Here is a 57,671-nt window from a genome sequence, read left to right on the forward strand (position 1 = left end):
GACCGGGAGCACAAGGCCGTGGAGACCTCGGCGCTGCTGCTCTGGGGCGCCCGAGCCCACTACGTGGACGAGCGCAGCGGCTGCGTGATGGAGCCTTGAGGGCGAGCGCTCGGCTCAGCCGCCCTTCCAAAGCCCGTGACGGCGGGCCCTGCGCCCCAGCGTGACGGGGTCCATCCCCAGCGCCACCGCCGCGCGCCGCAGCACGCCGCCGTGCTGCTCCAGCGCCTCGCGGATGATGTCCCGCTCCACCTGCTCCATCCGTGCCTTCAGCGAGCCGCTCATCACCACGGTGGCCGGGCGCGTGCCCACCAGCGTCGGAGGCAGCAGCCGCCGCGTCACATTCTCTCCCGGCTGGGACAGCAGCACCGCGCGCTCCATCACGTTGCGCAGTTCGCGCGCGTTGCCCGGCCACGAGTAGGCCAGCAGCGCCTCCTCCGCCTCCGGGGCCAGCCCGCTCGCCGAGCGCTTCAGCGCGCGGTTGAACAGCTCCAGGAAGTGTCGGGCCAGCGAGAGCACGTCCTCGGGCCGATCGCGCAGCGGGGGCAGGTCGATGGTGAAGCTGTTGAGCCGGTAGAACAGGTCCGCCCGGAACCGTCCGGCCCGCACCTCCTGGGCCAGGTCCCTGTTGCTCGCCGCCACCACGCGCACGTCCACGTGCCGCACCTGCGTGCCGCCCACCGGCCGCACGTCCCCGCCCTCCAGCACGCGCAGCAGCTTGATCTGCAGGTTGGGCGTCGTGTTCTCGATTTCGTCCAGGAAGATGGTGCCGCCGTCGGCCAGCACGAACAGGCCCGGGTGGTCCGCCACCGCGCCGGTGAAGGCGCCCTTCACGTGGCCGAACAGCTCGCTCTCCAGCAGCGTCTCGGTGAGCGCGCCGCAGTCCTGCACCACCAGCGGCACGTCTCCGCGGCCGCTCATCCGGTGGATGATGCGCGCCAGCACCTCCTTGCCCGTGCCCGTCTCGCCCTGCAGCAGCACCGCCACCCGGTGGGGCGCCGCCACGCGCACCAGCTCCATCACCCGCTGCATCGCCGGGCTCGAGAAGCCGGGCCCATCCCCCTGCGCGGGCGCCGGCGCTCCCGCCGGCCCGCTCATCAGCGCGCGCTCGCGCAGCAGGTTGCGCTCCAGCTCCAGCGCCATGCGCCGCTGCTCCGTGCGCACCCCGTGCTCGCGCCCCGCGTCCAGCACCGCCTGCCGCACCACCTCCACCTCGGGCGCCGGCCCCAGCGCTCGGAAGATGCTGCCCGCGTTGAACAGGCCGATCAGCCGCTCGGGCGCCGCAGGGGCGCAGCAGACGATGCGCGCCGCCATGTCACTGGGCGGAGCGGCCCCCGTGGCGTCCACCTCCTCCAGGCGCCGCGCCGACAGCTGCTCGATGAGCGACAGCGCCTGCACCTCGTCCCACCCGGCCACCAGCAGCACCGCCACGTCTCCGCGAGACAGCAGCGCATGAATCTCCGCCGCCGAGTCCGCGAAGCCCAGCCGCGCGTGCCCCTCCAGCGCCGTGCGGATGGTGCGCGCCTGCGCCTCCGTCGCGAAGGCCACCGCCACGTGCAGGGCGCTCTCGAGCAGGTAGCGCACCAGCGTCACCCGGTCCGAGCCCTCGAAGGCGCTGAACGACAGGCCCAGCGCCGTCACCGTGCCGCCCTCGGCGCCCTCCGTGTCGTGCCGCCACCGCACCACGCCCCGCACCCGGATGCGCGCGTGCGAGTCCGGCAGCGAGAACTCCATCTCCAGCTCCTGCCCCTCGCGCGGCCCCTCCTCCGGCCCGCCGCGCGGGGTGGCCACCAGGCCGATGCCCGTCTCGCTGATGTTGACCGACCAGCACCCGTGCAATGCCGGCTGCGTCACCACCTGCACGTACAGGGGCTTACGCGGGCTGCGGTCGACAAAGGTGGAGTCGCGGGTTCGCTTCATACGTGAATCTTCACGCTTCAAGAATGAAGTATGGACTCAGCCCCTCGAAAATTCACCCTTCTGCTGGGGCTTCCGTGGCAATGAGGCTTCAGCGCTGAAAGGAGTCTTCCGCTCTAACTCCTTGAATCATGGAGGGTTGGGGCTTGGCCTGGATCCTGCTCATGGCTTCTCCCGGCAGCGGTCAGCGGCCTTGCTCCACCAGGTTCACACCAGGAAGTCACCTTCCATGCACGCACAACCCGAGTCAATACAGCCAGTGCTGGACCTGGACGTGGAGCGACAGCTCCGCCATCGGATGGCAATGGCCAGCCCCACGGATACTGCACGCGGGATGTTCTTCAACGGGGCGCTCGAAGTCGCTCGCGCACTCGGTGGGAGTGAGGCCGCGGACCGCTGCCAGCAGCTGATTGGAGAGAAGCGCTTCATCGACTTCTTCAACTACCCGGTGCAGGACCTGTTGAGGATGTCGCTCGAGGTGGTGCGCACGGTGGGGCCCCGCGCCGGCGGGGGCGCCGGGGTGCTGCGGCGCATGGGGATTCAGGCCGCCAAGGACTTCCTGGCCTCGCCCTCGGGCAAGACGATGCTGCTGCTGGCGGGCAACAACCCCCGGAGGCTGCTCAACCAGCTGCCCACCAGCTACCGCACCGCCGTGAGCTTCGGTGAGCGCCGGGTCGTGTGGTCTGTCGCCGATCGCGCGGGTCTCTTTGTCGCGCAGCGGGACTTCCTGCCGCCCGCCTTCACCAAGGGGCTGCTGCAGGGGGTGCTGGAGGGCGTGGGCGTGCGCAGTGTGAACGTGAGCGGGCGTCCCACGGGGATGCTCGACAGTGAATACGAGATTTCCTGGGAGTGATACGTCCGGCCCGCTCGTTCGATCCAGACGGTGCGGCACACGCCAAGAGAAGAAGAGGCGACAGGGGCGAGCGGCATGCCCCGGTGAACAGACGGACCGGGTCGCCAGGAGCTCCGGTCAGAAGGATTCGGCCGACCTCGTTGATTCGGGGGAGAGGACGGCCCGAAGCAACTCCCCAGGGGATGAGAGAGGAATGACGATGCGGCTCGACAACGTGACGGTGCAGAGTGGGAACGGCGCCTCGCTGGTGTTGCCGCGGGCATGTGAGTGCGGCAAGAGCTCGAGCGAGCCCTCGCATGTGACGCCGCAGGGGCCTGTGGCTCTGTGCTCCGCGTGTGGTGGCCGCCGGCCCCAGGCCGTGGAGGCCCCGCGCCCCGAGCGCCAGGGCCGCCGCAAGCTGCAGGACTTCCTGGGCGCCTTCGTCTGAGGCGTGCGCGGTCCATCTTTCGTGAGTCAGGATGACGGGTCTGTCCCCCTTGGCGGAGGATTGGGGTGGGGGACACACCCGTCATCTTTTTTGGGCGCCACCCTAGGACTTCGGGTACGCGCCGCGAATCGTCGCGGCCACCTGCCGCAGCGCGGTCCGCAGCGAGGAGCGCTTGCGCCATACCAGCGCGAGCGTCCGCTTGGGCACCGGCGCCGCCAGAGGCCGCACCTGCAGCTCGCTGCGGCGCACCTCCGTGGGGACGGCCAGGCGCGGCAGCAGGGTGACGCCGGCTCCGGCGGCGATCATCTGCGTGAGCGTGGGCAGGCTGGTGGCGCGGAACTCCAGCTCGTGTGCCTTGGCCTTGGAGCAGAAGGCCAGCGCCTGCTCGCGGAAGCAGTGGCCCTCGTCCAGCAGCAGGACGTCGGCTCCCTGGAGCTCGGTGTGGGGCGCCTCCGACTTGCGAGCGCCCAGCGGGTGCCCGGGCGCCATCGCCAGGACGAAGGGATCCTCGGCAATCACCTCGTGCTCGACGTCACCGAGGTTCGCCTCCAGCGCCAACAGCGCGCCATCCAGGGTTCCCGTGGCGAGGGCGCGCACCAGCACCTCCGTCTTGTCCTCCACCCACAGCAGCGTCAGCCGCGGGTACGCCTTGCGCAGGGGCGGAGTGATGCTCGGCAGCAGGTAGGGCGAGACGGTGGGGATGACGCCCAGGCGCAGGGTGCCGCTGAGCGGATCACTCGCGCGCCGGGCCGCCTCGGTGAGGTCATCCGCCTCCACCAGGAGCTGCCGCGCGCGCTCCACCAGCTCCTTGCCCGCCTGGGTGAGCAGGACGCGCCGGCGATCCCGCTCGAAGATGCGCACCCCGAGCGCCTCCTCCATCTGCGCCAGCTGCGCGCTCAGCGAGGGCTGGGACACGTGACACTGCTCGGCCGCCTTCCGGAAGCTCAGCGTGTCCGCGACCGCCACCACATATTGGAGCTGGCGGAGGGTGAAGGGGTGTGGAGCCCACATCATTGATTGGCGCAAGCTATCACCGTCATCCAAACGGTGTCTTGGAGCCATCCGCCGGAGCCTGGCTACCGTACGGACTCCATGGCCCGGCTGCGATGCCCTGGCGTGTCAGCCCGAGCCCCATGACATGTCAGCCGGCGCCTGACGCGGGCCGCCAGAGCTCGCTCCCCAGGCGAGGCCTCCTTCGAGAGGCCCTGGTACGGCGGCTGCACTGCCAGTCCGCGCGCTCGTCTTCTCCAGGCCTTCCAGCGGCTACTTTTTGACACTGTGTGAAGCTGCGATAAAATCTTCCACCCTCATCAATAAAAGCGAGGTTTCCGCGCGCGGTGGCCAGGCGTCCCTGGCGAGCCGTGAGTCGGACTCGATCGACCATGAGCCCATCCCGTCTCCTGAACCCATCGAAGTGGGCGGCGCCCGTCCTGGGACTGCTGATCGCCGCATGCTCCACGGAGCCCGTACCCGCCGGGGAAGCCGTGTCCGAAGAGGGGCCCGTCGCGGTGTCGAGCTCGGCGCTGGTGGGGGTGGATGGCAACTACACCGTGACGGCGGCGAACGAGGTGCTCAACCGCTACGCGCCGCTGAGAGTGGACGTGGCGGCCGGGGCCACGAGCTTCGAGGTGAACAACCTCGCCAACCTGGACAGCCCGCAGTTCGGGGCGCTCGCGGCGGGTGATCTGCTGATGATCATCCAGATGCAGGGCGCCACCATCAACACCACCGACACGGTGAACTACGGCGCGGTGACGCTCAACAACGCGGGCAACTACGAGCTGGTGACGGTGGCCTCCATCACCGCGGGCGGTGGCGGCCGAGGCACCATCGGCATCAGCGCCGCCGGGTGCCCCGCGGGCCTGCGCCGCGCCTATACGGTGGCGGGCCACACGCAGGTGGTGCGCGTGCCGCAGCTGGCCAACCTCACCGTCAACGCGGGCGCGAGCGTGGGGGCCACGGCGTGGAACGGCTCGGTGGGCGGCATCATCGCGCTGCAGGTGCAGAACACGCTGAACCTCAACGGCACGCTGAGCGCGAACGCGGCGGGCTTCCGCGGCGGCACGGTGGAGCAGGACACGAGCTTCGGCGCCACCACCTACCGCTCCACGGACGCCACGCTGGGCGCGGAGAAGGGCGAGGGCATCGCCGGCTTCACGACGGAGTACGCCGCGCTCAATGGCCAGTATGGCCGCGGCGCTCCGGCCAACGGCGGTGGCGGCGGTGATGCGCACAACGCGGGCGGCGGCGGCGGCGCCAACGGCAACAACGGCAACACGTGGACGGGCCAGGGCGTGATGACGGGCACCTTCGCGGGCCAGGACCCGTGGAGGCTGGACCCGGGCTTCATCGCCAACGGCAACGCCCGGACGAACTCCTCGGGTGGCGGGCGCGGCGGGTACACGTACTCCTCCAACAACCTGGACGCGGTGGCGGTGGGCCCCGGGAATACCAACTGGGGGGGTGACGGGCGCGCCGCGGTGGGAGGACTCGGCGGCCGGCCGGTGGCCAATGATCCGGCCACGCGGCTGTTCATGGGCGGCGGCGGTGGCGCGGGTGACAGCAACAACGGTACGGGTGGCGCGGGCGGACGCGGTGGCGGCCTGGTGTGGGTGGTAGCGGACACGGTGTCGGGCACCGGCCGCATCACGGCCAACGGGCAGCAGGGCACCGATACCACCGGCACGGGCAACGACGCGCCCGGGGGTGGCGGCGCGGGCGGCACGGTGGTGGTGGCGGCCCGAGCCCTGAGCGGCGTGGCCATCGACGCGAACGGCGGCCGGGGCGGCCTCCAGAACATCACGGGCAACGAGGCCGAGGGCCCCGGAGGAGGAGGCGGCGGCGGCTACATCGCGGTGTCGGGCGGGACGGTGACGCGCAGCGTGACGGGCGGAGCGAGCGGCACGAGCACGTCCGCCGCGGTGACCGAGTTCACGCAGAACGGCGCCACCGCGGGTGCCACGGGCCAGCTGGGCGTGGCGGTGACGGCGCTGCCCATGTGCCTGCCGTCGGACCTGGCCATCACGGTGACCGATGGCGTCGCCAGCGTCATCCCGGGCAACACGGTGACGTACACCATCACCGTCACGAACAACGGGCCGAACGCGGTGACGGGCGCCTCGGTGACGGACACGTTCCCGGCGGCGCTGACGGGCGTGAGCTGGACGTGCGCTCCCGCGGCGGCCTGCACCACGGCGAACGGCACGGGCAACATCACCGGCGCGCTCCTCACCCTGGCGAGCGGAGCCTCGGCGACCTTCACGGTGACGGCCACGGTGGACCCGGCGGCGACGGGGACGCTCGCCAACACGGCCACGGTGACGTCGCCAGCGAGCAACACGGATCCGACGACCGGGAACAACAGCTCCACGGACACCGACACGCTGACGCCCCGCGCGGACCTGGCGATGGCGCTCACCGACTCGCCGGATCCGGTGAACGGGAACGGAACGCTCACCTACACGGTCAGCGTGAACAACCTGGGGCCGAGCACGGCCACCTCCGTCTCGGTGTCCCTGCCTCTTCCCACGGGGGTGACGTTCGTCAGCGCCGTGGGCACGGGCTGGACGTGCTCCCTGGCGAGTAGCGTGGTGACGTGCACCCGGGCCTCGGCGGCTCCAGGCGCCGCGCCCGCCATCACCGTGCAGGTGACGGTGCCGAACGAGAACCGCACGCTGAGCGCGACGGCCTCGGCGAGCGCGTCGACGACGGATCCGGTGACGGGGAACAACTCCGCTACGCAGACGACGGTCATCAACCGGCAGAACAGCCCGCCCACGGCGAACAACGACACGGTGACGGTGCTCGAGGACAGCGGCGCCACGGTGGTCAACGTGCTGGCCAACGACTCGAGCGCGCCGGACACGGGCGAGACGCTCACGGTGACGGCCATCACCCAGCCGGCCACCGGCGGCACGGTGACGCTGACCGCGGGCGTGGTGCGCTTCACGCCGGCACCCAACTTCAACGGGACCGCGACGTTCACGTACACCATCTTCGATGGCAACGGCGGCTCGGCGACGGCGACGGTGACGGTGACGGTGACGCCGGTGAATGATCCGCCCACGGCGACCAACGACACGCTGACGGTGGCCGAGGACAGCGGCGCCACGGTGGTCAACGTGCTGACCAACGACTCGAGCGCCCCGGAGACGGGTGAGACGCTCACGGTGACGGCCGTCACCCAGCCGGCCACCGGCGGCACGGTGACGCTGACCACCGGCGTGGTGCGCTTCACGCCGGCGCCCAACTTCAACGGGACCACGACGTTCACGTATACGATCTCCGATGGCAACGGTGGCACGGCGACGGCGACGGTGACGGTGACGGTGACGCCGGCGAACGATCCGCCCACGGCGACCAGCGACACGGTGACGGTGGCCGAGGACAGCGGCGCCACGGTGGTCAACGTGCTGGCCAACGACTCGAGCGCGCCGGACTCGGGCGAGACGCTCACCGTGACGGCCATCACCCAGCCGGCCACGGGCGGCACGGTGACGCTGACCACCGGCGTGGTGCGCTTCACCCCCGCGTCCAACTTCACCGGGACCACGACGTTCACGTACACGATCTCCGATGGCAACGGCGGCACGGCGACGGCGTCGGTGACGGTGACGGTGACGCCGGTGAACGATCCGCCCACGGCGAACAACGACACGCTGACGGTGGCCGAGGACAGCGCCGCCACGGTGGTCAACGTGCTGGCCAACGACTCCTTCGCGCCCGACACGGGCGAGACGCTCACCGTGACGGCCGTCACCCAGCCGACCAGCGGTGGCACGGTGACGCTGACCAGCGGTGTGGTGCGCTTCACCCCGGCGCCCAACTTCAACGGGACCACGACGTTCTCCTACACGGTGTCCGATGGAAACGGTGGCATGGACACGGCGACGGTGACGGTGACGGTGACGCCGGTGAACGATCCGCCCACGGGCGTGGCCGACACCTTCTCCGTGGTCGGCAACAGCGGCGCCAACCCCCTGGACGTGCTGGCCAACGACTCCAGTGCGCCGGACGCGAGCGAGACGCTCACGGTGACGGCCGTCACGCAGCCGGCCAGTGGTGGCACCGTGACGGTGGCTCCGGGGGGCACGGGCGTGGTGTTCACGCCGGCCACGAACTTCTCGGGCACGGTGACGTTCACGTACACGGTGTCCGACGGCAACGGCGGCACCACCATCGTCGACGTCACGGTGACGGTGCTCGCGGGGAACAACCCTCCCACGGCCAGCGATGACGTCCTCACGGTGGCCGAGGACAGCGGCGCCACGGTGGTCAACGTGCTGGCCAACGACTCGAGCGCGCCGGACACGGGCGAGACGCTCTCGGTGACGGCCGTCACCCAGCCGGCCACCGGCGGCACGGTGACGCTGAGCGCTGGCGTGGTGCGCTTCACCCCGACGCCGAACTTCACCGGGACCACGACGTTCTCGTACACGCTGTCCGATGGGAACGGTGGTCTCGACACGGCGACGGTGACGGTGACGGTGACCGCCGTCAACGATGCGCCCGACGCGGTGGATGATGCGCTGACGGTGGCCGAGGACAGCAGCGCCACGGTGGTGGACGTGCTGGCCAACGACAGCACGGCCCCGGACACGGGCGAGACGCTCACCGTGACGGCCGTCACCCAGCCGGCGAACGGCACGGTGACGCTGGTGGGCGGAGTGGTGAGCTTCACCCCGGCGCCCAACTTCAACGGGACCACGTCGTTCACGTATACGGTGTCCGACGGCAACGGCCTCACGGACACGGCCGTGGTCACGGTGACGGTGACGCCGGTGAATGACCCGCCCACGGGTGTGGCCGACACGTTTACCGTGTTGGAGAACAGCGGTGCTTCCACGCTGAACGTGCTGGCCAATGACTCCAGCGCGCCGGACACGGGCGAGACGCTCACGGTGACGGCCGTCACGCAGCCGGCCAGTGGTGGCAGCGTGACGGTGGCTCCCAGCGGCACGGGCGTGGTGTTCACGCCGGCCACGGACTTCTCGGGCACGGTGACATTTACGTACACGGTGTCCGACGGCAATGGTGGGACGGCCATCGTCAGCGTGACGGTGACGGTGACCGCCGTGAACAAGCCGCCGACGGCCAACGACGACGTCCTCACGGTAGCCGAGGACAGCGGCCCCACGGTGGTGGACGTGCTGGCCAACGACACCATCGCTCCCGACACGGGCGAGACGCTCACCGTGACGGCCGTCACCCAGCCGACGAACGGCACGGTGACCCTGAGCGGCGGGACGGTGCGCTACCAGCCCAACCCGAACTTCAACGGCACCGACACCTTCACGTACACGGTGTCCGACGGCAACGGCGGCACGGACACGGCGACCGTCACGGTGACGGTGACCTCCGTCAACGATGTGCCCGATGCGGTGGATGACGCGCTGACGGTGGCCGAGGACAGCACCGCCACGGTGGTCAATGTGCTGGCCAACGACAGCACGGCCCCGGACACGGGCGAGACGCTCACGGTGACGTCCGTCACCCAGCCGCTCACGGGCGGCACGGTGACGCTGATGAACGGGGTGATGAGCTTCACCCCGGCTCCGGACTTCAACGGGACCGCGACGTTCACGTACACGGTGTCCGACGGCAGCGGCGACAGCGACACGGCCACCGTCACCGTGACGGTGACGCCGGTGAACGATCCGCCCACGGGCGTGGCCGACATGTTCACCGTGCCCGAGAACAGCGGTGCTTCCACGCTGAATGTGCTGACCAATGACTCCAGCGCGCCGGACTCGGGCGAGACGCTCACGGTGGCGTCCGTCACGCAGCCGGCCGCGGGCGGTACGGTCGCGGTGGCTCCCAACGGCGCGGGAGTGGTGTTCACGCCGGCCACGGACTTCTCGGGCACGGTGACGTTCACGTACACGGTGTCCGATGGCAACGGTGGGACGGCCATCGTCACCGTCACGGTGACGGTGACCGCCGGGAACAGGCCGCCGACGGCCAATGACGACGCCCTCACGGTGGCGGAGGACAGCGGCCCCACGGTGGTGGATGTGCTGGCCAACGACTCGAGCGCGCCGGACACGGGCGAGACGCTCACGGTGACGAACATCACCCAGGCGGGCAACGGCACGGTGACGCTGAGCAGCGGGACGGTGACCTACCAGCCCAACCCGAACTTCAGCGGCACCGACACCTTCACGTACACGGTGTCCGACGGCAACGGCGGCACGGCCACGGCGACCGTCACGGTGACGGTGACCTCCGTCAACGACGCCCCCGACGCGGTGGACGACGTGCTGACGGTGGCCGAGGACGGCTCCGCCACGGTGGTGGATGTGCTGGCCAATGACAGCACGGCGCCCGAGTCGGGCGAGACGCTCACGGTGACGGGCGTCACCCAGCCGGCCACGGGCGGCACGGTGACCCTGAACGGCGGCGTGGTGAGCTTCACCCCGGCGCCGGACTTCAACGGGACCGCGACGTTCACGTACACGGTGTCCGACGGCAATGGCGGCACGGACACGGCCACCGTCACGGTGACGGTGACGCCGGTGAACGACCCGCCCACGGGCGTGGCCGACACGTTCTCGGTCCCGGCCGACAGCGGCGCCAACCCCCTGGACGTGCTGGCCAATGACTCCAGCGCACCGGACATGGGCGAGACGCTCACGGTGACGGCCGTCACCCAGCCGACCGCCGGTGGCACCGTCGCGGTGGCGCAGGACGGCACGGGCGTGGTGTTCACGCCGACGCCTGGCTTCACGGGCACGGTGACGTTCACGTACACGGTGTCCGACGACAACGGCGGCTCCACGACCGTCACCGTCACCGTGAACGTGGGCAGCGGCGACTCCGACGGCGACGGGCTGACCGACTCGGAGGAGCGCGAGCTGGGCACCGACCCGACCAACCCCGACACGGACGGTGACGGCCTGCGGGACGGCCTCGAGGTCCAGACCGACACGGACCCGCTCGATGACGACACGGACAACGACGGCTCCATGGACGGCACGGAGGACAAGGACCACGACGGCATCGTGGATCCGGGCGAGACGGACCCGCGCGAGTTCGACTCGGACGGTGACGGGCTGGGCGATGGCCTCGAGCTGGGCCTGACCGGGCCCGAGGGCGACGACACGGACGAGGCCGTCTTCACGCCGGACGCGGATGGCTCCACGACCACCGATCCGCTCAACCCGGACACGGACGGCGACACCCTGAAGGACGGCACCGAGGACGCCGACCACGACGGCCGGGTGGGTGACACGGAGTCGGATCCGAACGACATCGACTCCGACGACGGCGGCCTGAACGATGGCGAGGAGGTCAACGCCGGTGGCAACCCGCGCAACTACACGGACGACCTGGTCGTCGCGGGCCGGGGCTGCGCCTCCACGGGTGCCGGCACGTGGCTGCCGCTGGTGCTGCTGCTCGCCGTGCCCATGCTGCGCCGTCGCCAGGCCCTCCGGGGCTCGGGGAAGGCGTGGGGGCTGATGGGCCTGCTGGCCGCCGTGCTCGTCTCGGCGCCCGCGAGCGCCCAGTCCGCCGACCAGGCCTCCCAGGGCATCGACGTGCAGCAGTACAAGCCGGGCCCGGGCCGCAAGGACGTGCTCGACGTGCACAGCGCCCAGCTGGCGCCGCACCTCGGCTGGAACGTGGGCCTGTCCTTCAACTACGCGAGGGATCCGCTCAACTTCCTGCGGCCGCGGACCGACGAGTTCGTCTACGAGATCGTCAAGAACCAGTTCACCTTCGACGTGATGGGCTCCATCTCGCTCTTCGATCGGCTCGAGCTCGGCGTGGCGCTGCCCATCACCTCGCAGGGGTCGGCCTCCACGGCCTCCGTGTCGCCCATCCTCTCCGAGGGCGTGAGCGCCACGGGCGTGGGTGACCTGCGCCTGGTGCCGAAGGCGCGCCTGCTGTCCACCGACGGTGGCCTGCACCTGGGCGTCATGGTGCCGGTCATCATCCCCACCTCGGGGGGCAAGGAGTTCCTCGGCCGCAGCGGCCTCGCCGTGTTCCCGAGGCTGCTCGCCGAGTGGAGCAGCGACGGCGGCGTGCGAGTGCTGGCCAACGTGGGCGTCAACCTCCAGCCCCAGGAGCAGTTCTACAACCTGAGCGTGAGCAACGAGTTCGCCTACGGGCTCGGCGCGGAGCTGCCCTTCCAGCTCGGCCAGCACCGGCTCGCCGCGCAGGCCACGCTGGTGGGCGCCATGGGGATGAAGGAGCGCCAGACCGAGGAGCGTCCGCTGGAGCTGCTCGCCGCCATGCGCTACCACTTCACGGACTCGCTGGCGGCGCACCTGGGCGGTGGCCCCGGCCTCACCCGCGGCTACGGCACCCCTGGCTTCCGGCTGCTCGCGGGCGTCATGTGGACCGAGGCCGAGCGCGCCGCCCCCAAGCGCGTGGAGCCGCCGCCCGCCCCGGTCTGCCCGCAGGGCCCCGAGGACGTGGACGGCTTCCAGGACAACGACGGCTGCGCGGACCCGGACAACGACGCTGACGGCATCCTGGACCTCCAGGACCGCTGCCCCAACGTCCCGGAGACGCTGAACGGCTTCGAGGACGCGGACGGCTGCCCGGACGAGCTGCCCCCGCCGCCGCCGGTGGACACGGACGGCGATGGGCTGACGGACGACAAGGACCGCTGCCCGCAGGTCGCCGAGGACAAGGACGGCTTCGAGGACGCGGACGGCTGCGCGGACCCGGACAACGACAAGGACGGCGTGCTGGACGAGGCCGACAAGTGCCCCTCCGAGCCGGAGACCATCAACGGCTCGAAGGACGACGACGGCTGCCCGGACAAGGGCGAGGTGAAGGTGAAGGTCGAGGGCAAGAAGATCGTCATCCTCGACAAGGTGTACTTCGCCACCAACAAGGACGTGATTCTCGCCAAGTCCTTCCCGCTGCTGAAGCAGGTGGGCCAGGTGCTGCGCGCCAACCCGGAGATCACCAAGGTGCGCGTGGAGGGCCACACCGACGACCAGGGCAAGGACGCCGCCAACATGGACCTCTCGCAGCGCCGCGCCAACAACGTGCGCAAGCGCCTCATCGAGGAGGAGGGCATCGCCCCCGAGCGGCTCGAGGCGGTGGGCTACGGCGAGACGCAGCCGGTGGACACCAACAAGACGGCCAAGGGCCGCGAGAACAACCGCCGCGTGGTCTTCACCATCCTCGAGACGAAGTCCGCCGAGGAGCCCGCCCCCGCCCCCTGACCGCCAGGGGCGCGAGCCGGGGCGCGCCCGCTCCATGCCACGCCATCGTCGAGGCCCTCGAGGGCGGCTCGTAGGTGGCGACGCGCGGCTCGGTCGGCACCGACGAGCCGCCGACGCCGCGCATGGCGGCGATCGTGCGCGGCGTGCGGATCCGCTTCACCCAGAAGCCGGAGTCCTTCAACCAGCCCGGGGAACCGCGTCGTACTTGCGGACGACCTTCTCGTTGTCGCCGCCACACACCTTCACGCGCTCGAGGCGCGGGGCGTGGTGCTCGAGGCGTTTGAGGGTCTTCCCCCGCGGCGAGCGTGACACTTCAATCGCGCTTGCGTCTCGCGGCTCGCCGCGGTCTCGGTGGACCGGGGAGCACGCGCGTCGCCTCTCCCAGCGCGGGAGACCGGACCTCCCGCGCGCTCTCGATCAGCGCTTTCACGACGGCCGTCGAGGCGTCCTTGGCTCGCCATGTCACGAACTCGCTCAGGTTGATGCGAAGACCTTCAACCGGACGCCACGTCATCGCGGTGTGCGCCGCCATGTCCGAGATGTTCTCGCCCACGAACGTGATCGCGTCGCCGATCGCGACGAGCGCCATGAGCGCCTCGAGATCCATCACCTCCGCCGTCACGCGCAGCGTTGCACCCTCTTCGCGCGCCGCTGCAATGAGGTCTGCATGCAGGCGTGGATAGAGCTGACGCGGCTGGAGGATCACTCGCTCGCCTTCGATGTCGCGCAGCCGGATCGTCTTGAGCCGCGCGAGCCAGTGGTCGGGTGACAGGAGCAGGCCCAGCCTGTCGCGCGTCATCTCCAGGTGATCGAGGGCATCGTCAGTGGGGGCATAGGCGCCGTATCCGAAGGCGATCGTCCCTTGGCGTAGCGCCGCCCACTGCTCGACGCTGCTCAGCGGGGCGAGCTGCAGACCCACGCGGGGCGTTCGCCTGCGGAACGCCGCGACGAGCGACAGGAGCGCTCCCATGAAGGTCGTTCCAGTCTCGAAGCCGATGGCGACCGTGCCGAGCCTGCCTTCGGCCACGCCTTTGGCCTCGTCCACGGCCGCATCGACGCTGGCCAGGATGTTCCGGGCTCGCTCCGCGAAGGACCTCCCAGCGGCGGTGAGCTTGATGCCACGACCTTCGGGCTCGAACAGCTCGACGCCCATCTCCTCCTCGAGGTCTTGCATCTGCCGGCTCAAGGGCGACTGCGAGACGTGGAGCCGCTCCGCCGCGCGGCGGAAGCTCTCCACCTCGGCGATGGTCACGAAGTAGCGCAGGTGTCGGAGTTCCATGGCTCGAATCATGCTCCGAAGGCATCATGTTGTCCCAATCAATGTCTTGGAAGTCTCGACGCCGCGGGCGTAGACGAGAGTCCATGAACTCCACGAATGGAACGTCTCGCCGGGTATTGGTGTCCGGGGCCAGCATCTCCGGCCTCACCACGGCCTACTGGCTTGCCCGCTACGGCTTCGACGTCACGGTCGTCGAACGCTCCCCCCACCTGCGCCCGGGTGGGCAGGCACTCGACGTGCGTGGCCCGGCGCTCACGGTCGCCGAGCGCATGGGCATCCTCGCCAGGCTCCGGGAGCACAGCACCCGGCTGACGGGATTCTCGGTGGTCGACGCGAATGGAAAGGAGCTTCACAGGAGCGAGGAACGCACGCTCACGGGCGGGCGCTTCGAGAGCCTCGACGTGGAGATCATGCGCGACGACCTCTGCCGCGTCCTGCACGAGGCCGTGGACCGCCAGGTCGAGTTCCTCTTCGAGGATTCGATGTCGTCGCTCACCCAGGATGCGTCGGGCGTCCATGTCACGTTCGAGCGCGCCACCCCTCGCCGCTTCGAGCTCGTCGTCGGCGCCGATGGGCTGCACTCTCGGGTGCGGCGGCTGGTGTTCGGCCCGGAGGAGCAGTTCCTGCGCCGCTTGGGCAACTCCTACGTCGCGGTCTTCGGCATGCCGAACTTCCTCGGCCTCGAGCGCTGGGAGGTGATGTACCTGGGCGAGGGGACGGGCATCGGCGCGATGGTGATGGCGCTGCGAAGAGACGCCGAGGCCCGCGCCTACGTGGGCTTCATGGCCAAGGAGCCCATCGTGTACGACTACCGCGACATCGGGGCGCAGAAGCGCCTCATGGCGGCGCGGCTCGAGGGTGGCGGGTGGGTGTTGCCACAACTCGTCGAGCACATGATGGCGGCGCCCGACTTCCACTTCGACTCGATCAGTCAGATCCGCATGGACGGATGGGTGCGAGGGCGCGTCGTGCTGGTGGGCGACGCCGGTTACAGCGTCGCGTTGGCCTCGGGACAGGGCACCTCGGTCGCGATGGTGGGCGCGTACGTCCTCGCCGGCGAGCTCGCCACGCACAGGGAAGACCTGGCGGCGGGCGCGGCCTCGTATGAACGCGAGCTGCGCGACTACGTGGCTCGGAACCAGGACATCGCGGCCGAGCAGCACCTGCGGAACACCCATCCGCAAGCGCCGGAGTCCGCCGCGCCCGCGCGCGAGGGCGAGCCCGGCCCCGCGGATGGCCTTCCCGACTTCGGTGCGCTGACCGTGCCGTTCACATTCAAGAGCTACGACGAGCTGCTGGGGCGCCCATGAGCTCCACGGCCTCCGAGTCGCGGAGGCCTGGACGTCTGGCGTCTCTTCTCCTCGAGCTCACGACGGCCGCGCGCCTGCTCTCCGTGCGGCCGGCAGCGCCTCGGCGACGAGGCGGCGTCAGTCCACCTCTCCAGCATCGGCTCACTGAGCCATCGTCTCATCCCAGGAAAGGGGCTGACACGAGTACGGCCTGTCGTGCCAACGGCGGCCACAGTGATAGCCCTCGCCGCACACCTCAGGGCCATGGGGATCACAGTCCGGCATGCAGTGATAGCCGTCGCAGACCTTCCCAGGGCCGCAGGGCGGCAACCCGTCGCCACACTCCTCGACACACTCCATCCACACCTTGCCTGGATGTGACGGTTCATAGGTCATTTTGCATTCGCGGCCATCCGGGCAGGGAGTCTGCTGGCATTGGGGGCCATACACCTGCGCGCAGATGGAGACGCCTTCAGCGAAGGGGAGGCACTGCTGACCTGAGGGGCATCCGCGCGTTTCGCACGTGGGCAGGCAGGCGGGCTGGGGGACGGTGTCCGCGCAGAAGAAGCCCTCTGGACACTCCTGGCTGTCGTCCAAGCGGCAAGGCCGGGCACACCACGCCCAGTCACGTCCGCTGCACCGCCATTGAGGAGCGCAGGCATTCGCTTTGTCCCAGGGAAGCGTGACGCAGCCTTCCCCTTCCTGGCGCGGGCCTACGGGGACGCAGCGGCGCACCTGGGGGGTGTCTCCCCAGGTGGCAATGTGGCGACAGACCTCGCCTTCCTGGCACTGCGCATCCGTCTGGCATTCGCTGTCGATGCAGGTGGTCCGTGGGTAGCGGGAATCGGAAAAGCAGCCCAGCGGCGGCTCACACTTCTCATGGTCCGGACCACAGGGCCGCCCGTAGGTCATCAAGCGCATACGCTGATCCGGGGTGAGGATGGGGCTGACACGCACCCCAGGGGGCCCATCCGCTGGCACCTCTGGCTTGAGCAGCCCCCACAGCAGCACCAGCAGGGGCAGAGGCAGCAGCACTCCCACGAAGACAGTCATCCACCTGCCCCAACTCCTCGTCCGCACCTACAGCGGCCCTCCGCACTCGAGACATTCCTTCGATGTCTCCCTGCCACGCGCGCAGACCCGCGTGCGTTCCTGGTCCCCGCAGCGTTTGATGATGATGACCTGCTCCTGCGCGTCCTTGTGGACGGCCTTCGCAATGCGGCCGTCGTTGCCGAATTCAGAGGGGCAGCCGGTCGTTGCCATGACTGAAAGGACGACAACTCCCACTCGGAGCCAACGCATCTGCCCCTCCCGTGAAGGACCCTCGACGCTACCAGCGCGGATTCCGCGGCGTCCACGCCGTGGCAGGCAGGTGGCGCCCAACGCGCGGCGAGGTGATTGACGCACCCCGTCATCCCTGCCGCTGACCCGTCAGCCGTCCGTCTCCAAGGGGGGAGGTGGAAGCGGACCCAAGGGGGTGGGCGTACACGGCCCCTGGTGCGCGGGGCCGCGGGTACCTTCCAGCCGACCTCGTGGGCAAGGTACAACTGAGACCACGGAGTCGGTCGGAACCATGAGCCGCGGAGACATTCGAGCGGCAGGTTGGTGAGAGCTCCGCACGCAATGATGCAGGCCCGAGCGCCACGCTCGACGCCTCATCTCCACGCGAACAGCCTCGCAAGAGGCCAGGGGGTCTCATGGCGCGCTCTACGGCAGTCACCATCCTGATGGCCGACGATGATGTGGATGATCGCGACCTCACCCAGGATGCCATCCGCCGCAACCAGCTCAACGGCGAGCTGAAGTGGGTGGAGGATGGCGAGGAGCTGCTCGACTACCTGAACCAGCGCGGCCGCTACAGCGATCCGGGTGCCTCGCCGCGTCCGGGCCTCATCCTGCTGGACCTGAACATGCCGCGCATGGACGGCCGCGAGGCCATCAAGGAGATCAAGGCCAACCCGGAGCTGCGCCGCATCCCCATCATCGTCCTGAGCACCTCCAGCGCGGACGAGGATGTGCTGAGCAGCTACGAGCTGGGGGCCAACTGCTTCATCACCAAGCCCGGCACTTTCGAGAAGCTGGTCGAGGTCGTCAGGGTCCTCGGAGAGCACTGGCTGGAGACGGCCAGGCTCCCCCACGCGAGCGTTCAATGAAGGCGGAGCTCGCGGTGCCTTCGCTGCGCATCCTCCTCGTGGAGGATGACCAGGATGACTTCATCCTGGTGCGCGATGCGCTGCGGGAGCTGCGCGACGAGCGGCTGTCGCTCGAGTGGGTGGAGGACGCCGAGGAGGCCCTGGAGACCATGGCGTCCGGGCGCCATGACGTGTGTCTGCTGGACTACCGGCTGGGCTCGTACACGGGGCTGGAGCTGATGGAGGCGGCGCGGCGCAAGGGTGCCCGGCTCCCCATCATCCTGCTCACGGGACAGTCGGACCACCACGTCGACCGGCAGGCGCTGGAGGCGGGGGCCTCGGACTTCCTGGTGAAGTCGCAGATGACGCCGGTGCTGCTGGAGCGCTCCATCCGCTACACGGTGCAGCACGCCCGCACGCTGGAGGCGCTGCGCCGCTCCCAGGCGAGCTTCCGCGAGCTCATCGAGCGACTGCCCGATGGCGTCTGCGTGCTCGACGGCGGGCGGGTGACGTACGTCAACCCGGCGCTCGTCACGCTGCTGGGGTGCGGCTCGGCGGCGGAGCTGCTGGGCCGGGAGCTGCGAGACATCGCCGCGCGCTTCTTCCACCCGGAGGAGCGCCACGAGGTGCTGAGGGACCTGGACGCCGCCCTGGAGACGGACGGGCATGAGCCCTCCTTCCGCGAGCTGCGGCTGGTGCGCGCGACGGGCGAGTTCATCCCGGCGGAGCTGGCCCGGTTCCCGGTGGCGTTCGAGGGGCAGCCGTGCACCATGTGCATCGCGCGGGACTTGACCGAGCGCAAGCGCATGCAGGCCCAGCTGGTGCTCAACGATCGCATGGCCTCGCTGGGGATGGTGGCGGGGATGATCGCCCACGACATCAACAACCCGCTGGCGTACGTGCTGGCCAACCTCCACATCCTGGACTCGGACGTGCTGCCGCGCATCGCGATGACGGTGGGCGAGCGGGACGAGGTGCGCGCGCTGCTGGCGGACGCGCAGCTGGGCGCGGCCCGGGCGCGGGAGATCGTCCAGCAGTTCCGCATCTTCTCGCGAGGGGAGAAGGAGCTGCGGCGCGACACGCTGGAGGTGCACCAGGCGCTCGAGTCCGCGCTGCGCCTGGCCACCAATGAGATCCGCCACCGCGCGCGGCTGGTGCGCGACTATGGCGAGCCCATGCGCGTGATGGCCAACGAGGTGCAGCTCGGGCAGGTGCTGCTGAACCTGCTGGTGAACGCGGCCCAGGCCATCCCGGAGGGCGGGGTGGAGCGCAACGAGATCCGCGTCCTCACGCGGCTGCGGGGCGCGGAGGCGGTGATCGAAATCCACGACACGGGGGTAGGCATTCCCCCGGAGCGGCTGGAGCAGGTGTTCGAGCCGTTCTACACCACCAAGCCCAACGGCACGGGCACGGGGCTGGGCCTGTCCATCTGCCGCAGCCTCATCACCTCGCTGGGCGGCAGGCTGGAGCTGGAGAGCGAGGTGGGGCGGGGCAGCGTCTTCCGCATCGTCCTGCCGGCGGTGCCCCCCTCGAGCATCACCGTGCTGCCGCCGCCCGTGCGGGAGCTGTCCCAGGGCGTGTCCTCCCGGCGTGGGCGGATCCTCATCGTGGACGACGAGCCGCTGGTCAGCCAGGCCATCCGCCGGGCGCTCCAGCGAGACCACGAGGTGATGGCGCTCACGAGCGCGCGCGAGGCCCATGCGCGGCTGACGGGCGGCGAGCACTTCGATCTCATCCTGTGCGACATCATGATGCCGGAGATGAGCGGCATCGAGCTGCACGAGGCGCTGGCGCGCAACTCGCCCGCGCTGGCGGCGCGGATGGTGTTCCTGACGGGGGGGGCCTTCACGCCCAGGGCCCGCGAGTTCCTGAGCAATACCAAGAACCCGTGTGTGGAGAAGCCCTTCCTGCCGAGGGACCTCCAGGAGCTGGTGCGCTCCCTGCTGGCCGAGGGCACCGCGCCGCCGGCCTGAGAAGTGTCCGGTGGCCCGAGGTAGGGGGCGCGGCGACGCCTGGGAGTGAACGCTCCTGACGGGGCGTGAATAAATTCCGGGCACGCGCGTCCAGGCTGCTGGTAGGTCCGTGGCGCGGGATGGGCGGGTCGAGGGGTCCTCAGGGATGGAGGATGGACCGACGGCTCTTCACCTCCTGAAGGCAGGCCTCTGATGCGGATGCGACGGTGGCTGGCGCTTGCGCTCGCGGGTACACTCGCGGGCTGCTACGTGGACCCCTATGGGGACGACTTCGATCCGGGCTTTCCGGACGGGCCCTCGCTCCCCGATGACCCTGGCGACACGGAGGGGGCGGACTTCGCGCTCGAGTCGCTGACGAGCCCCTCCGCGCTGGGCCTGTCGTCGCAGGCATCGCTCCGGGCGCGGGTGTGCAACTGGGGAGATGCCTCCGGCCGGGTCGAGGTCTCCTTCTTCCTCTCGAAGGATGTCAGCCTGGATGCGCGAGACACGCGGCTGGCGACCAGCGCGCGGATCAGCCTGACGGCGGGAGACTGCCGGGAGGCCAGCGCTCCGGTGCGGACGGTGGACCTGCCCGAGGGGACGTACTTCCTGATGGCGCTCGCGGACCCGGACAACCTCATCCGCGAGCCGGCCGAGTCCGACAACTTCCGGCTGGGGAACTCCGTGCGCGTGGACTTCACCGCGCCGCCCGCGCCGGTGCTCTCCTGGGCGCCCAGCACGGGCCCCACGCAGCTGCCGCGGCTGCGGGTCGGCTCCGAGCCGAACGTCACCGTCCGCGTCTATCGCGGCGGCATCTGTGAAGGCACGGCCGTGACGGCCTCCAGCACGGGCCCGCGCATGGACTCCGAGCTGCCGGTGGACGTCGTCGGCAACCCCGCGACCAGCTACTCGGCTCGGACGTTCGACGAGGCGGGGAACGGCTCGGCGTGCAGCAGCATCGCCGCGCCGGAGGGATTCGAGATCGACACCCAGCCGCCCACCCGGCCGCTGATCACCGAGACGCGCTGGGAGTACGGGACGACGCAGCAGACGCTGCGGGTGAAGGGCACCACGGAGGCCGGGGCCGAGGTGGGAGTCTTCGTCGACGCGATGTGCGTGGGCACTCCGGCCGCCACGGTGCTCGCGAGCACGGCGGGGAGCTTCAGCGCGGAGCTCTCGTTCCCGACGGCCACCGCGGTGCCGAGCCGCAAGGTGTTCGTGGCGGCGCGGGATGCGGCGCGCAACGAGTCCGAGTGCGTCGAGGCGCTCGCGTTCGCGACGTGCGCGCCGGGCCTGGCCGACTGCGACGGGAACCTGGCCAATGGCTGCGAGGTGAACCTCACGGAGGATGAGAGCCACTGTGGCACCTGCGGGACGAGCTGCCAGCCGCAGGGTGAGACGCTGGGAGTCTGCGTGGCGGGGACGTGCGGCACGGCGTGCGCGGTGGGACGCTTCGACTGCGACGGGAACGCGACCAACGGTTGCGAGTCCACCCAGGCGTGCAGCCCGGCCGTGTGCACCATCAGCCGCCAGGCGGAGCTGGCCATCACGGCGCTCTCGGTGGTGGAGGATCCGGTGCGGACGGCGCCGGGCGGGGCGTGGAGCTTCGGAACGCTGATGAGGGCGATGGCCGGGGGGCAGGACCCCTCCGCGCTGGTGCGCCAGTGGCTGAGGACGTGGGCCTCGCCGCAGACGATCAACGGCATCACGCTGCCGGCGCGGCCGCAGATGCTGTCGATGGTGCTCGGGCCGTGGGAGTCGCGCAGCGGCGGGGCGAGCCGGCCGCTGGACTTCAGCAAGGCGCCGTTCCGGCTGCTGGCCATCATGAACCGCATGGACTTGCGCAACCCGGGCGTGCAGGCGGGAGAGGGGCGGTTCATCTTCGGCGTGCTGGATCCGGCGGGCAACCCGCTCGAGTTCACGGTCATCCTGGAGTACGCGCTGCCGGGAGGCAGCCCGGAGGCCATCCAGCGCTGGGCGCGGGACTGGCATGAGCTGGGCCAGCTGGGAGTGAGCCACCCGAGCTACAACGCGAAGCTGCAGGCGCTGACGGACCGCTTCGCGAAGGCGGGAGTGGTGGCGGGCCGGCCGTTCGGCAACGCGCTCAACCAGATCCGCACCAACGAGGTGGCGCTGGCCGAGCCGTGGGAGATGCGGGAGTTCAACCTGACGGAGACGGGGCTGCGGCCCGCGACGGTGAAGCTGACGCCGGAGCTCACGTTCGAGAACTCGAACATGCTGAGCGACTACATCCGGGCGAACCAGGCGGCCATCCTGGCCGAGCGGCACATGGTGCCAGAGCGCATCGGGAACGTGTCCTTCCTGGGAGCGTCGGCGCTGGTGCCGGAGGGAATCTTCTGGCGGGCGCCGGGCGTGAGCACCGAGGCGCGGCACAAGTTCTCGCTCAACACCTGCAGCGGGTGTCACGCGGGGGAGACGGCGACGGACTTCACGCACGTGTCTCCGCGAGCGGCGGGGCGGCAGGCGGCGCTGTCGGCGTACCTGCGGGGCGGGATGGTGAGGGACCCGTGGTCGCTGACGTGGCGGAGCTTCGATGACCTGGGCCGGCGGGCCACGGACATGTCGGCGCTGGTGTGCGGGACGAGCTCGCAGCAGGGGCTGACGGGAGTGGAGACGTTCGGAGGCTTCCCGGCGCCGAGCAACCTGCCTCGGGCCCGCGTGCACTGACGCGGGGCGCTCAGCGGACCTGCTTGCACAGGGAGACGCCCAGGTCCACGCGGTGGACGCAGCGCTCCTCGGGGTGGCAGGTGTCGGGGCCCTGGGGATCGCACGTGCGCAGGCAGCGGCTGGCGACACAGACCCGGTTCGAGGGGCAGGAAGGCAGCCCCTCACCGCAGGGAGCGATGCACTCCTGACGAAGGGCAACGCCAGCGTCCGCGAAGCGCAGGTTGGTGAAGGTACAGTGAGAGCCGTCGGGGCACGAGTCGCCAGAGCAGTCGCTGCCGCGGAGCTGCACGCAGACGGAGATGCCCCCGGACTCACGAGCACACTGAAGACCTTCGGGACACCCTCTCGACTCACAGGTGGGAACGCACGAGGGGCCATTGAGCCCCTGCTGACAGAAGAAGCCCTCCGGGCAGTCCGAGGCTTCCTGGAGTCGGCAGGGACGACCACACCAGCCTCGGTTGCAGAGCAATCCAGGGACACAGCGGTCCTGGGCGAAGGTCAGAAATGGCGCACAGGGGGCTCCCTCGACACTCTCGCCGTCCCCTGGTTCGCACCTGCGTATGGGCAGGCTGTCACCCATCGTCCGGAAGGTGCGACAAAGCTCTCCAGGTTCGCACTGCGAGTCGGTCTCACACTCGGTGTTCAGGCAGACCCCTCTTCCGGTATCGCCTTGCTCGTAGCATCCAAGCGGAGGTTCGCACTCCCGAGGACTCAGACAAGGACTCCCATACGAAGACAGAGCGCGCGCCTGGTTCGCAGGGAGCAGGGGGAGAGCTTTCGGCGCTGGAGGGGACTTGGAACGCAGGGCGGAACCAATGATCAGGACCCATGGCAGCAGCAGGAGTCCGATCAAGAGCGTGCGCACTAGCGGCTTGTAGCTTTGGGATCCTCGCACGTCACGCGACATGGAAAGACTCGGCCCCTTCGCGCCCGGCCGGGAATTCTCGTGCATGTCCCGCGCTACCGCCTGCCGGAGCACTGTAGCGCAGCCTGTGCCGAGGAGGAGCATCAAGCTCCAGGCTCCTGCGCTCATCTCCCTTCGCATCGCCTGACGTCTCATGGGAGACGGGTTCTACCGGCTAGACCTGGGTCTTGACGACGTCCTTGAGCCCGCTGGTGGCCTTCTCGACGACCTTGCTCGTCAGGTCCAGCTCCAGCGTGTACTTGTACATGGAGGCCTGCAGCGACAGCAGCTCGCCGTTCGAGAAGCTCTTTCCCGAGACTCCCGCCGCGATCAGCTTGTCCAGCCGCAGCTGTCCCTGCTCCAGCTCGCCCACCACGTGGGACACCATGCTCAACGTGGGCTTCTCCGTCTTCCCGACGCTCTCCACCTGGCGCACCGACTCCGGACCCTGAACGGAGCCGGTCTTGCTCACCGCGTCAGCGCTCCCCGCCGCCTGCGCCTTGTCCGCCAGCACCGCGTCGAACTTCGACTCGCCCTGCTTGCCCACCTTCGCCGCGTCCTGATCCGCCAGCTTCTGCTGCACCAGCTGCGCGGAGGAGATTCCCGTCATTGGACCCGTCATGGCTCTGGCTCCCGTGAAGTGTTTGCGGATCGCCAGTATCCCTTCAGACGCTGACACCCTCGGGCGCTACACTGGCGACATGCTGCCAGCCCTCGCGCTGCTGACCTGCTCCCTCCTCGCCCAGGCTCCCGCCGCCACCACTTCCCCGGTGGAGGTGAAGCTGCCGTTCGTCACCACCCTCCACGTCGAGAACGACATCCTCGCCAAGAGCGATCGCTTCTACTCGAACGGCATCCGCCTGGCTCACTATGGGGAGTACGATCGGTGCCGGCAGCTCGCGCAGGCGCTGCGTCTCCCCGACGGCATCCAGCACCGCTACCTCTGCGGTGGCTCGCTGGCGCAGAACATGTACACGCCCAGCCACATCGTCCCCTACACCGATGAGGACGTCTTCCCGGATCCGAATGATCGCCCCTACGGTGGATGGCTCCATGCCGGGTTCCTCTTCCAGCACCTCGATGCCGCCCTGGAGCCCAGGGACTCCTCTCGCATCACGCTCCAGGCTACCGTGGGCGTCACCGGTCCGGCCTCGGGCGCGGGGCCGACCCAGCGGGCGTGGCACTCCGCCCTGAACAACATCTTCGGCCGCACCGTGGCCCGGCTCCCCATCGGATGGGAGAAGCAGCTCCCCACCGAGCCCGCCTTTCACCTCTCCGCCCTGCGCGAGAAGACCCTGCTGTGGAGCCCTTATCTGGACGCTTCCTGGTCCGCTGGCGCCATGCTGGGCACCGTCTTCGTCAACGCAAGCGTGGGCGCCACCGTGCGCGTGGGTGTACTCGCCCGGCCGTTCGGGCTCGCGCCCATCATGCCTTCCGTCGTCCAGGCCCTGGACGCCACGCGCGCTCCCCAGGAGGAGCGCGTCTGGGAGGCCTACTTCTTCGCTCGCGGCCAGGGGCGGCTCGTGGCGCGCAACCTGTTCCTGGATGGCACGCTCTTCCGCTCGAGCGTCAGCGTCCGGAAGACGCCCTTCGTTGGAGACTCCGAGTTTGGCGGGGCCTTTCGCACCGGCGGGTTCCAGCTCGACCTGAGCATGGTCTTCCGCTCACAGGAGATGGCCGAGCCTCCCGACCCCCGCCTCTCCGGCCACCGCTTCACGCAGCTCCAGCTCTCATTCCTCCACTGACGGCGTCTCGCCTCAGAGGTGCGTGAGCTGGAGGGTGAGTGATGCCTCTTGTGGGCGGTGGCTCCACGTGAGGAAGGACTCGCGGAACTCCTCCATCGTCTTCATGAGGGCGCTGCCTGGCTTCGGGGAGAGCGCCTCGCTCCCCGTGGCGCCTCTCGCGGAGAGGCCGATGAAGAACGGGCCCTCGGGCCGTGCGTTCGGCAGGGGCCTCGCGAAGAGCCGACGGTCTCCTTCCAGCCGGTACACCAGCGCCGTGAGGTGTCCGAGCACCCAGCCTCCCGCCATCTCTCGCGCCTCGGGCGAGGGCGCCTCCACGGACACCACCAGCCGAGTGGGCGCCTCGGTCGCGAAGTCCGTGGGCTCGAACAGCGCCTCCCAGGCCGCCGTCGTTCCCTCGGCTCTTGCATGGAGGATGCGCTCTCGCGCTCGCGTGAACTCCTCTCGGAGCACCTGGAGCGTCGAGCGCGACACGTTGCGCGCCGTGTTGCGCGGTGGCAGCGCCGGGGCCACCACCGGCATCAGGTCTCTCTTCCCCTGCGGGCTGTAGCGCGCCGTCTCGGGCGTCACCGTCACCGGCTGCGGCCACCGCCAGGCGGCGAAGGTCTCGAAGAAGTACGACAGCAGGCGCTCGTCCGTGCTCGCCGCGTCCCGGGGCGCTCGCATGCTCGTCCAGGCCGCCATCACCGCCCAGGACAGCCCGCCCAGGTATCCCAGCGCGTGCGAGTACACCCCGCGCGCCTTGGCCCATGCTCGCACCGCTCGCAGCACGACGCGGAAGCGCTCGGAGCCAGCGCCCTCCCGCTCCACGGCCTCGAGCAGCGCGTTCGTGTCCGCCCAACCGTTGAGTGAGCGGAAGCCGGCGATGTCCAGCTGCTCTCCGTGCCGCTCCAGCAGCTCCGCCGGCGGACAGGGCTCCACTCCCTCGGGGCAGCTCGCGTACGACACGTCGAAGTGCACGCCGTCGAGCGACAGCTTCACCATGGGAATCGCCGCGTCCGCCACGAAGCGTCCGCTCGCCGTGCCGCCCTGCTCGGACAGTGCCTGGAGGAGCGTCCGCGCGAAGTCCTCTCGCGACAGGTGGCAGGGGCCCACGGCCACCGCGTCCACGTCGCTGCTCGCGCTGCCCGTGCCGAGCAGATACGAGCCATACGGGTGCAGTCCCAGCCCGAGTCGCTCGCAGAGCGCCTCGAGCCGGGCCACCGCCTGGGTGCGCTTCTGGCGTGCCTCGTTCGACGCCCACTCGCCGCGCGCCACCAGCACCTCTCGCAGCATCCCCGTCTTCTCCGGGGCGGAGCGCGCTGCCTTGGGCGGACCCGGCTGCCGCGCTGGGGGCTTCTCGGAGGCTCCGGGCCCTCGAGGCTCACGGTTCCCTCCCGGGCCCGGCTTGCGGCCTCCGCCGAGCGGCACGCGCCGTCGCACCTCGAACGGATCGTCTCCCCGCCGGCTGATGAGGCACACCTCGTGCGCCTCGAAGGTGAGGGGCTTCCAGTCCCGCTCCCACTCGGAGAGCGTGCGGCGGATCTCCGCCGGGCTCGAGCGCTTGAGCTGGCCCACGCTCAGGTGCGGCGTGAACCCGTTCTCCGACTTGCGGCCCTGCTCGTCGCACTGGGGCAGCACCGCCTGCAGTGCCGCCTGTAATGCCGTGAGCGCTCCGTGCGGCCTGTCTTCCGGACGCAGCCACGCCGTCACGCTGCCTCGGTGCTCGAAGTGGCTGAAGCCCGAGAGCGTCACCTGGAAGGGCTCGATGCCGCGCAGCGCCTCCGCGATGAGCGCCTCCGCCTCGGCGAAGTGCTCCTCCGGTACGAACGGATAGAGCAGCGTCACGTGCGGCATCCAGCGCTCGTACGTCCGGTCATGCCGCGAGCGCAGGGTCTCGATGGGGCCCCACAACTCCTCGGGAGGAATCAGCACCACCGCCGCCTGGTGCACCGGCGGCACCGAGAGCACCCGCGGCGGGCCCTGGACGGGCTTCCGCGTCGGCACCGCTCGAGAGGCGGCATCTCGCAGCAGCGTGCAGCTCAGCCCGAAGTGGTCCGACACGAAGAGCGGATCCCCTCCAGGAGACGGGCGCCCGGAGATCGGCTCCTCACCGAAGAGGTCCACCTTCCTCGGAGTGAGCCGACCCGAGGGCGAGCGCACCAGCACGTGATCGAAGCGCTGGCTGTGGCCCAGGGACGTCGTCAGCGCCGCCATCGCGTTGCGCGATGGGTCGTACGTGTACCCGGCCTCGCCCGGCCGCAGCGTCGTCCAGGCATCCACGAAGCCCGCCTCGGCCAGCGTCTGGACCTCGGGCGCGTCGTCCCCGAAGTTGAAGTCCCCCGCGACCACCAGATCCGAGCCCTCCGGCCCGCTGGCCTCGAGCGACTGCGCCCAGTGCACCAGCGTCCGCAGCTGCGCGGCCCGCGCCGAGCCGCTCGATGGGTCTCGGTTGCTCGTGAGGTGCAGCGTGGCCACCCATAGCGAGCCGCCTTGCAGCGCGATCTGTCCCGCGAGGATGCGCTTGTCGCGGCTGAAGACGCTCTGGCTCATCGAGACGAAGGGGAAGCGGGACAGGAGCACCTGGCCGTACGGCGTGACGGTGGTGGCCGCAGGGCCCTCCGAGAGGAAGAAGTGCTCGCGCACCCACGGCGTGGCCAGCAGCTCGCGGAGGAACGGCTCCGTCACCTCCTGCAGCGCGATGATGTCGGCGTCCACCGAGCGCAGCAGCGAGATGGCCGCCACGGTGCGCCGCCGCGTGTCGAGCAGCTCCGGCTCGTACAAATCAAAGAGGACGTTGAGGGAGGCGAGGCTCAGCTCCGCTGGAGCGGGGAGCGTCTCGGGACTGGAGGTGGGGCTCGGCGCTTCGACCCAGGCCAGGGCCCGCGAGTCGTAGCGATAGGAGGGCAGCGGGGTGAAGGGGTGCTTCTCGTGGTACTGCGGTTGCCGCTGCGCGGGTGACGGCGGCGCCGAGGCCGGCTGCGGTGGCTCGGGAGCTTCCGGCTCCGGTGCCGGAGGAACGAGCGTGGCCAGCAGATCGATGCGTTTGCGCCGGTCCCACACCACGTCGGCTCCTCGGCGGAAGTACCAGACGCGGTGCCACGGAATCTCTCCGTCGGGGACGAAGGCCTCGAAGGGCATCTCCTCCATCTCCTCGGTGTGCGCGTCGTAGCCGACGACGAACTCGCGCGCGTCGAGCCGAGGATCCCAGCGGATGCGGTGGTAGACCTCGCGGCTCGTCGTGAAGCGATCGTGAGACATGACGGCGATCCTCGCGACAGGGGAGCACTCGGAGGGCCCTGGGCTTCGGGGCCAGCGCATGCCGAGCGTACGCAGGAAGGAGCCCCGCGCGGCCGCTCATGACGCCCCCCTGGTGAAGAGGCTGACACGTTGCTCCGGGCTGGCGGGGCTCGCGCGGTGCGCGTCGCGAGGCCTGCGTCCACCTCTCACCTTCGTCGCCACGACAGTTCAGGCGCTACATCGCCAGCGGAGAACTCCGAGCGGGTTGCGCATTTTAAGGGAGGTTTCTGTGGAGAAAGGAGTGTTCCGTTTTTTCTTGGATAACGAGAAAACGAGTCGCCTCCAAGATTCCGCGCGCTGTGGTCGGCAGCGGACGTTGGGAATGCCCGACCGAGGAGACGCGACATGCATGCAGCACGCGGCATCCGTGGAATCACGAGCCTCGCACGCGGGAGGCTGATGGCAGCGCTGCTGGCGCTCGCCGTGGGTGGAGGTTGCAGCAAGACGAGCTCCGAGGACGGGGCGCGAGCCCGCGCCGCGGGAAACCTCGCGGACGAGTCCTGCGAGGTGGTTCCGCCCTTCACGCCGAACTTCGAGCCCGAGCTGCAGTGGGCGTGGACCGGCAGCTCCATCCTGCCCGAGTTCAATCAGGTGATGATGACGCCGGCGGTGGCCGACGTGAACCAGGACGGCATCCCCGACATCATCTTCAGCTCCTTCAAGGACGCTCCGGGAGATGAGGTGGACTGGAAGGAGGGCGTGCTGCGCGCCATCAGCGGCGACGATGGGCACGACCTGTGGGCCGTCATCGATCCGGCCTATCGCATCAAGGGCGCCGCGAGCATCGCGGTGGGAGATATCGACAACGACGGGAAGGTGGAGATCTGCGGCATCCCGTACAACGGGCGCGGCGTCATCTGTTACGAGAACGATGGCACCTTCAAGTTCCGCACGGCCGAGGACGCGTTCGACTACAACGAGTGGGGCGGCCCCTCGCTGGCGGACCTGGACGGCGACGGGACGGTGGAGATCCTCGACGGCAACCGCGTGTACAGCAACACGGGGGCGCTGAAGTGGGTGGGCTCGGACGGGATGGGCGGAGCGCAGTACACGGGCCCCGTGTCCTTCGGAGCCGACATCGACGGGGACGGCAAGCAGGAGCTGGTCAACGGCCGCTCGGTGTACCGCGCCGATGGCAGCCTCAAGTGCGCCAACACCAACATCCCCCACGGCCTGGCCGCGGTGGGCAACTTCGACGGCGACACCAAGGGTGAGATCGTCGTGGCCGGCCACGGCAAGGTGAGCCTGCTCGATGATGACTGCGGCCTGCTGTGGACCAAGGACATCCCCGGCGGCTGCGTGAATGGCTGCGGCGGCGGCCCCTCGCTGGCCGACGTCGACCATGACGGCCTGCCGGAGATCGCCATCGTCGGCGACAACGCCCTCAGCGTCCTGGAGAGCGACGGCACCCTGAAGTGGACGAGCACCGTCCAGGACTGGAGCTCCGGCAAGTCCACCGCCTCCGCGTTCGACTTCGAGGACGACGGCAACATGGAGTTCGTCTACGTGGACGAGGTGTCGCTGCGCATCTACAACGGCGCCACCGGCGCGGTGCGCTTCCAGACGCGGCACAGCACGGGCACCACCCACGAGAACCCCGTCATCGCCGACGTGGACGGAGACCTGGCCGCCGACATCGTCGTGGCCGCCAATGACCTGGCGTACCCGCCGTACCACGGCATCCGCGTGTACCACGATCGGCTCGAGGGCTGGGCGCGCACCCGAGGCATCTGGAACCAGCACGCCTACTCCATCACCAACGTGAACAACGATGGCACCATCCCCGCCCAGCCGGTGAAGCACTGGCAGCGGCCTCGGCTCAACACCTTCCGCTCCAACGTGGCCAACCACTTCGGCGATGGTGACAGCCCCTATGCCGCCGCGGACCTCACCGTCTCGTCGGCCAGCGGCGCGTGCGACGGCTCCACGCTCAACCTCAGCGCCACCATCACCAACCAGGGCGCCACCCCCGTGGCCGGCGGCCTCAAGGTGTCCTTCTATCGGGGTAACCCCGCCTCCGGTGGCTCGCTGCTGGGCGTGACGACCGTTCCTGCCCCCATCGCTCCGGGCACCAGCACCACCGTCTCCCTGTCGGTGGGCGCGCAGCCTCCCGCCGGTGCCAACCAGGTCTTCATCGTCGCGGATGATGACGGCACCGGCGGTGGTCAGAACACCGAGTGCAACGAGGGCAACAACAGCGCCGCGGGCACCGTGGACTTCACGTGCGGCGCGCCGCCGGCCAACCAGCCGCCGGTGGCCATCTGCCGCAACGTCACCGTCAACGCGGACGCCTCGTGCCAGGGCTCCGGCACCGTCAACAACGGCAGCTACGATCCGGATCAGCAGCCCGGCCCGTTCACCGTCTCCGAGGCTCCGGCCGGTCCGTTCGGCCTGGGCGGCCACCCCGTCACCGTGACGGCGAATGATGGCGCCGCCTCGGCCCAGTGCGTGGGCACCGTCACCGTGGTGGATGCCACGCCTCCCGCCCTGGCCTGCCCCGCCTCGCAGGCGATCGATGTCTGCTCCACCGAGGGCGCCGCCGCCACGTTCCAGGCCTCGGCCACCGACAACTGCGGCCCGGCTCCCGTCCAGTGCTCGCACGCCTCGGGCGCCAACTTCCCGGTGGGCACCACGTCCGTGTCCTGCACCGCCACGGATGGCGCGGGCAACACCTCCATGTGCACCTTCAACGTGACGGTTCGCAAGGAGACCACCCCGCCGACCATCAGCTGCCCGGAGGCTGTCTCGGTGGATGCGTGCGCCGAGGGTGGCCCCACGGCCACCTTCAACGTCACGGCCACCGACAGCTGCGGCGCGGCCACGGTGAGCTGCTCGCACGCCTCGGGCTCCCAGTTCCCGGTGGGCACGACGAACGTCACCTGCACGGCGACCGATGGGGCCGGCAACACGGCCTCGTGCGGCTTCCCCGTCACGGTGGGCGATGAGGGCTCCTCGGGCGCGCCCGTGCCGGGTCCGGACCTGGGTGGCGAGCTGTGGCCTCCCAACCACAAGTACGTGAACATCGCGCTCTCCGAGTGCGCCGGCCCGGCCCACAACGCCTGCGGCGTCTCGCTGCCGGTGGAGCAGTACGGCACCATCTATGCCGTGGCCTCGGACGAGGTGGAGGATGCCAACGGCAACGGCGACGGCCGCACCTGCGATGACATCGTCATCTCCGCGGACGGCAAGTCCGTGAAGGTGCGCGCCGAGCGCGAGGGCACCGGTGACGGTCGCGTCTACACCGTCTACTACTCTGTCAGCAGCTCGTCGGACAGCAGCGCCCAGAGCACGTGCCACGTGTACGTGCCGCACGACCAGTCCAACAACCACCCCGTGGTGGACAGCGGCGTGAAGTACTGCGTCGGCACCGGGTGCCCGCCCAACTCTGGCGGTAGCCCGAGCTGCAACTGAGCCGCGCCGAGGCGGGGGAGGCTCCACGGTGGCCTCCCCTGCCGGGCCGAGCTCAGTCATTCCGAAGAAGTGCGAGCCCCTGCCAGGGAGGCGCCCTGGTCGCGAACCGGTACCGAACTGGTATGACAAGCAGACCAGTTCGGACCGGCTTCGCCCGGCACGGGGGCACCGGACACGGGTGCGGACCCGCGTCAGCCTCGCCACCACGGCTGGAGGACGCAGGGTCACCGTCCTGCGGGCCTGACCGGCGGGGCCCTTCGTTCGTTTGGCCCGCCCGGCCCCGACTGCACTAGCATCGGCTCCATTCATGGACGCCGACACGCTGCCAGTCGGAGCCCGGCTCCGCCTGGGGTCCACCCGCTTTCGCTCCGGCCTGGGCGCCCTTCCTCCTGTCTTCTCTCCCGACGGAGAGCGGATGCTCGTGCAGGACGGCCAGCGCCTTCCCAGGCTCCACATCCTAGAGGTGCGGACCGGCCGCCACCTCGAGGCCCTTCGCTCGCTCTCGGACGAAGTGGGGCGCATGATCGCGCTCAGCTGGACCCCCGAGGGCATCCGCGTGGCGTGCCAGCTGCATGGCGGCAGGGCCGCCGTCCTCGAGTACGCCCGCGGCCGTGTGCTCCAGCTGGAGGCGCAGGACGCTCCCTGGGCCGACGAAGGCGCCTTCTCCGCGGATGGTCAGCACGTCGCCATGGTGGATCAGCAGGGCGCCATCCGCGTGTGGAACACCACCCACGGGCGCGTGCTCGGGCGCGCGCGGCCCCTCTCCGGCACCTTCGGTGGGCCGGGCGCCCACAAGGCCGTCGCCATGTCCGCCGATGGCCGGCGCGTGGCCTGGAGCGTCGGGGACATGCGCATCCACATCTGTGACGTCGTCGCGCGCCAGCTCCGCCCCCCGCTCATGGGCCACACCGGCACGGTGGGCCACCTCGCCTTCTCTTCGGATGGCACCCTCCTGGCCTCGGCCGCGCTCCATCACGAGCCGCGCATCCGCATCTGGGACGTGGAGCGGGGCGTGCAACTCCAGGATCTGCCCGCGCTCGGCGCGTCCTCCGAGCCTGGCTACCTCGGCACTCCCTGCTTCGGCTTCGTCGGCCCGGGCGCGCGGCTGGCGTGGCTCGATGGCTCCGCGCTGCGCACCCAGGACCTGGCCACCGGCGCCAGCACCTCGATGCCCGTGGGCGTCGTGCACTCGCTCACCGCCCTGAGCGGCTCCCCGGATGGCGCGCATGTGGTGGTGCGCGAGGGCCATGCGCTGCGCACCTGGAACCTGGCCACCGGTGAAGTCGATCCCGTTCGCGACAGCCACTCCATGCCCGTGCTGAGCGTGGCCGTCTCTCCCGACGGAAAGCTCGCCGCCACCTCCGATGATAGCGGCGCCGTGGGAATCTGGGACCTGTCCTGGGGACAGAGCCTCGGAGTCCTCGAGCTGGCCGCCGCCAAGGACTGTGTGCGCTTCTCTCCGGACGGGCGCTGGCTCGCGGTGGGCACCGTGAAGAGCCATGTCCACCTGTGGTCCTGCGGCGAGGGCCGCGTGGTCCACTCCTTTCCCGCGCACGACGGCCGCCTCAAGGCGGTCGATCGCCTCCAGGCGCTCGTCTTCTCTCCCGACGGCCAGTCGGTGGCCACGTGCCTGCTCGAGGGCGGTAACGTCTCCGTGTGGGCCGTACCGAGCGGCAGGCGTCTGCTCTCCATCGAGACCGGCGCCGCCTCGTACCTCTCCGCGCTGGCCTTCTCTCCGGATGGCCAGCTGCTCACGGTGGCCGCCATGGACGGGACGGTCCTCTTCTTCAACACGTCGGACGGCCGTCTGATCCGCAAGGTCCAGCCGGCGGATTCCTCCGTGCACCGGCTGCGCTTCTTCCCGGATGGGCGGCGCCTGCTCTCCGTCGGCCTCCTGGATACCGACTACCCGGATGACGGACCCGGCCAGCCCATGCTGCAGATCTGGGACGTGGCCACGGGCCAGCTGCTCGCCTCGCGCCGCGCGCGCACGCTCGAGCTGACCCTCTCCCAGGATGGAAGCCAGCTGCTCTACGTCCCCTGGCGCAACCCGGCCCTCTGCGTCGAGGACACGATGACCGGAGAGCAGCCCCGCACGCTCCTGCTCGTGCCCGAGATCGAGTGCCAGGACTTCTCCTCCAAACTGGACGTCTGGGTGACGGGACACCGGGACTGCACGGCGCTCGTCTGGGAGCTCTCCAGGCACGGGCTGGGCCGCGGCCCCGGGTGACGGCGCTGCCCGCTCGGTGGGCTGGCAGCGAGCCCACCGAGCCGTTACGCTCCCCTCCAGGAGGCCTCCGTCATGGCGCACGGACACAGAGCTCGCGGTCCCGTAGGCCGGATTGGTGGCCTCAGCCGCGTCGAGAGCGCCGACGTCATCTCCCGCGTCCGCTCCGCCGAGCGCGTCTCCGGTGCCGCCGTCGTCGACCTGCGCGTGCCGCAGCAGCGCACGTTTGCCGAGGCACTGGAGCGCACCAGCCGTGGCCTCGGCCGCTCGGAGCCGCTGCCCTCGCCCGAGCGCTCCCGCCCGCTCCCTCCGCCCGTGCGCCAGCGCGAGTCCGACTCGCTCGCGCCACCCGAGCGGCTGCCTGACTCCTTCCTCGGCCTGCTCTGGTGGAAGGTGAAGGGCCGTCTTTAGATCAGACACCTCGGCTGCCTGGCGGGGCAACTTCGACCCGGCGTCGGCAGGGTTGGCTCGGTGTGCCTTCCTGCCACCGAGGGATGTCAGGTACAAAACCCGGGCTCGCGCTGGGATGACCGCGCGCGCCTTCTCCTCTCCCACCTCGAGGCCTGTATGGCATCTCTGTCCCTCCCCCTGCGCTGGTGGCTCCAACTCGTGGTGCTCGCGCTGGGCATCTCGGTCGTTGGCTGCGGCGGTGGAGATACTCCCACGCCCATCTTCCCCCAGAAGGAGCTGCCGGACGCGGCCCGCTCGAAGGTGGAGGTGAGCCGCGCCGCCAACGTGACGGCCAACGGCAAGGACTCCGTCACCATCACCGTCACCGTCGTGAAGGAGGACGGCTCGGCGATGGCCGACCGCACGGTGCGGCTGGAGGTGAGCGGCGAGGGCAACACGCTGACGCCCCCCAGCGGCCTGACCAACGCGCAGGGAGTCATGATGGCGACGCTGGTGTCCAGCGGCGTGGGCTCCAAGCGGGTGACGGCCTCGGTGGATGACGATGGCGGCCCGGTGACGCTCACCGCCCGGCCGACGATCGACTTCGTGCCCCCGGTGGCCACGAAGCTGGCCTTCGGCGCCGCGAGCCTCCAGGCCATTGCCGGCGCGCCGGTGGGCCCGATGCTGGAGGTGATCCTCCAGGACGCGGACGGCAACAGGGCCTCCGGCAACACCGGCGCCGTGACGCTGGAGCTGGCCAGCGCCCCCGAGGGAGCGCAGCTCGAGGGCACCCTGACGGTCAACGCCGTGGACGGCGTGGCGCGCTTCACCGACGTCGTCAGCATCAAGAAGGCCGGCGAGGGCTACTCGCTGCGCGCCACCTCCGGCTTGCTCACCGCGGCCACCAGCGCCACCTTCGCCGTGGTGCCCGCGGCGCCCTCCGTGCTGGAGCTGAGCGGTCAGCCCCTCAGCATGCCCGCCGGCGGATCGTTCAGCATGCGGGTGAAGGTGAAGGACGCCTTCTCCAACCTGGCCACCAACTACACGGGCACGCTGCGCTTCAGCTCCACGGATGCCAGCGCGGGGCTGCCGCCGGACACGGCCTTCACCGCCGCGGACGCCGGGGAGAAGGCCTTCACGAACGTGTCCCTCCACCGCGCCGGCAGTCAGCAGCTGACGGTGACGGACTCGGCCAACGCGGCCCTCACCACCTCGGCCACCGTGCAGGTGGTGGCGGGCGCGGCCTCCAGGCTCGCCTTCACCCAGCAGCCCGGCAACCGCTCCGTGCGCGCCGCGCTCGGGCCGGTGGCCGTGGCCATCACCGATGGCTTCGGCAACGTCATCGCCGTCTCCTCGCCCTCCATCACCGTGGCCCTCACCCCGGCCAGCGGGGGGCTCGGCGGGACGACGACGGTGGCCCCCGTGGACGGCGTGGCCACCTTCTCCAACCTGAGCGTCGCCCAGGAGGGCAACGGCTACACCCTGGCCGCCACCGCCGGCTCGCTCACCGGCGCCTCCAGCGCCTCCTTCAATGTCGTGGATGACGTGGCCCCGGCGGTGCCCGTGCTCTCCCAGGGCGCCACCACGGCCAGCTCCATCGTCGTGCGGTGGACCGCCGTGGGCGATGACGGCGACCTGGGCACCGTGACGAGCCAGGAGCTGCGCTACTCCACCTCCAACATCGTCACGGACGCGGACTTCGCCGCCGCCACGCAGGTGACGACGGGCGCGCCCCAGGCGGCCGGCAGCCCGGAGTCCGTCACCCTCTCCGGGCTCACCCCGAGCTCCACCTACTACGTGGCCCTGAAGGTGACGGACAACGTGGGCAACACGGTGCGCTCGGCCACCCTGCCGGTGTCCACCGACAACCCCGTCGTCACCCAGCTCGCCTTCCTCACCCAGCCGGCGGACGGCACCGCGGGCTCCAACCTGGCCCAGGTGCGCCTGGCCCTGCAGGACGCCGACGGCAACACCGTCACCTCGGCCAACTCCGCCGTCACCCTGAGCCTGCTCAACGGCCCTGTGTACACCGCCTCGACGATCGCGGTGAATGGCGTGGCCACCTTCAGCACCCTGCGCGTGGACACCGCGGGCTCGGGCTACCGCTTCCAGGCCTCCTCCGGCTCGCTGCCCACGGTGCAGAGCAACGCGTTCGCCATCCAGCCGGCCCCCGGCGCCAGCCTCGAGCTGGTCGGCCTGTCGCTCCCCCAGACGGCCGGCACACCCGGCACCGTGAAGCTCACCGTGCATGACGCCTTCAACAACGTGGCCACCGGCTACCTGGGCACCGTCCACTTCACCTCCTCGGACGCCCAGGCGGTGCTGCCGGCGGACTACACCTTCTCGGCCACCGACATGGGCACCGCGGAGTTCTCCGTGGAGCTGCGCACCGCGGGCCCGCAGAGCGTCACCGTGTCCGGCACGCAGTCCGTCACCGGGGCCACCCTCCCGTGGGGCATCATCGAGGCGGGCGAGCCGCAGCAGCTCGCCTTCTCCGTGCAGCCGGTGAATGGCTCGGTCCGCACGCCGCTCGCCGAGGTGGCCGTGGTGCTCAAGGACGCCTTCGGCAACAACACCACCGCCTTCAGCCCCACCGTGACGCTGGGGCTGTCCGGCGGCAACCCCACCGCCGCGCTGAGCGGCACGCAGAACGCGGATCCGTCCAATGGCGTGGCCTCCTTCGGAGACCTGTCCATCGACCAGGAGGGCACCGGCTTCCGGCTGGAGGCCATCGCCCCGGGCCTCACCGGAGCCTCGAGCGCCCCCTTCAACATCGTGGACGGCATTGCTCCGGGCGTGGCCATCATCGCCGCGACCGTGACGTCCACCAGCAGCGCCACCGTCACCTGGACGGCGGTGGGCGATGACGCCGACCTGGGCACGGCGGCCAGCTACGACCTGCGCTACGCCTCCGCGGCCATCACCACCGAGGCCCAGTTCGCCGCCGCCACGCGCTTCAACATCCCCCCGCCCAAGGCGACCGGGGAGGCGGAGTCGGCGCTCGTCACCGGCCTGGACCTGAGCTCCGAGGTCTTCTTCGCGCTCAAGGTCATCGACGGCGCGGGCAACGCCAGCGGCCTGTCCAACAGCCCCAAGGTGGGCGGAGACCCGTGCTCGGGCGTGACGTGCACGCCGCCGGCCAACAGCTGCACCGCCAACGGCCGCACGGTGGTGAGCTACACCTCCGCCTGCGTGGACTCCGGCGGGGTGGGCGTGTGCCAGGACACCCCGAGCCCGGTGACGACGTGCCAGTCCTACGAGACGTGCAGCGCCGGGGCCTGCGTGCCGGTGACGGCGGCCAGCCAGGCCGGCCGCATCATCTTCAGCGAGTTCAACACGCTGGGCGCCGAGTACATCGAGCTGCGCAACACCACCAACGCCCCCATCGACGTGCACGGCTTCACCCTGCGCAACCTCGCGGGCGAGGAGGTGGACGTGCGCGCCATCACCGACCCGAACGGCACCGCCGGCACGCCGGTGGAGGTGCCCGCAAATGGCGTGCTCTACGGCATCCCCAACCCCTCCGGAGCCATCCCCGTGGGCACCGGCTTCGTCTACGGCGCGCCCGGCACCACGTGGGCCATGGCCGACAGCGGGGATGCGCTGGCCCTGTATGCCGCTCCGGCGGGCAACCTGGAGGACGCGCTGGACTTCCGCGCCTTCGCCACCGACCCGAACGTGCCGCTGACCGCCGTCCAGTTCGTCGGCTTCGCGGGCAACACCACCCAGCTCGACTCGGACGTCGTCACGGCGGCCGGCAACGACACTGCCATCAACTGGTGCGTGAGCTTCTATGGCCACGGCGTGAGGGGCTCGCGCGTCACCAACACCCTGGGCGCGCTCAACGGCAGCTGCAAGGTGGCCGTCATCAACGAGGCCATCATCGATGGCCCCGGCGCGGATGATCAGAAGACGTTCGTGGAGATCGCCGGCCCGGGTGGCTCCGTCATCGGCGGGGCGAAGATCACCGACGTGGAGGGCACCACGGCTCCGACGGGCGGGCTCAACGCGGATGGCAACCTGGGGACGGGCGAGACGGACGGCGAGTTCGTCATCCCCGCGGGCCGGCGCATCCCCGTGGACGGCATCCTCCTCGTGGCCGACGCCAACGCGGCGGTGACCACCACCCAGGTGCCGGGCTTCACGCCGGGCGTGGACGTGCTGGCCCGGGACATGGACATGGAGGATGGCGGCGGAGACGTCATCCAGCTCGTCTCCGCCTCGGGGACGCTGCTCGACACGCTGGGGCATGACTTGACGAGCGTGAGCTGGACCAACAACACGGCCTACAACGGACTGCCCATGTACGAGACGGCCACGGCGCTGTACACGCCCTTGCCCTCGGCCACCTGGGCGGCGTCCATCGCCCGCTCCCCGCAGAGCACGGACAGCGGCCACAACCGCAACGACTTCCACATCGATCCGAGCCCCACGCCGGGCCAGCCCAACGACGTGGTGAACTTCACGGTGACGGGCATGACTCCGGATGACGGGCCGGCCACGGCGGGCGCTCTCAACATCACGGTCACCGGAACGGACTTCTCGCCCGGCTCCAGCGCCCCCACCCAGTTCGCCAGCCTGTCGGCGACGTTCGGCCAGAACGGCTCGCGGCCCTGCACCGTCGTGTCGTCCACCCAGGCCACCTGCACCGCCGTCTCCAACCGGCTCAACGCCGTGGAGAAGGTGGACGTGACGTTCACCAACTCACCCGTCGTCGGTGTGCCCGACGTGGTGCTGAGCCAGGCCTTCACCTACACGGGCAACGAGAACGAGACGAACAGCGGGAACGAGGCCGACTTCTGCAACCTCCAGAGCCCCGCCAGCATCATCGTCGCGGCGAATTCGGCGTCGCCGGTGATCTACGGGCAGCTCTACGAGGCGGGCATCACCGAGCAGCCGGGACCGCCCGGTGGCTGGATCGCCGAGGTGGGCTACGGCAACGCCAGCACCGACCCGAGGAGCAACAACACCTGGCGCTTCTTCCCGGCGAGCTACAACCCGTCGCACCAGAGCAACAATGACGAGTTCATGGGCACGTTCGTGGCGCCCAGCTACTCGCTGACTACCCCCAACAACTACGCGTTCACGTTCCGCTTCAGCGTCGACAACGGGATGCGGTGGACCTACTGCGACCTGAACGGAGCGGGCACCAACACCGGGCTCACGTTCGAGTCCACCCAGCTCGGGACGATGACCGTCACCCAGTAGCGGGGCGCGAGGCCCGGGAGCCCGGCCGGTGTGCCAGGGCTCCCGGGGAACCGCGAGGACGCCGGCTACTGGTCGTCACACGGGGTGCCCAGGCGGGCCCCCGAGTACACACCCAGCTCGTTGTAGATCATCTGCAGGTTCTCGGTGATGGGGACCGTGCGCAGCTCCATCTTCTTCTTGCCGCCCTCGATCCACATGGGCGCGATGGCGCGGTCCACCACCAGCCGCAGCTCGCCCTTCTTCGTCGAGAAGATCTGCCCCTCCGAGTCGGAGACGATGTCCTTCATCTCCTGGCGCTTGAGGCTGCCCTTGGGGCCCACGTGCACCTGGAAGCGCTTCTCGTCCTCGGGCGCGAAGCCGCGCTCCACCAGGTAGTAGTTGCCGGCGGAGTCGCGCAGCAGCGCGTAGGGCACGAACTTCTGCGGGTTGGGCTCCAGCTTCGCCCCCTTGAGCAGCGCGGTGGCCTTCTCGGGCTCCACGAGGCTGAAGGGGATGGTGCGTGTGCCGCACCGCACCGCGCACGTCTTCTTCTCCGCGTCGTACTCCACCTCCGAGTACACGCGGTAGTCGATGCCGCGGAAGTTCTCGTTGGCCGTCTTGTTGAAGAAGCGCGGCTCCAGGAAGTTCTTTCCGTTCAGCCCCCAGGGCGGCGGGGCCACCTGCACCAGCGTCTTTGCGTCCCCGTAGAAGAGCTGCTCGCCCTTCTTCTCCTCGGGGGCAATCACCACGTAGTGGCCCTTGCCGTCGGTGCAGACGGCGGTCTTCTCCAGGGCGCGCAGCTCTCCCAGGCTCTCTGCCTTGCCCCAGGGGGGCTCGATGGCCCAGGAGGTGCCCGAGAGCAGGGCCAAGGCGGCGGTCATCAGTCGTCGAGCAGACATGTATGAGGCTCCGGCTAGAGGTTCTTCTCGAAGAACCTGGTGGCGTACTCTTCCTGGTTGGCGGCGTCCTGCTGGGTGGTGAAGCTCACCGCGCCCGCCTTGATGTCCAGCTGCATCTCCGGGCCGAACTGGCAGGCCACGGACTTCACCTTGGCGGAGATGACCTTCCTGCTCACGGCCGAGTCACTGCACAGCCGGCGCAGCGCCTCGAGCGGATTGCCGCAGTACGAGGAGATGCTGTACTTCTTGATGACGTCGTCCGAGACGCTCTTCCAGTCGATGATGCCCATCACCTTCGAGCCGCAGGTGTCGTTCATGCTCTTCACCAGCTCGGCGAAGGACTGGTTCTGCTCGCTCTCGCGCTCCTGGCGGTTGAAGGCGGCCATCTTCGACAGCGTGCCGTCCTTGTTCTGCTTCTGGTACTTCTCGTAGAGGTCCTCCGCCTTGAGCTTCTCGGTGCGCTTCTCGTCGAAGGAGACGCGGATGGCGTCGCGGCGGCCGGGCACCCACAGCTCGTAGTTCTTGGAGCCGTAGGCCTCGCGCATGATGACGACGTAGTAGTCCTCACCCTTGTACTGGATGATGTAGTCGGCGCTGCGGCCCTTGTCGTTGTGCACGGCGAGCATCGCCTTGCCGTCGAACTCGGTCTCCGTGCCCTGGGGGTGGACGAGCACCTGCTTCTCGCCCTTGGGGCCCTTGGTGGTGAGCGGGACGAGCGCCACGGACACGCCCTCTCCGCCGGAGTAGACCTTGCCGGAGGTGACGGGGGCTGCCGCGACCGCCAGCGTGCCGGACAGCACGCCCACGGCGATGACCGTTGCCAGGGTGTTTCTCATGTGTGTCCCCCTCCCATTGGGGACCGTGAAGTCACTGGATGAGCGTGACTTCCTACCTTCAGAGGCTGACGTCGTACTTCGAGCAGTAGGCGCGCAGCTTGCTCTTGCCCGCCGCGGACAGGTTGCGCCACTGGGCCCGCGCGTTGGACAGGTCGTGCTGGTGGCAGTAGGCGCGGCCGATCATCAGCGTGGCGGCCTCCGTCTTCTTGACGCGCTGCGCGCGCTGGGCGGCGCGGATGGCGCCCTCGAAGTCTCCCGAGCCCAGCGCGCGCTCGGCCGTCTCCAGCTCCTGGCGCACCGCGTCCGGCAGCACCTCGGGCTTGCCCTTGGGCGTGGACGGCGGCGGCTTGGGCTCCGGAGTGGTGCTCGCCACGGGCGTCGAGGGCGGCGGCGGCTCGACGGCGACGGGGGTGGCGGGCGGCGTGGGCTCGGTCTTCGGAGTCGGCGCGGGCTCGGTCTTCGGAGTCGGCGTGGGCTCCGTCACGGCCACCGGCGGACTCGGGCTGGGCGTCGGGACGGGGCCGGGCGTGCCCATGCCCCGCATCACGACGAGGCCGCCGGCGACGAGCACCAGCGCCACGACGGCGGCGATCAGCGGCGTCTTCGAGCGGGCGGCGGGCTGAGCCGGGGGCACGGGCGCCACGGGAGCGGGTGCGGCGGCCTGCGCGGCGGGGAGCTCGACGTCCGTCGGCCGGCGCGAGGAGGTCTGCGTGGGAGCGTGCGGCGCGGGAGCGGGCTGGGCGGCGGCGGCCTCCTGCTCCGCGGCGCGGAACGCGGCCAGCGTCGAGCCGCGCTCCACGCTGGGCTCGGGCTGCGCGGCGGGAGCCGGGGCCGGCGAGGCCGCGGGGGCCGGGGCCGCCACGCCCGAGCGGGAGGGGACGAAGGTGGCGTCCGTGCCGTCCTCCTCGTTGACGGAGGCATCGCCCTGGCGGATGGCGCCGCGCAGGGGCGTTGGGTCCGGGCCGAGCGCGGCGAGCGCCTGCAGCGGGGTGCCGGTCAGCTCCGCGATGAAGGTGGCCACATCCGCGAAGCGGTCCTTCGGCGCCTTGGCGAGCGCCTTGTCCACCGCCGCCACGGCGCGGGCGGGCAGGTCCGGCACCCGCGAGGCGAGCGACTCGGGCTGCTCGTGGACGACGCGGTACACCACCTCGGCGATGGTGCCTCCGGCGAAGGGTGAGTCCCCGCACAGCATCTCGTAGACGATGCAGCCGAAGGCGAAGATGTCCGAGCGGGCGTCCACATCCTTGTTGCGGCCCATGGCCTGCTCGGGGGCCATGTACCGGGGCGTGCCCATGAGCACGTCCTCCTGGGTCTGCAGCGTCTGCGAGCCCATCAGCTTGGAGATGCCGAAGTCGAGCAGCTTCACCCGCTCGATGAGCATGCCCTCGGACTCGGTGGGCACGAGCACGACGTTGGCGGGCTTCAAGTCGCGGTGCACCACGCCGGCGCGGTGGGCGGCCTGCAGCGCCGAGCCCATCTGCCGGGCGATGGAGAAGGCCTCGCGCAGCGACAGCCGGCCCTTGCGCAGCCGCTGCGCCAGGCTCTCGCCGCGCAGGTACTCCATCACCATGTAGGGGCTGCCATCCTCCAGGCTGTGGAAGTCCAGCACCTCGACGATGTTGGGGTGGCCCAGCTGGGAGGCGATCTCCGCCTCGCGGCGGAAGCGGGCGAACTGCTCCGGGCTCAGGTCCTCGTTGTGGAGCAGCACCTTCACCGCCACCTGCTTTCCGGGCAGGCGCAGGTGCCGCGCCAGGAAGACGGAGCCCATGCCCCCCTTTCCCAGCAAGGAGGTGAGCTCGTACGTATCGCGCAGGATGGTGCCGATACGGATGTCAGCGGCGGGGGAGGGGCTCATGAGGCAGGGGGCGGATCCGCGGGGGGCTCACTAAAGCCGCTTCCGCTGCGACGCGCCAGCATCCCACCATTCATGCACGAGGAGGAGGAATGCTCCCAGGGTGAAAAATTGGGGCTTCGCTGAAGGCCCGCCGCGTGGGCTCAGGCGGCCAGGGGGAACACGCGGGCGAGCAGCTGGGGCTGGTCGCGATCGATGACGTAGTCCCAGCCGTAGTTGTTGTCCCAGTGCGTCTGCCCGTCGACCTGGTAGCGGACGGCGAACTTGAGGCACAGCTCGCGCTGCTCGAGGGGGAAGGTGCACTCCCACAGCTCGTAGTAGCCGTTGAGCGGCTCCACGTAGCGGGCCGGGTACTCGCGGCCATCGTCCAGGTGGATGGCCACCTCCTTCTCGAAGTGGATGTTGCCCACGGCGATGATGAAGCGGGCATGGTTCCACCGTCCCCAGAGGGAGGTGTCGGGCACGGCCTTGGCCTCGAGCAGCTTGACGAGCATGACGCTCCTCCGTGGTGGCTGCCCCGCTTGCCGGGGGACCGCGCGGTGCGGGGCCTGAGGGAGACGCGGTTCCCCGGGTGGGGTGAAGCAATGGCCGGGCCATGCGCCGCCCTTCGAGGCGCGGGGCGTGGGAGCGAAAAAGCTGCGCGCGGGCAGGGGAGGGGCGCGAAGCAATTGCGACGCCGCCCGGGCCCGGAGGGAGCAGCCGAGCGGAGCGGGGTGCTTGACAGGGAGGGCGGCAGACTCGAATCAAGAGGGACCCATGGCGAACATCCTCCACCACGCGACGGAGCCCCCCGGCCCGTGCAGCTACCTGGCTGATCGGCAGGCCTCGCTGGAGCAGAAGGTGATGACGGAGGTGACGGCCGAGGAGTTCGACGAGATGCTGGTGCGGGGGTGGCGGCGCTTCGGGCCCTCGTACTTCCGGCCGGCCTGCCAGACGTGCGCCGAGTGCGAGCCCCTGCGCATCCCCACGGCGACGTTCCGGCCCAACCGGAGCCAGCGGCGGGCGCGGGCGGCATGTGCCCGGCTGCGGGTGGAGGTGAGGGCGCCTCGGGTGGATGCGGAGCGGCTGGCGCTGTACCACGCGTGGCATGCGTGGCGGGAGGAGGCGCGGGAGTGGGCGGCCTCGGATTTGAGTCCGCGCGACTACTTCCTGCAGTTCGCCTTCCCGCACCCATGCGCGCGCGAGGTGGCGTGGTACGACGACGCGGTGGGGGGGCGGCCCCGGCTGGTGGCGGTGGGGCTGTGCGACGAGACGCCCCGGGCGTGGAGCGCGGCGTACTTCTTCTTCCACCCGGACTACGCGCACTGCTCGCCGGGCACGGCGAACGTGGTGAAGCAGGTGGAGCTGGCGCGCGAGCGGGGCATCCCCCACGTGTACCTGGGCTTCCGCGTCCGCCAGTGCGCCTCGCTGCGATACAAGGGGACGTTCCGGCCGCACGAGCTGCTCCAGGGGCGCCCGGCCGCGGACGAGCCGCCGCGCTGGGTGCCGGCCTCGGAGGCCGAGGGCCCTGCTCCCGAGGGCTTCGGGCAGGAGTGAGGGCGTCGTGGGGCGCACTCGTTCGGCGGGGGACATCCAGGCGGCTTGGGTGAGACGGCGGCGCTCGGCCGAGGCAGACTGATGGCATGACAGGCACCTCCGCGCTGCCCTGGTTCGCCTACTCGCTCTCGCTGGCGCCGGACGTGGCGCGCGAGCGGCTCCGGAACATGCCGGTGCTGGCGCTGCCGGACGGGGAGCTGGCCGAGGCGCTGGAGGTGGAGCTCGTCTATGACGCGCCGGCGCCGGACTGGGGCGGGCGGGTGGCGCGGCTGGTGGATGCGCCGGGCCGGCGGGTGCTGGGGCTGCTGCGGCGGATACCGCCCCCGGGGTGGCCGCTGGTGGCGCGGCTGGAGGCCACCCTGTCCCTGGCGGCGGAGGAGCGTCCTGTCCGGGTTCGCACGGCCACCGGCGCCGTGCTCTCCGCGAGGACGTTCACCCCGCCAGCCCCCGGGTACATGCCTCCGGGGCCGGTCAGCGTGGAGTTCCTGGTGGCCCACGCCCGGGCCGCCGAGCGCGCCGCCCTGCCGGCCTCCTACGTGGAGCGGCTCCAAGCCGAGGCCCACCTGGTGCAGACCGTCCAGCGGGCCCAGGCCCAGCGGCCCCGCTGACCTGCTTCAGGCAAGGCCGGTGAGACACCATTCCGAGCGGATGGGAGGTGCCCGTGCCGGGCGAGAGGAGCGCCGACTGGTATGCTTGTCATACCAGTTCGCAACAGGTCCGGCCGACAGGGAGGGCCTGTCCACGAGGAGGGGCCCCAACGGGTGTTCCGCTTCGAGCCCAACCTCTATGAGGGGGTAAACCCTTGTTTTCACGGCCTGTGTCGGTTCCTCCGCAACTTCTCGAAAGTTGGGGAAGATAATTCCATACCTCTGTCCTCCACCCCTGGAAGGAGCCTCGGGAGATCGCATGCAGATCCGCGCGAAGTCGGCCCCTGGCGAGCTCATCCCGACGCTGACGGTGGGCACGACGGTGCCCACGACGGGAGGGAGCTGGAATCGCTCCACGGCCCGAGAGGTCCCCATCTCCGAGCTGCAGCGGAAGTTCGGCTGGGCGGAGGGCAGCTGGCAGGCGGATCTGCTGAAGGCGGCGGACGCGGCGAGCTCCACGGCCAGCCGGAAGGGCAACGGCAGCGTGTCGGCGGCGGAGGTGGCGGGCTACCTCCAGAAGCCGGACGACGCGCGCTTCCTCACCTCCACGGCTCTGCAGCAGGAGCGCTCGGCGCTCGAGCAGCGCCTGACGGGCGGCGCGCGCTCGGTGGCGGTGGATGGGTTCGACAGTGACTGGCAGGACGCGGTGGCGCTGCGCGCGGACCGGATCAGCGGAGATGGGAACGGGAAGCTGTCGCGAGCCGAGCTGGACACGTACTTCCGGGACGTGAAGGGCGGGAAGGTGGAGGAGGCCCGCTGGGTGCCGGATCAGCAGATGGCGATGTTCCAGAGCAAGGTGGCCGAGAGCGCGGGCGAGCTGGATCCGCTGCGGCCGGCCGGCGCGGACGGTGGGGTGTCGCTCCTGAAGGAGTACATGCGGCTGTCGGTGGACGCGGAGAAGAACGTGCCGCGCTTCGTGAGCTACATGCTGTCGGCGGCGGACATCCAGGAGACGCCCGTCGAGGTGAACCGGGACCACAGCAGCTTCCTGAAGGATCCGGAGCTGGGGCGGGACGGGGTGTCGGCGTCGGACTACGACGGGACGAAGCTGGACCGGGGGCACATGAAGCCGGCGGAGGACTCGCCCACGCAGGAGGCGATGGACGAGAGCCACCTGATGAGCAACGTGGCGCCGCAGCACCCGGACCTGAACCGCCAGGCGTGGCGCACGCTGGAGGAGGCGGTGAATGACATGGTGGCCACCACCGGCGGCAAGGCGCACATCCTGACGGGCAACCTGTTCCTGGATGCGCAGGGCAAGCCGCTGCCGGCGGAGGCCATCGACACCATCGGGGCGAACACGCGGCGCGTCGCGCTGCCCACGCACCAGTTCAAGACGGTGCTGCTGGAGCTGCCCAACGGGAACCTGAGCATGTTCGCGTACATGGTGCCGAACATGAAGGATGCGCCGACGAAGAAGGACGCCATCACCCCGTTCCTGGAGGCGTCGCGCACGTCGGTGGACCGCATCGAGGAGCTGCTGGGGCAGGACCTGTACGCGCAGCTGCCGAAGTCGGTGCAGGCCAAGCTGGAGACGGACACGTCGGCGCGGATGGCGTTCCGGGATGCCAGCCAGTACGAGTCGGCCTCGCTGCTGTGGCGGCGGGAGCACGCGCGCCCTTCGTAGCCCGGTGCATATATAAGGAGGGGAGGCCATGGCCTCTGCTCCTTCCGCCGCTGCTTCCACCTCCCGCGCCACGGCGATCGGCGCGGTGGCCATCCTCCTCTGGGCCAGCCTGGCGCTCCTGGCGACCTGGACGGGGAGCATTCCTCCCTTCGAGATTGTCGCCATCACCTTCGGCATCGCCTTCGTGCTGTCGCTGGGCAAGTGGCTGCTGCTGCGCGAGGGCATCGCCGGGCACCTGCGCCAGCGGCCGGGGGTGTGGCTGATCGGCGTGGGCGGGCTGTTCGGCTACCACTTCTTCTACTTCATGGCGCTGAAGACGGCGCCGCCGGTGGAGGCCAACCTCATCAACTACCTGTGGCCGCTGTGCATCGTGCTCTTCTCGGCGCTGCTGCCCGGGGAGCGGCTGCGGTGGTGGCACACGGCGGGGGCGGTGCTGGGGCTGTGTGGCTCGCTGCTGCTGGTGACGGGGGGCGGGAGCCTGGCCTTCCGCGTCGAGTATGCGGTGGGCTATGCCTCCGCGTTCGCCTGTGCCGTGACGTGGGGGGCGTACTCGGTGCTCTCGCGGCGCCTGGGCTCTGTGCCCACGGACACGGTGGGTGGCTTCTGCGGCGCCACGGCGGTGCTCGCCGCGCTCTGCCACCTGGCGTTCGAGCGCACCGTCGTGCCGAGCCCGACGGAGTGGGGCATCCTGCTGCTCATGGGCGCGGGGCCGGTGGGGCTCGCCTTCTTCGTCTGGGACGTGGGCATGAAGCGCGGGAACATCAAGGCGCTGGGAGGGCTCTCCTACGCCACGCCGCTGCTGTCCACGCTGCTGCTCATCCTGGCGGGGCGAGCGCGCCCGAGCTTCGAGCTGGCGGTGGCCTGTCTGTTCATCGTGGGCGGAGCGGCGCTCGCCTCGAGGGACCTGTGGGCGCGCAAGGCGCTCGCGGCTTCGTGAGGCGCCGTCAGTAGGAGATCGCGACACCGCGGCGGAGGAAGTGGGCGTCCTCGACCTGCTGGACCATGAAGTGGGCCAGGTCCGCGCGGGAGATGCGCGCCATGGCCTTGATGGAGATGTCCTCGCCGACGCGCCAGAGCCCCTGAGGCTTTCCCCGGGTGAGCCGCGGCGGCCGGACGAGGGTCCAGTCGAGTCCGCTGCCCTGGATGAGCTGCTCCTGGCGTTGCCGGTCCTGAAGGGCGCTGCCCTGCGCCATGCGCATCTCCCGGTACAGCCAGCCGAGGCACTTCTCGGGATGGCCGATCAGCGCGCCGGTGATGCACACCAGGCGCCGGACGCCCTGGGCTTCCATGGCGCTGACGAGGTTCTGGGTGCCCTCGGAGCACAGCGTGGGCGGTGAGTCCCGGCCGGGACCGAGCGCGCACAGCACGGCCTCCTTCCCGGCGACGGCGCGTGAGACGGCGGCGCGGTCGAGCACATCGCCCTGCACCACGGAGACCCGCGACTGGAGCTCCCCGAGCACCTCGGGCCGTCGAGCGAGCACCGTGACGGCGAAGCCGCGTGCGAGCGCCTGCTCGACGATGAGGAGGCCCGTGCGACCCGTGGCACCAATGACCAGCACCTGTTTGCTCAATGCTGTTCCTCCGCGCGGGACCGTACCACCCGCCGTTCACTTCCGTGGCGCGGAGTCCTTGCATGGCTGAGGGGCCACGGCCCACCGTGTGCTAGATAGCAGTGTCAGCTGAACGGACGCCTCAGAGGAGGAGGAAGGCTGAACGTGACGACACCTGTCCTCCGTGCAAGTGAGGTTCGCCGGTGCGTCCTGCTCCTCCTACTACTCCCTTGGGTGGGCCTGTTCGGCTGCCGTGACGCGCTGGGTGTGTCCTTGCGTGCCCTCGACATCCATGGCCTGCCAGTCGATATAGGCAACACCTGGGCCGGGCTCGATGCGCGACTGCGGCCCTTCAAGGTCCGGGTCATTGTGGCGGGGATTCTCGTGCTCGAGACGAGGTCGAACCAGGAGGCGGCTTCGTACGTGGGGGACCTCGGCAGGGTCGTGGCGAACTACGCTCCCATCGTCACCCGCTTCCTCTGGCAGAAGCTGGACAAGCCCAACCCCGAGTTCCAGAAGGTCTACAACGACTTCGCCAGCCAGGAAGACCTCCTGGGAGACATTGACTCCTACAGCGTGCCGTTGGATGCCCCTGGAGGGGGGCGCAAACGCTGCTCGACCTTCATGGCGCACGTGAAGCTGTTGCTGCCCGCAACCAGTGAGGCGTTCAACAAGGAGGTATTCGTCGCCTCCCAGTGCGTCCTGGCTGGAGACAAGAAGATCCCCGCGTTGCTGGAGCTATACGAGCAGCCGGACGTCTCGCTCGATCGTCCCAGGGCCGTGATCTTCTCCGAGGTCATCAAGGTGATGCTCGATGCCTTCACGAGCTGGTGCCAGAAGAGGGCCCGGAGCGAGTGAGTCCCATGAACAGGCCCCGCTGCGACGTGCTGATTGTCACCGCGCTCAAGGAGGAGCTCGATGCCCTCCTGGCGCTCGAGCTCGACGGTCAGGGCCGAAGTGGCTGGCAGGATGCGCACGACCAGAGCGGTTTTCCCTTCCACTTCCGAGAGGTAACCAGTGCTCACCGCGGCAGGTTTCGTGTGGCGGCAGCCTGGACCGGCGGGATGGGGGAGACCGCGGCGGCCACGCGTGCGCAGGCGCTGGTGCGAGAGCTCGACCCGACCTGCCTCGCGATGTGCGGCATCTGCGCGGGTCGTCGCGAAGAGGTGTTCCTAGGGGATGTCATCGTCGCGGAGCGCGTCTACAGCTACGGCCAGGGCAAGGTCATCGCGGCCCGGAACGATCACCCCGAGGAGTCTCTTCAGGACTTCGCCTCCTACAACCTCGATGCGACATGGAAGGTGGAGGCGACCTACTTCGCGGAGGAGTTCCAGCGCAGAGCGCTGGCCGTACAGCGTCCGCCCTCCCGGTCCGCGCAGCGGCGGTGGCTCCTCCGGGCGATCCACGCCTGCGAGCAGCAGGCCGGGCCTGCACCTCAGAAGCACGCTGAGCGTGACAGCTGGTGCCCTGACTGGGCCCGGAGCATCCAGGAGCTGAGGAAGGAGGGGCTCATTGAGGACATCCCTGGCGAGCTGAAGCTCACTGGCAAGGGACGAGCCCTGGTTGAGGAGGAACTGCTGCTCGATCCCGATGGGAAAGGCCAGAGCGACCCTCCTTTCCGTGTGCACGTGGGGCCGTTGGTCACGGGCCATGCGGTTCGCGAGGATCCCGAGCTGTTCCAGCGGCTGAGACGGGATGTGCGCAAGGTGCTCGGAATGGAGATGGAGGCGGCGGCTATCGGGTTCGTTGCTCAGCAGAGCCACCGTCACCTGCTCATCGTGAAGGCGGTCTCGGACTACGCCGACCACGACAAGGACGATGCCTTCCGCGGCTTCGCATGCCATGCCTCGGCGGCGTTCCTGCTCGCGTTCCTTTCCAGGAACCTGCGCCCGGAGAGGAACTCCCGGGCGCCACGCCCTGGCGAGGAGCCCTCCCCCATGTTCGAGCCAGGGCAGGAGAGTGAGGAAGAGCGCCGCCGCGAGTTCCTCGCCCAAGTCGAGCAGGCATGCAGGCTCCACCACGCCGCGGGGACGAGGATCGAGCGTCGCCCCGGGCCTCTTCCCTTCGGGGAGTACCTCGAAGTCTCCGCCCAGGATGGACGCTTCATCCGGCTCTTTCCTGTGGCCGCGCTCGATCAGCCAGTCACGGAGGAGATCCTCCAGTCCTTCGTCGACCACATTCATGCCGACTACAAGCGGCGGAACCCGGCCGTCATCTCGACGCTTGTCCACACGGGGAGCGCGGCACCCGTGGAACTGGCGGGGAGGGCCCACGAGCAGCAGGTGCGGCTGCAGAGCTTCGCGGAGTACCAGGGACTCTTCGACTTCACCCCTTACCTCCAACGGCAGACGGCCCGGCTTGGGAGCGACCCCGTCTATCCTCCCCTGCTCTACGTGGAGCAGCGCGCGCGGGTGAGTGTCGGCGGACAGGAACTGGACCCAACGGAGGACGTGCTGAATTTGCTCCAGGAACTGCTCGACTCGCCGCAGCCGCGCTTTGCGCTCGTGCTGGGGGACTTCGGGACGGGAAAGACCTTCGTGCTCCATGAGCTGGCGCGGCGGATGGCGGCGGAGCGCACGTCGCTCGTGCCAGTCCTTATCGAGATGAGGAGCCTTCAGAAGCACCAGTCCCTCAAGGCGCTCATCGCCCAGCACTTCGCGGCGGCGGACATCGGACGGCTGGAGACCGATCAGTTCCTCTACATGCTGCGGGAGGGCCGCATCGCGCTGCTGTTCGATGGCTTCGACGAGCTGGCGCTCCGGGTAACCTATGAGCGGGTGATGGAGCACTTCGGGACGCTCGTGGAGGCAGCCCAGGGCCGCGCCAAGGTCATCATCACCAGTCGGACTCAGCACTTCCTGACGGACAACGACGTGAAACGGGAGCTGGCGCAGCGGGCCGAGGCGCTGCCCGGCTACCGGCTCATCAAGCTGGAGCCCTTCAACGAAGAGCAGATCCGCCACTTCCTGGTGAAGCGGCTCGGAAGCGAGACCGCCGCCGCCGAGCGACTGGCGCTCCTGCACGACGTGAAGGATCTGCGTGGGCTGTCGGCGAACCCTCGCCTCCTGAGCTTCATCGCCGAACTCGAACCGACGGAGCTTCAGGAAGCGAGGGAGGGATCCGGGAGCATCACCTCCGCCCGGCTCTACGAGCTGCTGATCCGCCGGTGGCTGAAAGGAGAGCACGAGCGCGTCAACCCACCGGGAGCTCCCAAGGGCCTCAGCCTTCGTCAGCTCTGGAACGCCGCGACGGACCTGGCCCTGCGGCTGTGGGAGCGGACGGAGCGGACCGTCGAGATGCGCGAGCTGCCAGAGGGGCTCCTCCAGGCGGTGAATGCGGGCGGCGAGCATGTGCTGGACGCGGAGGTGATCCGGCACCAACTTGGCTCGGGCACGCTACTGGTTCGTGACGAGGAGGGGCGCTTCTCGTTCGTCCACCAGTCCGTGCTGGAGTGGCTGGTGGCGCGGAAGGCCGCCCAGGAGATCCAGGCGAGCCAGAGCGCCGCAAGCCTCGAGCAGCGTGCCATGAGCGACCTGATGGCGGACTTCTTCATCGACCTCGCAGGGCCCGAGAGAGCGTGCAACTGGGCCATGGCGGAGGCCGCCAGCCCTCGCAACGATGCCGCGAAGAAGAACGCGATCCGGGTGCTCCGAAGGCTTCGCGAGACACGGAAATCCCTGGGGGCCTCGACGGACCTGGGCGCCAGGAAGGACTTCCAGGGCAGCGATCTGCGCGGCCAGAACATGTCCAGGGTCGACCTTCGCGGGGCTCGGCTGGAGGGAGCGAACCTCTCGGGTTCCACCCTCGTCGAGGCCAACCTGTCAGAGGCCCATCTGAACGAGGCTCAGCTGGGGCGAGCCAACCTGGAGCGGGCGGCGCTGGTCGGGGCAGATCTGTCGAAGGCGGATCTGTCTGGTGCGCGCCTGCTCGGGGCGGATCTGTCGGGCGCGAAGCTCGCGGGGGCGAAGCTGCGAGGGGCCATGCTCGTCGGGGCCCGCGTGGACGCCCAACTCGCCTCCTGCGATGTCTTCGGCGCGGCCATGCCGCACCCTCAGGAACTCATTCCTACCATCATGTCGTCCTCGGTGGCCTACGCTGTGGCCTTCAGCCCCACCGATCCCATCCTTGCCACCGGTCACTCCGACGGCACGGTCCGCTTGTGGGACACCCACACGGGGGCTGCCTTGCGCGTGCTGCCGGCTCATGAGGGCGCTGTCCTGGGACTGGCCTTCAGCCCTGACGGGTTACTCCTGGCCTCGGCTTCGGGCGACACCGATGTGTTCCTCTGGGAGGTGAGAAGCGCAAGGCTCCTGCGTGTTCTCGTGGGCCACGTGGACTACATCAGGAGTGTCGCGTTCAGCCCGGACGGCACCCTCGTGGCTTCCGGCTCCGATGATCGAACGGTCCTTGTCTGGAGTGTCGCGACGGGGCAGCTCCACTACACGCTGACCGGTCACTCCGCTGACGTCATGAGCATCGCGTTCAGCCCGGATGGAGCGGTGCTGGCGTCGGGCTCGGTGGACGCAAGCATCATCCTCTACGACTTACCATCCGAGCGGGTCCTCAACACGCTGCTGGCCCACTCCTTGGGAGTGCTGAGCATCGCGTTCAGCCCGGACGGGAGCCTCCTGGCGTCGGGCTCCGCGGATGAGACCGTGGCTCTCTGGGATGTTCGGGAAGGCAGGACGCTCAACATGCTTCCTGGGCATGTGGAGGGAGCGGTGAGCCTGGCCTTCAGTCCGAACGGTGCCACGCTCGCGGTCGGATGCGGTGACGGGAGCATCATCCTTTGGCAGGTCGGTCAGCGACAGATCCTCCGAGTCTTGAAGGGCAGTGGGAGAGGCGAGGTGGCCGTCGCCGTCAGCCCCGACAGTACGCTGCTGGCCTCGGCCTTCTCCAATGGCGTGATCCGCCTGCAGGACTTCATCCAGGGGCAGTCCACCCGCTTCCTTGTAAGCCCGGTGCTGCACATTCGTCGGGCCGCGATGAGCCCGGATGGCGCGATGCTGGCGGCCGGCTGCGGCGACGGGACCTTGTGCCTCTGGAACGTCACCCAAGGGCGGCTGGAGAGGGTGCTCTCCCGCCAGTCGGATTCGATCGTCAGCCTTGCGTTCGACCCACGGGGGCGGATGCTTGCCTCGGCGGGGCCGGAGGGCCAGGTTGTCATCCGGAGCCTGGAGCCGGAGCGGATCGTCGGACGCTATCGGAACCCTTCACGTGGCTCGGTCTGCCTCGCCTTCAGCCCGGACGGGTTGCTCCTGGCCGTGGGTTCGGCAGAGGGAAACATCACGCTCTGGCGCGTCGAGGATGCAGAGCGCGTGAACGTCCTCAAGGGGCACTCGGGGAACATCCTCAGCGTGGCGTTCAACCCGGATGGAACCCGGCTGGTCTCGGGTTCGGTCGATCGCACGCTCATCGTGTGGAGCCTGCCAGAGGGCAAGGCGCTCCAGACGCTTCGCCACCATCAGAATGACGTGCTGAGCGTTGCGTTCAGCCCGGATGGGGCTCGGCTGGCTTCGGGCTCGGCTGACAAGAGCGTTGCGATCTGGAAGCTCGGTGAGGAGACGCCTGAGCGGGTCTTCGAGGATGCGTCGAAGGGTGTCCTCGACGTCGCGTTCAGCCCGGACGGGCGACACATCGCCTACGCTGGACGATCGGTCATCTTGCGGCGGGTGGATGGTGAAGAGCCGGTCCTCTCCCTGGGAGACCGCACGGAGCGTGTCCTGAGCCTGGGGTTCAGCCCGGACGGGACGATGCTCTTCTCCACCTCGACGGACAACGCGCTGAATCTCTTCGACGCTGAGACGGGCGGGCGCATCGCCACCTTCCTCAAGCGCCCCGAGGGGTGGGCCGTCTTCCGTCCCGATGGGCGCTTCAAGATGGTGGGCAACCTGAATGGCACTTTCTGGCATGCCGTGGGGCTCTGCCGCTTCGAGCCCGGCGAACTTGATGCCTACCTCTCCGAGCCACTGCGCCTCCCCGATGACGCACCCCTCGTGCTTCCACGAGCGAGAGGTACTTGAGCTACGCGGACTCGGTTCGCGGTGGTGGGGAAGTGCGGATTCTCGAGCTGGGTCGAGGAACGCAGGCCGTCAGAACCGCCCCGCCAGCCCTCCGAGGATGTCACCCCGAGGCGTGGCCCCCACCACCGGCACCACCTGGAAGCCCGAGCGGGCTCGAAGCTCGGGCCCCTGGGGCAGGGTGTTCTGGGAATGCGAGTACTCGTAGCCGATGACGGCGCCGAAGAGAGGCGCCAGGGCGACCGCGATGACGAACGCTCCCAGGCTCTCGCTGGCGGCGCCGATGCCTCCGCCGAGCGCCGCTCCCGCCAGCGCTCCCATGAGGGCTGGCACCCAGTCGCCCCGGCCGTCCAGCATGCCGCCGAAGAGCGCGACGCCCGCCGTGACGCCCAGCGCGTACGACACCGACAGGCCCGTGGCCGCGGCGATGGCGCAGGGCCGCTCGTCGAACCCCTCTCCGTCCAGGCAGAAGGGGAGCGCCAGGAGCGCGGTCGGCACCGTGCCGATGATGAGCCCCGCCAGGCCCGTGACGGCTCCAGCCCAGGGCGTGAGGACCAGCCGCAGCGCCGACGAAGCCCCCTCGTCGATGGGCGCCCCGTCTCGGGGGATGAGCTCTCCGTGGGGCGCCGCCGACTCGGGCGCGGGTGGCGGAGCGGGGGGCCGGGCCTCCGAGGGCGCGGGCGCCGGGACGAGCGGCGGCGGCGTGGTGCCCTCCGACGCGGGCGGGGTGTAGGGCGTCCACTCCTCGGCCGACTGGGCGAATCCCAGGCTCGAGACGAGCAGGCTCAGGCACAGCACGAGGCGCGGAAGGCTCATGCGCCCAGCCTAGCCGGACCTGACGCCAGGCGGGCTGGGAGAGGCGCACCCGGCCTGAGCCGACATGCCGGCGCCCCCTGTCCGGCCGGGCTTCGGACCAACTGGTATGACAAGCAGACCAGTTCGGCGGAAACGCGACCGGAGGGTGCCTTCCCGGAGGGACCGGAAGGGGGCTAGCCTCGGGCCCACAACCTCGAATGCCGCCGTTCTTCCTCGCCTCGTCGGTGGTCGCGCTCCTGGTGGCGCTGTTCAACGCGCTGCTGGCCGGCTACGTGCTCGCCTCCGGCTGGAGCGATGGGCGCAAGCGCCTCTTCGCCCTGGGCCCCATGGGCGTGACGCTGTTCGCGCTGGCCTGGTTCCTGCTTCTGGTGGAGCCAACCACCCGCGAGCCCCTGCGCACCACGGCCTCCTGGGCGGCGCTGCTGTCCATCTCCGGCTTCATCGGGGACGCGCTGTTGGACCTCGGGCCTTCCCGGGCGCGCCGCCTCCTGCTGCTCGTCCTGGGGCTGGGAGTGCTGGGGCTGTCCGGGCTCGCTGTCTTCGTGTCGATGAGCCGAGGCCTGCCGCTCGGCGCGCTGCTGCCGCAGCTGCTGGCGCTGGGCGGGGTGGCCTTCATCGGCGGGGCGCGCCTGGTGCTCTGCCGGCACGAGAACGCGGCCATCCGGCGGCTGTCGCGGCATGTGGTGGCGGTGGTCATCGCCTCGCTGCTCGTCTGCGTGCTCCGCGAGGGCGTCGAGCTGGCGCGCGGAGGCGCCTCGGGGGCCGTGCTGCTCCTGTGCGTCATCCTCGCCGCGGAGGCGATGGCCCTCAGCTACATGCTGCACGAGCGGGTGGAGGTGCGCCCTCCGGTGGCCCGAGCGGTGACACATGCGCTGCTGGCCATCGTCGCGGCGTTCATCGTGGTGGCGGCGCTGCGGGTGCTGGGCTTCCCGGTGGACCTGGGGCAGGTGGCAGTCACGGTGGTGGTGGCGCTGCTGGCCTCGCTGCTCTTCGTGGGGCTGGGAGATCAGATCAGCAAGGGGCTCGAGTTCCTCCTGTTCCCCAAGCAGGCGCGGATGACGGGGCTGCTGTCGGCCTCCCGCGCCGAGGCCGCCGCGCTGCGCAGCCGCCTGGAGCGCGCCGAGCGGCTCGCCATCGCCGGGGAGCTGGCGGCCTCCGTGGCCCACGAGATCAAGAACCCGCTGGCGGCGCTGCGTGGCTACGCGGAGCTGCTCGGGGACTACCCCACCCACGTCGTACCCGAGCAGCGCGCCCGGTTCGAGAAGGCGGTGCGCATCATCCGCGAGGAGAGCGACCGCATCGACGCGAAGGTGGCGCAGCTGCTGAGCCTCGGGAGGGCTCCGAAGGGTCGGAGGGATGGCCGGCCGCTGGACGTGTCCCGCGTGGCGCTGGAGGCGGTGGCCGTGGCGGAGGGAGAGGTGGACATCCCTCCCATCCTCTCGAGGCTGGATCCGACGCTGAAGGTGGTGGGAGACGAGGACGAGCTGAGGGGCGTGCTGCTGAACCTGCTGAAGAACGCCGCCGAGGCGATGCGCGAGCGTCCGGGAGGGCGCATCGAGGTGGTGGCCCGGAGCGAGGAGGCGAGCGTGGTGATCGAGGTGCGCGATGAGGGCAGGGGGCTCGGCGAGGTGGATCGCGAGCAGCTCTTCCGGCCGTTCTACACGACGAAGGCGGAGGGCACGGGGCTGGGTCTGGCCATCTCGCGCTCGGCCATCGAGGCGGCGGGAGGCCGGCTCAGTCTGCTGCCCCGAGAGGACAGGCCGGGCGCCGTGGCGCGGGTGGTGCTGCCCGTGCCAGCCGAGGAGCCTCGGGCCGCCCAGGAGCAGCGGCGATGACGGGCGAGGGGAGCGAGGCGAGCGGGCCCGAGGTGGCCATCGTCGAGGACGAGCGCAACCTGCGTGAGCTCTACCTGGACGTGCTGAGCGCGCGAGGGCTGCGCGTCGTGCCGCTGGAGTCGGTGGCGGCGGCGGAGGAGTACCTCTCGCGGCGAGCGCCGGACCTGCTGCTGCTGGACGTGAAGCTGGGAGACGGTGACG

General features: G+C 70.0%; 34 protein-coding genes (2 of these 34 cut by a window edge). 21 read left to right on the plus strand and 13 right to left on the minus strand.

Translation table 11 applies throughout. The annotated features are described in order from the left end of the window. Positions 1-99 carry the 3' portion of a hypothetical protein gene (locus KY572_RS03340; protein ID WP_224240670.1) on the plus strand. The gene continues 222 nt to the left of window position 1, outside the view, so only the last 99 of its 321 coding nucleotides appear in the window; its start codon lies beyond the left edge, outside the window; the stop codon is at positions 97-99. 15 nt (positions 100-114) lie between these two features. Here KY572_RS03340 and KY572_RS03345 read toward each other — a convergent pair whose 3' ends face one another. Beyond that, a complete protein-coding gene (locus tag KY572_RS03345; protein WP_224240671.1) occupies positions 115-1,917 on the minus strand; it encodes a sigma 54-interacting transcriptional regulator in 1,803 nt (600 codons plus the stop codon). Positions 1,918-2,143: 226 nt separating this feature from the next. On the opposite strand from KY572_RS03345, the gene KY572_RS03350 reads away from it, so the two are divergent. Together KY572_RS03350 and KY572_RS03355 are read left to right on the plus strand one after the other, a co-directional pair. Then, positions 2,144-2,767 carry a DUF2378 family protein gene (locus KY572_RS03350; protein WP_224240672.1) on the plus strand — a complete coding sequence of 208 codons (624 nt, stop codon included), beginning with the start codon at positions 2,144-2,146 and terminating at the stop codon, positions 2,765-2,767. 193 nt (positions 2,768-2,960) lie between these two features. Continuing rightward, positions 2,961-3,194: a hypothetical protein gene (locus tag KY572_RS03355; protein ID WP_224240673.1), complete on the plus strand. Its 234-nt coding sequence runs from the start codon at positions 2,961-2,963 to the stop codon at positions 3,192-3,194. 102 nt (positions 3,195-3,296) lie between these two features. Here the strand turns inward: KY572_RS03355 and KY572_RS03360 are convergent, their stop codons facing one another. Beyond that, the gene (locus KY572_RS03360; RefSeq protein ID WP_224240674.1) at positions 3,297-4,220 is read right to left on the minus strand and encodes a LysR substrate-binding domain-containing protein; all 924 of its coding nucleotides are present in this window, start codon (positions 4,218-4,220) and stop codon (positions 3,297-3,299) included. 356 nt (positions 4,221-4,576) lie between these two features. Here KY572_RS03360 and KY572_RS03365 point away from each other — a divergent pair, with 356 nt between their 5' ends. Then, positions 4,577-13,372 carry an Ig-like domain-containing protein gene (locus tag KY572_RS03365; RefSeq protein ID WP_224240675.1) on the plus strand — a complete coding sequence of 2,932 codons (8,796 nt, stop codon included), beginning with the start codon at positions 4,577-4,579 and terminating at the stop codon, positions 13,370-13,372. 177 nt (positions 13,373-13,549) lie between these two features. Here the strand turns inward: KY572_RS03365 and KY572_RS47000 are convergent, their stop codons facing one another. Together KY572_RS47000 and KY572_RS03370 are read right to left on the minus strand one after the other, a co-directional pair. After that, positions 13,550-13,684 (minus strand): hypothetical protein, encoded by a 135-nt coding sequence (locus tag KY572_RS47000; protein ID WP_263451289.1) that lies wholly within the window; start codon positions 13,682-13,684, stop codon positions 13,550-13,552. A gap of 1 nt (position 13,685) precedes the next feature. Further along, complete coding sequence (locus tag KY572_RS03370) at positions 13,686-14,663, minus strand: LysR family transcriptional regulator (protein ID WP_317987802.1); 978 nt, start codon at positions 14,661-14,663, stop codon at positions 13,686-13,688. A 71-nt stretch (positions 14,664-14,734) separates the two neighbouring features. On the opposite strand from KY572_RS03370, the gene KY572_RS03375 reads away from it, so the two are divergent. The 4 genes from KY572_RS03375 to KY572_RS03390 all read left to right on the plus strand — a co-directional run bounded on the left by KY572_RS03375 (position 14,735) and on the right by KY572_RS03390 (position 22,712). Next, positions 14,735-15,961, plus strand: coding sequence for an FAD-dependent monooxygenase (locus KY572_RS03375; protein ID WP_224240677.1), 1,227 nt, complete (start codon positions 14,735-14,737; stop codon positions 15,959-15,961). Positions 15,962-17,637: 1,676 nt separating this feature from the next. After that, positions 17,638-18,093, plus strand: coding sequence for a response regulator (locus KY572_RS03380; protein WP_224240678.1), 456 nt, complete (start codon positions 17,638-17,640; stop codon positions 18,091-18,093). Continuing rightward, positions 18,090-20,045: a hybrid sensor histidine kinase/response regulator gene (locus KY572_RS03385; protein WP_224240679.1), complete on the plus strand. Its 1,956-nt coding sequence runs from the start codon at positions 18,090-18,092 to the stop codon at positions 20,043-20,045. Before KY572_RS03380 ends, KY572_RS03385 begins: the two co-directional genes overlap by 4 nt. 192 nt (positions 20,046-20,237) lie before the next feature. Continuing rightward, a complete protein-coding gene (locus KY572_RS03390) occupies positions 20,238-22,712 on the plus strand; it encodes a CARDB domain-containing protein (RefSeq protein WP_224240680.1) in 2,475 nt (824 codons plus the stop codon). A 10-nt stretch (positions 22,713-22,722) separates the two neighbouring features. Here the strand turns inward: KY572_RS03390 and KY572_RS03395 are convergent, their stop codons facing one another. Together KY572_RS03395 and KY572_RS03400 are read right to left on the minus strand one after the other, a co-directional pair. Next, entirely contained in the window at positions 22,723-23,001 is a 279-nt protein-coding gene (locus KY572_RS03395) for a hypothetical protein (RefSeq protein ID WP_224240681.1), read from the minus strand. Positions 23,002-23,791: 790 nt separating this feature from the next. After that, positions 23,792-24,238 (minus strand): ATP-dependent helicase HrpB, encoded by a 447-nt coding sequence (locus tag KY572_RS03400; protein WP_224240682.1) that lies wholly within the window; start codon positions 24,236-24,238, stop codon positions 23,792-23,794. Positions 24,239-24,317: 79 nt separating this feature from the next. Between KY572_RS03400 and KY572_RS03405 the strand changes: the two genes are divergently transcribed. After that, the gene (locus KY572_RS03405; RefSeq protein ID WP_224240683.1) at positions 24,318-25,361 is read left to right on the plus strand and encodes a lipid A deacylase LpxR family protein; all 1,044 of its coding nucleotides are present in this window, start codon (positions 24,318-24,320) and stop codon (positions 25,359-25,361) included. A 12-nt stretch (positions 25,362-25,373) separates the two neighbouring features. Here the strand turns inward: KY572_RS03405 and KY572_RS03410 are convergent, their stop codons facing one another. Then, positions 25,374-28,598, minus strand: a complete 3,225-nt coding sequence (locus tag KY572_RS03410) for a poly(A) polymerase (RefSeq protein WP_224240684.1) — start codon at positions 28,596-28,598, stop codon at positions 25,374-25,376. A gap of 384 nt (positions 28,599-28,982) precedes the next feature. On the opposite strand from KY572_RS03410, the gene KY572_RS03415 reads away from it, so the two are divergent. The 4 genes from KY572_RS03415 (at position 28,983) to KY572_RS03430 (ending at position 39,873) form a co-directional block, all read left to right on the plus strand. Continuing rightward, positions 28,983-32,048 carry an FG-GAP-like repeat-containing protein gene (locus tag KY572_RS03415; RefSeq protein WP_224240685.1) on the plus strand — a complete coding sequence of 1,022 codons (3,066 nt, stop codon included), beginning with the start codon at positions 28,983-28,985 and terminating at the stop codon, positions 32,046-32,048. A 415-nt stretch (positions 32,049-32,463) separates the two neighbouring features. Continuing rightward, positions 32,464-34,278, plus strand: coding sequence for a WD40 repeat domain-containing protein (locus tag KY572_RS03420; RefSeq protein ID WP_224240686.1), 1,815 nt, complete (start codon positions 32,464-32,466; stop codon positions 34,276-34,278). A gap of 72 nt (positions 34,279-34,350) precedes the next feature. Beyond that, entirely contained in the window at positions 34,351-34,686 is a 336-nt protein-coding gene (locus tag KY572_RS03425; RefSeq protein ID WP_224240687.1) for a hypothetical protein, read from the plus strand. 156 nt (positions 34,687-34,842) lie between these two features. Next, on the plus strand, positions 34,843-39,873 hold the full coding sequence (locus tag KY572_RS03430; RefSeq protein ID WP_224240688.1) for an Ig-like domain-containing protein: 5,031 nt from the start codon (positions 34,843-34,845) through the stop codon (positions 39,871-39,873). Positions 39,874-39,938: 65 nt separating this feature from the next. Here KY572_RS03430 and KY572_RS03435 read toward each other — a convergent pair whose 3' ends face one another. From KY572_RS03435 to KY572_RS03450, 4 genes are all read right to left on the minus strand, one after another. Further along, entirely contained in the window at positions 39,939-40,751 is an 813-nt protein-coding gene (locus KY572_RS03435) for a hypothetical protein (protein WP_224240689.1), read from the minus strand. Positions 40,752-40,765: 14 nt separating this feature from the next. After that, complete coding sequence (locus tag KY572_RS03440; protein WP_224240690.1) at positions 40,766-41,587, minus strand: hypothetical protein; 822 nt, start codon at positions 41,585-41,587, stop codon at positions 40,766-40,768. Between the two features lie 58 nt (positions 41,588-41,645). Continuing rightward, the gene (locus KY572_RS03445; RefSeq protein ID WP_224240691.1) at positions 41,646-43,442 is read right to left on the minus strand and encodes a serine/threonine-protein kinase; all 1,797 of its coding nucleotides are present in this window, start codon (positions 43,440-43,442) and stop codon (positions 41,646-41,648) included. 140 nt (positions 43,443-43,582) lie between these two features. Next, positions 43,583-43,933 carry a carbohydrate-binding protein gene (locus KY572_RS03450; protein WP_224240692.1) on the minus strand — a complete coding sequence of 117 codons (351 nt, stop codon included), beginning with the start codon at positions 43,931-43,933 and terminating at the stop codon, positions 43,583-43,585. Between the two features lie 262 nt (positions 43,934-44,195). On the opposite strand from KY572_RS03450, the gene KY572_RS03455 reads away from it, so the two are divergent. The 4 genes from KY572_RS03455 to yddG all read left to right on the plus strand — a co-directional run bounded on the left by KY572_RS03455 (position 44,196) and on the right by yddG (position 48,186). Next, positions 44,196-44,975, plus strand: a complete 780-nt coding sequence (locus KY572_RS03455) for a GNAT family N-acetyltransferase (RefSeq protein WP_224240693.1) — start codon at positions 44,196-44,198, stop codon at positions 44,973-44,975. Between the two features lie 86 nt (positions 44,976-45,061). Then, the gene (locus KY572_RS03460) at positions 45,062-45,583 is read left to right on the plus strand and encodes a gamma-glutamylcyclotransferase (RefSeq protein ID WP_224240694.1); all 522 of its coding nucleotides are present in this window, start codon (positions 45,062-45,064) and stop codon (positions 45,581-45,583) included. A 298-nt stretch (positions 45,584-45,881) separates the two neighbouring features. Further along, positions 45,882-47,249, plus strand: a complete 1,368-nt coding sequence (locus KY572_RS03465; RefSeq protein ID WP_224240695.1) for a DNA/RNA non-specific endonuclease — start codon at positions 45,882-45,884, stop codon at positions 47,247-47,249. A gap of 28 nt (positions 47,250-47,277) precedes the next feature. Then, positions 47,278-48,186, plus strand: a complete 909-nt coding sequence (gene yddG / locus KY572_RS03470; RefSeq protein WP_224240696.1) for an aromatic amino acid exporter YddG — start codon at positions 47,278-47,280, stop codon at positions 48,184-48,186. A gap of 7 nt (positions 48,187-48,193) precedes the next feature. On the opposite strand, the gene KY572_RS03475 is transcribed toward yddG, so the two are convergent. After that, positions 48,194-48,820 carry an NAD(P)-dependent oxidoreductase gene (locus KY572_RS03475; protein WP_224240697.1) on the minus strand — a complete coding sequence of 209 codons (627 nt, stop codon included), beginning with the start codon at positions 48,818-48,820 and terminating at the stop codon, positions 48,194-48,196. Between the two features lie 252 nt (positions 48,821-49,072). On the opposite strand from KY572_RS03475, the gene KY572_RS03480 reads away from it, so the two are divergent. Further along, positions 49,073-49,657, plus strand: a complete 585-nt coding sequence (locus KY572_RS03480; RefSeq protein ID WP_224240698.1) for a hypothetical protein — start codon at positions 49,073-49,075, stop codon at positions 49,655-49,657. A 5-nt stretch (positions 49,658-49,662) separates the two neighbouring features. Then, a complete protein-coding gene (locus KY572_RS03485; RefSeq protein ID WP_224240699.1) occupies positions 49,663-54,822 on the plus strand; it encodes a WD40 domain-containing protein in 5,160 nt (1,719 codons plus the stop codon). 69 nt (positions 54,823-54,891) lie between these two features. Here the strand turns inward: KY572_RS03485 and KY572_RS03490 are convergent, their stop codons facing one another. Continuing rightward, complete coding sequence (locus tag KY572_RS03490) at positions 54,892-55,635, minus strand: hypothetical protein (protein ID WP_224240700.1); 744 nt, start codon at positions 55,633-55,635, stop codon at positions 54,892-54,894. A 197-nt stretch (positions 55,636-55,832) separates the two neighbouring features. Between KY572_RS03490 and KY572_RS03495 the strand changes: the two genes are divergently transcribed. Both KY572_RS03495 and KY572_RS03500 read left to right on the plus strand, forming a co-directional pair. Further along, a complete protein-coding gene (locus KY572_RS03495; RefSeq protein WP_224240701.1) occupies positions 55,833-57,470 on the plus strand; it encodes an ATP-binding protein in 1,638 nt (545 codons plus the stop codon). Then, a protein-coding gene (locus KY572_RS03500) for a sigma-54-dependent transcriptional regulator (RefSeq protein WP_224240702.1) crosses the window boundary here: on the plus strand, positions 57,467-57,671 show its start. It continues 1,208 nt past the right edge of the window; the window shows 205 of its 1,413 coding nt (coding positions 1-205); it begins with the start codon at positions 57,467-57,469; its stop codon lies beyond the right edge, outside the window. Before KY572_RS03495 ends, KY572_RS03500 begins: the two co-directional genes overlap by 4 nt.

The organism is Hyalangium gracile (assembly GCF_020103725.1).
Classification (GTDB): Bacteria; Myxococcota; Myxococcia; order Myxococcales; family Myxococcaceae; genus Hyalangium; species Hyalangium gracile.

Excerpts from the sequence above, each read along its gene's own strand:
- KY572_RS03345 (WP_224240671.1), bottom strand. The coding sequence starts at position 1,917 with ATGAAGCGAACCCGCGACTCCACCTTTGTCGACCGCAGCCCGCGTAAG.
- KY572_RS03350 (WP_224240672.1), top strand. The coding sequence starts at position 2,144 with ATGCACGCACAACCCGAGTCAATACAGCCAGTGCTGGACCTGGACGTG.
- KY572_RS03355 (WP_224240673.1), top strand. The coding sequence starts at position 2,961 with ATGACGATGCGGCTCGACAACGTGACGGTGCAGAGTGGGAACGGCGCC.
- KY572_RS03365 (WP_224240675.1), top strand. The coding sequence starts at position 4,577 with ATGAGCCCATCCCGTCTCCTGAACCCATCGAAGTGGGCGGCGCCCGTC.
- KY572_RS03370 (WP_317987802.1), bottom strand. The coding sequence starts at position 14,663 with ATGATTCGAGCCATGGAACTCCGACACCTGCGCTACTTCGTGACCATC.
- KY572_RS03375 (WP_224240677.1), top strand. The coding sequence starts at position 14,735 with ATGAACTCCACGAATGGAACGTCTCGCCGGGTATTGGTGTCCGGGGCC.
- KY572_RS03380 (WP_224240678.1), top strand. The coding sequence starts at position 17,638 with ATGGCGCGCTCTACGGCAGTCACCATCCTGATGGCCGACGATGATGTG.
- KY572_RS03385 (WP_224240679.1), top strand. The coding sequence starts at position 18,090 with ATGAAGGCGGAGCTCGCGGTGCCTTCGCTGCGCATCCTCCTCGTGGAG.
- KY572_RS03390 (WP_224240680.1), top strand. The coding sequence starts at position 20,238 with ATGCGGATGCGACGGTGGCTGGCGCTTGCGCTCGCGGGTACACTCGCG.
- KY572_RS03400 (WP_224240682.1), bottom strand. The coding sequence starts at position 24,238 with ATGACGGGTCCAATGACGGGAATCTCCTCCGCGCAGCTGGTGCAGCAG.
- KY572_RS03405 (WP_224240683.1), top strand. The coding sequence starts at position 24,318 with ATGCTGCCAGCCCTCGCGCTGCTGACCTGCTCCCTCCTCGCCCAGGCT.
- KY572_RS03410 (WP_224240684.1), bottom strand. The coding sequence starts at position 28,598 with ATGTCTCACGATCGCTTCACGACGAGCCGCGAGGTCTACCACCGCATC.
- KY572_RS03415 (WP_224240685.1), top strand. The coding sequence starts at position 28,983 with ATGCATGCAGCACGCGGCATCCGTGGAATCACGAGCCTCGCACGCGGG.
- KY572_RS03420 (WP_224240686.1), top strand. The coding sequence starts at position 32,464 with ATGCTCGTGCAGGACGGCCAGCGCCTTCCCAGGCTCCACATCCTAGAG.
- KY572_RS03425 (WP_224240687.1), top strand. The coding sequence starts at position 34,351 with ATGGCGCACGGACACAGAGCTCGCGGTCCCGTAGGCCGGATTGGTGGC.
- KY572_RS03430 (WP_224240688.1), top strand. The coding sequence starts at position 34,843 with ATGGCATCTCTGTCCCTCCCCCTGCGCTGGTGGCTCCAACTCGTGGTG.
- KY572_RS03435 (WP_224240689.1), bottom strand. The coding sequence starts at position 40,751 with ATGTCTGCTCGACGACTGATGACCGCCGCCTTGGCCCTGCTCTCGGGC.
- KY572_RS03440 (WP_224240690.1), bottom strand. The coding sequence starts at position 41,587 with ATGAGAAACACCCTGGCAACGGTCATCGCCGTGGGCGTGCTGTCCGGC.
- KY572_RS03445 (WP_224240691.1), bottom strand. The coding sequence starts at position 43,442 with ATGAGCCCCTCCCCCGCCGCTGACATCCGTATCGGCACCATCCTGCGC.
- KY572_RS03450 (WP_224240692.1), bottom strand. The coding sequence starts at position 43,933 with ATGCTCGTCAAGCTGCTCGAGGCCAAGGCCGTGCCCGACACCTCCCTC.
- KY572_RS03455 (WP_224240693.1), top strand. The coding sequence starts at position 44,196 with ATGGCGAACATCCTCCACCACGCGACGGAGCCCCCCGGCCCGTGCAGC.
- KY572_RS03460 (WP_224240694.1), top strand. The coding sequence starts at position 45,062 with ATGACAGGCACCTCCGCGCTGCCCTGGTTCGCCTACTCGCTCTCGCTG.
- KY572_RS03465 (WP_224240695.1), top strand. The coding sequence starts at position 45,882 with ATGCAGATCCGCGCGAAGTCGGCCCCTGGCGAGCTCATCCCGACGCTG.
- yddG (WP_224240696.1), top strand. The coding sequence starts at position 47,278 with ATGGCCTCTGCTCCTTCCGCCGCTGCTTCCACCTCCCGCGCCACGGCG.
- KY572_RS03485 (WP_224240699.1), top strand. The coding sequence starts at position 49,663 with ATGAACAGGCCCCGCTGCGACGTGCTGATTGTCACCGCGCTCAAGGAG.
- KY572_RS03490 (WP_224240700.1), bottom strand. The coding sequence starts at position 55,635 with ATGAGCCTTCCGCGCCTCGTGCTGTGCCTGAGCCTGCTCGTCTCGAGC.
- KY572_RS03495 (WP_224240701.1), top strand. The coding sequence starts at position 55,833 with ATGCCGCCGTTCTTCCTCGCCTCGTCGGTGGTCGCGCTCCTGGTGGCG.